This is a genomic window from Burkholderia sp. AW33-5 (genome assembly GCF_053427615.1).
On record NZ_JBSAXA010000030.1, the window covers coordinates 1 to 55,573 of the forward strand.

56 protein-coding genes and 1 riboswitch (1 of these 57 cut by a window edge) are annotated in these 55,573 nt (G+C 67.0%); of the genes, 52 read left to right on the plus strand and 4 right to left on the minus strand.

Going from position 1 to position 55,573, the window contains the following annotated elements; genetic code table 11:
- Positions 1 to 14 precede the first annotated feature (14 nt).
- Positions 15 to 2,402: a penicillin-binding protein 1A gene (locus ACV22V_RS29255; protein ID WP_448016259.1), complete on the minus strand. Its 2,388-nt coding sequence runs from the start codon at positions 2,400 to 2,402 to the stop codon at positions 15 to 17.
- A gap of 226 nt (positions 2,403 to 2,628) precedes the next feature.
- Here ACV22V_RS29255 and ACV22V_RS29260 point away from each other — a divergent pair, with 226 nt between their 5' ends.
- The 12 genes from ACV22V_RS29260 to ugpQ all read left to right on the plus strand — a co-directional run bounded on the left by ACV22V_RS29260 (position 2,629) and on the right by ugpQ (position 14,773).
- Positions 2,629 to 3,552, plus strand: coding sequence for a hypothetical protein (locus tag ACV22V_RS29260; protein WP_059535591.1), 924 nt, complete (start codon positions 2,629 to 2,631; stop codon positions 3,550 to 3,552).
- On the plus strand, positions 3,549 to 4,184 hold the full coding sequence (locus ACV22V_RS29265) for a fimbrial protein (RefSeq protein WP_223964403.1): 636 nt from the start codon (positions 3,549 to 3,551) through the stop codon (positions 4,182 to 4,184). The genes ACV22V_RS29260 and ACV22V_RS29265 overlap by 4 nt, the downstream gene beginning before the upstream one ends.
- On the plus strand, positions 4,181 to 5,050 hold the full coding sequence (locus ACV22V_RS29270; RefSeq protein WP_448016260.1) for a pilus assembly protein: 870 nt from the start codon (positions 4,181 to 4,183) through the stop codon (positions 5,048 to 5,050). Before ACV22V_RS29265 ends, ACV22V_RS29270 begins: the two co-directional genes overlap by 4 nt.
- Positions 5,047 to 6,690 (plus strand): type IV pilus secretin PilQ, encoded by a 1,644-nt coding sequence (locus ACV22V_RS29275; RefSeq protein WP_448016261.1) that lies wholly within the window; start codon positions 5,047 to 5,049, stop codon positions 6,688 to 6,690. The genes ACV22V_RS29270 and ACV22V_RS29275 overlap by 4 nt, the downstream gene beginning before the upstream one ends.
- A 40-nt stretch (positions 6,691 to 6,730) precedes the next feature.
- Entirely contained in the window at positions 6,731 to 7,285 is a 555-nt protein-coding gene (gene aroK, locus ACV22V_RS29280; protein WP_059535597.1) for a shikimate kinase AroK, read from the plus strand.
- Positions 7,282 to 8,361, plus strand: a complete 1,080-nt coding sequence (gene aroB, locus ACV22V_RS29285) for a 3-dehydroquinate synthase (protein ID WP_448016263.1) — start codon at positions 7,282 to 7,284, stop codon at positions 8,359 to 8,361. Before aroK ends, aroB begins: the two co-directional genes overlap by 4 nt.
- 41 nt (positions 8,362 to 8,402) lie before the next feature.
- Positions 8,403 to 9,611 (plus strand): deoxyguanosinetriphosphate triphosphohydrolase, encoded by a 1,209-nt coding sequence (locus tag ACV22V_RS29290; protein WP_448016264.1) that lies wholly within the window; start codon positions 8,403 to 8,405, stop codon positions 9,609 to 9,611.
- A gap of 90 nt (positions 9,612 to 9,701) precedes the next feature.
- Positions 9,702 to 11,036 carry a sn-glycerol-3-phosphate ABC transporter substrate-binding protein UgpB gene (ugpB, locus tag ACV22V_RS29295; protein WP_448016266.1) on the plus strand — a complete coding sequence of 445 codons (1,335 nt, stop codon included), beginning with the start codon at positions 9,702 to 9,704 and terminating at the stop codon, positions 11,034 to 11,036.
- Positions 11,037 to 11,135: 99 nt separating this feature from the next.
- Positions 11,136 to 12,020, plus strand: coding sequence for a sn-glycerol-3-phosphate ABC transporter permease UgpA (ugpA, locus tag ACV22V_RS29300; RefSeq protein WP_448016268.1), 885 nt, complete (start codon positions 11,136 to 11,138; stop codon positions 12,018 to 12,020).
- Positions 12,017 to 12,862: a sn-glycerol-3-phosphate ABC transporter permease UgpE gene (ugpE, locus tag ACV22V_RS29305; protein WP_059535604.1), complete on the plus strand. Its 846-nt coding sequence runs from the start codon at positions 12,017 to 12,019 to the stop codon at positions 12,860 to 12,862. Before ugpA ends, ugpE begins: the two co-directional genes overlap by 4 nt.
- Positions 12,863 to 12,894: 32 nt before the next feature.
- The gene (locus tag ACV22V_RS29310; RefSeq protein ID WP_059702559.1) at positions 12,895 to 13,980 is read left to right on the plus strand and encodes a sn-glycerol-3-phosphate import ATP-binding protein UgpC; all 1,086 of its coding nucleotides are present in this window, start codon (positions 12,895 to 12,897) and stop codon (positions 13,978 to 13,980) included.
- A gap of 28 nt (positions 13,981 to 14,008) precedes the next feature.
- Positions 14,009 to 14,773: a glycerophosphodiester phosphodiesterase gene (gene ugpQ / locus ACV22V_RS29315; RefSeq protein WP_448016270.1), complete on the plus strand. Its 765-nt coding sequence runs from the start codon at positions 14,009 to 14,011 to the stop codon at positions 14,771 to 14,773.
- Between the two features lie 164 nt (positions 14,774 to 14,937).
- On the opposite strand, the gene ACV22V_RS29320 is transcribed toward ugpQ, so the two are convergent.
- The gene (locus ACV22V_RS29320; RefSeq protein ID WP_059692376.1) at positions 14,938 to 15,669 is read right to left on the minus strand and encodes an OmpW/AlkL family protein; all 732 of its coding nucleotides are present in this window, start codon (positions 15,667 to 15,669) and stop codon (positions 14,938 to 14,940) included.
- Positions 15,670 to 15,862: 193 nt separating this feature from the next.
- Between ACV22V_RS29320 and ACV22V_RS29325 the strand changes: the two genes are divergently transcribed.
- The 5 genes from ACV22V_RS29325 (at position 15,863) to thpR (ending at position 25,463) form a co-directional block, all read left to right on the plus strand.
- The gene (locus tag ACV22V_RS29325; RefSeq protein WP_059467849.1) at positions 15,863 to 16,576 is read left to right on the plus strand and encodes a transposase; all 714 of its coding nucleotides are present in this window, start codon (positions 15,863 to 15,865) and stop codon (positions 16,574 to 16,576) included.
- A 288-nt stretch (positions 16,577 to 16,864) separates the two neighbouring features.
- Positions 16,865 to 21,568 carry a glutamate synthase-related protein gene (locus ACV22V_RS29330; protein WP_059820882.1) on the plus strand — a complete coding sequence of 1,568 codons (4,704 nt, stop codon included), beginning with the start codon at positions 16,865 to 16,867 and terminating at the stop codon, positions 21,566 to 21,568.
- An 85-nt stretch (positions 21,569 to 21,653) separates the two neighbouring features.
- The gene (locus ACV22V_RS29335; RefSeq protein WP_059535614.1) at positions 21,654 to 23,120 is read left to right on the plus strand and encodes a glutamate synthase subunit beta; all 1,467 of its coding nucleotides are present in this window, start codon (positions 21,654 to 21,656) and stop codon (positions 23,118 to 23,120) included.
- 307 nt (positions 23,121 to 23,427) lie between these two features.
- Positions 23,428 to 24,918 carry an alanine/glycine:cation symporter family protein gene (locus tag ACV22V_RS29340; RefSeq protein WP_059702564.1) on the plus strand — a complete coding sequence of 497 codons (1,491 nt, stop codon included), beginning with the start codon at positions 23,428 to 23,430 and terminating at the stop codon, positions 24,916 to 24,918.
- Positions 24,915 to 25,463, plus strand: coding sequence for an RNA 2',3'-cyclic phosphodiesterase (gene thpR / locus ACV22V_RS29345; protein ID WP_448016271.1), 549 nt, complete (start codon positions 24,915 to 24,917; stop codon positions 25,461 to 25,463). Before ACV22V_RS29340 ends, thpR begins: the two co-directional genes overlap by 4 nt.
- A gap of 67 nt (positions 25,464 to 25,530) precedes the next feature.
- On the opposite strand, the gene ACV22V_RS29350 is transcribed toward thpR, so the two are convergent.
- Complete coding sequence (locus ACV22V_RS29350; RefSeq protein WP_059535620.1) at positions 25,531 to 27,300, minus strand: ABC transporter ATP-binding protein/permease; 1,770 nt, start codon at positions 27,298 to 27,300, stop codon at positions 25,531 to 25,533.
- Positions 27,301 to 27,569: 269 nt separating this feature from the next.
- Positions 27,570 to 27,693: riboswitch (TPP riboswitch) on the plus strand.
- 234 nt (positions 27,694 to 27,927) lie between these two features.
- Between ACV22V_RS29350 and ACV22V_RS29355 the strand changes: the two genes are divergently transcribed.
- From ACV22V_RS29355 to tatC, 29 genes are all read left to right on the plus strand, one after another.
- Positions 27,928 to 29,064: an FAD-dependent oxidoreductase gene (locus ACV22V_RS29355; RefSeq protein WP_448016272.1), complete on the plus strand. Its 1,137-nt coding sequence runs from the start codon at positions 27,928 to 27,930 to the stop codon at positions 29,062 to 29,064.
- Positions 29,065 to 29,096: 32 nt separating this feature from the next.
- Positions 29,097 to 29,294, plus strand: coding sequence for a sulfur carrier protein ThiS (gene thiS / locus ACV22V_RS29360; RefSeq protein WP_014898319.1), 198 nt, complete (start codon positions 29,097 to 29,099; stop codon positions 29,292 to 29,294).
- 39 nt (positions 29,295 to 29,333) lie between these two features.
- Entirely contained in the window at positions 29,334 to 30,149 is an 816-nt protein-coding gene (locus ACV22V_RS29365) for a thiazole synthase (RefSeq protein WP_039322226.1), read from the plus strand.
- Positions 30,146 to 31,270, plus strand: coding sequence for a thiamine phosphate synthase (thiE, locus tag ACV22V_RS29370; RefSeq protein WP_448016273.1), 1,125 nt, complete (start codon positions 30,146 to 30,148; stop codon positions 31,268 to 31,270). Before ACV22V_RS29365 ends, thiE begins: the two co-directional genes overlap by 4 nt.
- A gap of 84 nt (positions 31,271 to 31,354) precedes the next feature.
- Positions 31,355 to 32,176, plus strand: coding sequence for an ABC transporter ATP-binding protein (locus ACV22V_RS29375; protein ID WP_059535623.1), 822 nt, complete (start codon positions 31,355 to 31,357; stop codon positions 32,174 to 32,176).
- Positions 32,173 to 32,940 carry a lipid asymmetry maintenance ABC transporter permease subunit MlaE gene (gene mlaE / locus ACV22V_RS29380; RefSeq protein WP_059535625.1) on the plus strand — a complete coding sequence of 256 codons (768 nt, stop codon included), beginning with the start codon at positions 32,173 to 32,175 and terminating at the stop codon, positions 32,938 to 32,940. Before ACV22V_RS29375 ends, mlaE begins: the two co-directional genes overlap by 4 nt.
- Before the next feature lie 24 nt (positions 32,941 to 32,964).
- On the plus strand, positions 32,965 to 33,525 hold the full coding sequence (mlaD, locus tag ACV22V_RS29385; protein WP_059692370.1) for an outer membrane lipid asymmetry maintenance protein MlaD: 561 nt from the start codon (positions 32,965 to 32,967) through the stop codon (positions 33,523 to 33,525).
- 32 nt (positions 33,526 to 33,557) lie between these two features.
- Complete coding sequence (locus tag ACV22V_RS29390; RefSeq protein WP_059692369.1) at positions 33,558 to 34,523, plus strand: MlaA family lipoprotein; 966 nt, start codon at positions 33,558 to 33,560, stop codon at positions 34,521 to 34,523.
- Positions 34,524 to 34,633: 110 nt separating this feature from the next.
- Complete coding sequence (locus ACV22V_RS29395) at positions 34,634 to 35,263, plus strand: MlaC/ttg2D family ABC transporter substrate-binding protein (protein WP_059535680.1); 630 nt, start codon at positions 34,634 to 34,636, stop codon at positions 35,261 to 35,263.
- Positions 35,260 to 35,535, plus strand: a complete 276-nt coding sequence (locus ACV22V_RS29400) for an STAS domain-containing protein (RefSeq protein ID WP_059535629.1) — start codon at positions 35,260 to 35,262, stop codon at positions 35,533 to 35,535. Before ACV22V_RS29395 ends, ACV22V_RS29400 begins: the two co-directional genes overlap by 4 nt.
- Positions 35,536 to 35,727: 192 nt before the next feature.
- Positions 35,728 to 36,654: an ABC transporter ATP-binding protein gene (locus ACV22V_RS29405; RefSeq protein ID WP_059535631.1), complete on the plus strand. Its 927-nt coding sequence runs from the start codon at positions 35,728 to 35,730 to the stop codon at positions 36,652 to 36,654.
- Positions 36,651 to 37,406 carry an ABC transporter permease gene (locus ACV22V_RS29410; RefSeq protein WP_059535633.1) on the plus strand — a complete coding sequence of 252 codons (756 nt, stop codon included), beginning with the start codon at positions 36,651 to 36,653 and terminating at the stop codon, positions 37,404 to 37,406. The genes ACV22V_RS29405 and ACV22V_RS29410 overlap by 4 nt, the downstream gene beginning before the upstream one ends.
- Before the next feature lie 50 nt (positions 37,407 to 37,456).
- Entirely contained in the window at positions 37,457 to 37,696 is a 240-nt protein-coding gene (locus ACV22V_RS29415) for a BolA family protein (RefSeq protein WP_006477131.1), read from the plus strand.
- A gap of 13 nt (positions 37,697 to 37,709) precedes the next feature.
- On the plus strand, positions 37,710 to 39,059 hold the full coding sequence (gene murA / locus ACV22V_RS29420) for a UDP-N-acetylglucosamine 1-carboxyvinyltransferase (protein ID WP_059535635.1): 1,350 nt from the start codon (positions 37,710 to 37,712) through the stop codon (positions 39,057 to 39,059).
- On the plus strand, positions 39,056 to 39,709 hold the full coding sequence (hisG, locus tag ACV22V_RS29425; RefSeq protein ID WP_006751807.1) for an ATP phosphoribosyltransferase: 654 nt from the start codon (positions 39,056 to 39,058) through the stop codon (positions 39,707 to 39,709). Before murA ends, hisG begins: the two co-directional genes overlap by 4 nt.
- Before the next feature lie 24 nt (positions 39,710 to 39,733).
- The gene (hisD, locus tag ACV22V_RS29430) at positions 39,734 to 41,050 is read left to right on the plus strand and encodes a histidinol dehydrogenase (RefSeq protein ID WP_059535636.1); all 1,317 of its coding nucleotides are present in this window, start codon (positions 39,734 to 39,736) and stop codon (positions 41,048 to 41,050) included.
- Between the two features lie 119 nt (positions 41,051 to 41,169).
- On the plus strand, positions 41,170 to 42,243 hold the full coding sequence (gene hisC, locus ACV22V_RS29435; RefSeq protein ID WP_059535638.1) for a histidinol-phosphate transaminase: 1,074 nt from the start codon (positions 41,170 to 41,172) through the stop codon (positions 42,241 to 42,243).
- Positions 42,244 to 42,308: 65 nt separating this feature from the next.
- Positions 42,309 to 42,896 carry an imidazoleglycerol-phosphate dehydratase HisB gene (gene hisB, locus ACV22V_RS29440; RefSeq protein ID WP_006751804.1) on the plus strand — a complete coding sequence of 196 codons (588 nt, stop codon included), beginning with the start codon at positions 42,309 to 42,311 and terminating at the stop codon, positions 42,894 to 42,896.
- Positions 42,897 to 42,957: 61 nt separating this feature from the next.
- Positions 42,958 to 43,578, plus strand: a complete 621-nt coding sequence (locus tag ACV22V_RS29445) for a MarC family protein (protein WP_448016275.1) — start codon at positions 42,958 to 42,960, stop codon at positions 43,576 to 43,578.
- Positions 43,575 to 44,216 (plus strand): imidazole glycerol phosphate synthase subunit HisH, encoded by a 642-nt coding sequence (gene hisH / locus ACV22V_RS29450; protein WP_059535642.1) that lies wholly within the window; start codon positions 43,575 to 43,577, stop codon positions 44,214 to 44,216. Before ACV22V_RS29445 ends, hisH begins: the two co-directional genes overlap by 4 nt.
- A 175-nt stretch (positions 44,217 to 44,391) precedes the next feature.
- Positions 44,392 to 45,147: a 1-(5-phosphoribosyl)-5-[(5-phosphoribosylamino)methylideneamino]imidazole-4-carboxamide isomerase gene (gene hisA, locus ACV22V_RS29455; RefSeq protein WP_059535644.1), complete on the plus strand. Its 756-nt coding sequence runs from the start codon at positions 44,392 to 44,394 to the stop codon at positions 45,145 to 45,147.
- 106 nt (positions 45,148 to 45,253) lie between these two features.
- A complete protein-coding gene (gene hisF / locus ACV22V_RS29460) occupies positions 45,254 to 46,027 on the plus strand; it encodes an imidazole glycerol phosphate synthase subunit HisF (RefSeq protein WP_059535646.1) in 774 nt (257 codons plus the stop codon).
- Positions 46,027 to 46,443, plus strand: a complete 417-nt coding sequence (gene hisI / locus ACV22V_RS29465; RefSeq protein ID WP_059535647.1) for a phosphoribosyl-AMP cyclohydrolase — start codon at positions 46,027 to 46,029, stop codon at positions 46,441 to 46,443. Before hisF ends, hisI begins: the two co-directional genes overlap by 1 nt.
- Positions 46,440 to 46,805: a phosphoribosyl-ATP diphosphatase gene (locus ACV22V_RS29470; RefSeq protein WP_044845953.1), complete on the plus strand. Its 366-nt coding sequence runs from the start codon at positions 46,440 to 46,442 to the stop codon at positions 46,803 to 46,805. Before hisI ends, ACV22V_RS29470 begins: the two co-directional genes overlap by 4 nt.
- Positions 46,806 to 46,876: 71 nt before the next feature.
- Entirely contained in the window at positions 46,877 to 47,269 is a 393-nt protein-coding gene (locus ACV22V_RS29475) for a DUF4870 family protein (RefSeq protein ID WP_059449807.1), read from the plus strand.
- A 29-nt stretch (positions 47,270 to 47,298) separates the two neighbouring features.
- The gene (locus ACV22V_RS29480) at positions 47,299 to 47,664 is read left to right on the plus strand and encodes a histidine triad nucleotide-binding protein (RefSeq protein ID WP_044845951.1); all 366 of its coding nucleotides are present in this window, start codon (positions 47,299 to 47,301) and stop codon (positions 47,662 to 47,664) included.
- Positions 47,665 to 47,757: 93 nt separating this feature from the next.
- Positions 47,758 to 47,988, plus strand: coding sequence for a Sec-independent protein translocase subunit TatA (gene tatA, locus ACV22V_RS29485; RefSeq protein WP_034183658.1), 231 nt, complete (start codon positions 47,758 to 47,760; stop codon positions 47,986 to 47,988).
- A gap of 26 nt (positions 47,989 to 48,014) precedes the next feature.
- Positions 48,015 to 48,545, plus strand: a complete 531-nt coding sequence (tatB, locus tag ACV22V_RS29490) for a Sec-independent protein translocase protein TatB (protein ID WP_059535650.1) — start codon at positions 48,015 to 48,017, stop codon at positions 48,543 to 48,545.
- 41 nt (positions 48,546 to 48,586) lie between these two features.
- Positions 48,587 to 49,369: a twin-arginine translocase subunit TatC gene (gene tatC, locus ACV22V_RS29495; RefSeq protein ID WP_044845948.1), complete on the plus strand. Its 783-nt coding sequence runs from the start codon at positions 48,587 to 48,589 to the stop codon at positions 49,367 to 49,369.
- 226 nt (positions 49,370 to 49,595) lie between these two features.
- Here tatC and ACV22V_RS29500 read toward each other — a convergent pair whose 3' ends face one another.
- Positions 49,596 to 50,801, minus strand: a complete 1,206-nt coding sequence (locus ACV22V_RS29500; protein ID WP_059535654.1) for a Do family serine endopeptidase — start codon at positions 50,799 to 50,801, stop codon at positions 49,596 to 49,598.
- A 21-nt stretch (positions 50,802 to 50,822) separates the two neighbouring features.
- On the opposite strand from ACV22V_RS29500, the gene ACV22V_RS29505 reads away from it, so the two are divergent.
- From ACV22V_RS29505 to ACV22V_RS29530, 6 genes are all read left to right on the plus strand, one after another.
- A complete protein-coding gene (locus ACV22V_RS29505; protein ID WP_448016277.1) occupies positions 50,823 to 51,569 on the plus strand; it encodes a Nif3-like dinuclear metal center hexameric protein in 747 nt (248 codons plus the stop codon).
- A gap of 218 nt (positions 51,570 to 51,787) precedes the next feature.
- Positions 51,788 to 52,408 (plus strand): ubiquinol-cytochrome c reductase iron-sulfur subunit, encoded by a 621-nt coding sequence (petA, locus tag ACV22V_RS29510; RefSeq protein WP_059535658.1) that lies wholly within the window; start codon positions 51,788 to 51,790, stop codon positions 52,406 to 52,408.
- Positions 52,408 to 53,790: a cytochrome b gene (locus ACV22V_RS29515; RefSeq protein ID WP_059535660.1), complete on the plus strand. Its 1,383-nt coding sequence runs from the start codon at positions 52,408 to 52,410 to the stop codon at positions 53,788 to 53,790. Before petA ends, ACV22V_RS29515 begins: the two co-directional genes overlap by 1 nt.
- A 21-nt stretch (positions 53,791 to 53,811) precedes the next feature.
- Positions 53,812 to 54,570, plus strand: coding sequence for a cytochrome c1 (locus tag ACV22V_RS29520; RefSeq protein WP_059535662.1), 759 nt, complete (start codon positions 53,812 to 53,814; stop codon positions 54,568 to 54,570).
- Positions 54,571 to 54,664: 94 nt separating this feature from the next.
- Complete coding sequence (locus ACV22V_RS29525; RefSeq protein WP_006400565.1) at positions 54,665 to 55,276, plus strand: glutathione S-transferase N-terminal domain-containing protein; 612 nt, start codon at positions 54,665 to 54,667, stop codon at positions 55,274 to 55,276.
- A gap of 70 nt (positions 55,277 to 55,346) precedes the next feature.
- Positions 55,347 to 55,573 carry the 5' portion of a ClpXP protease specificity-enhancing factor gene (locus ACV22V_RS29530; RefSeq protein WP_059449799.1) on the plus strand. It continues 295 nt past the right edge of the window, so only the first 227 of its 522 coding nucleotides appear in the window; its start codon is at positions 55,347 to 55,349; its stop codon lies beyond the right edge, outside the window.

Below are 55,573 nucleotides of genomic sequence, written 5' to 3' on the forward strand. Positions count from 1 at the left end.
TCGGGCCGTTCGTGTCAATGGCCGCGGAACAGGTTCATGATGTCCTGCTTCTCCTGCTCGTCGACGTGCGGCACGGGTTCGTCGGTGTTCTGCACCGCCGGCGCCTGCGGCACGCCGACCGTCGACACGAAGCCGTGCCCCGGCGTGAACTCGGTGAAGTAAAGCTCGCTGCCGAGCGCCTGGACGTCGTCCGGCATCGTCGGCTTGAACTCCGGCGTGCCCTTCAGCGCCGCGCCCATGTAGTCGATCCAGACCGGCAGCGACAGGCCGCCGCCGGTTTCGCGATCGCCGAGGCTGCGCGGATTGTCGTAGCCGATCCACGCGATCGCCGCGAGCGTGTGCTGGTAGCCGGCGAACCATGCGTCGTGCGAATCGTTCGTCGTACCGGTCTTGCCGGCGAGGTCGGTGCGCTTCAGCACGTTCGTGCGCGCGCCCGTGCCGCGCTGCGCGACGCTCTGCAGCAGGCTGTTCATCACGTACGCGTTGCGCGCGTCGATTGCGCGCGGCGCGTTCTGCTCGGCGATGAGCGGCTGCGCGCGGGCGACGATCGCGCCATTCGGATCGGTCACTTCGGCGATCAGGTACGGATTCACGCGGAAGCCGCCGTTCGCGAACACCGAGTACGCGCCGGCCATCTGCAACGGCGTGACCTGGCCCGCGCCGAGCGCCATCGGCAGATAGGCCGGATGGCGCTCGGCGTCGAAGCCGAAGCGCGTGATGTACTGCTGCGCGTACTTCGTGCCGATGTGGTTCAGGATCCGGATCGACACGAGGTTGCGCGAGCGCTGCAGCGCGGTGCGCATCGACATCGGGCCTTCGAAGCCGCCGCCGTAGTTCTTCGGCTCCCACGGCTGGCCGCCGGTTTCCGCGGCGCTGAAATACAGCGGGCCGTCGTTGATCACCGTGGCCGGCCCGAGGCCCTTGTCGAGCGACGCCGAGTAGATGAACGGCTTGAACGACGAACCCGGTTGCCGCCACGCCTGCGTGACGTGGTTGAACTTGTTCTTGTTGTAGTCGAAGCCGCCGACGAGCGAGCGGATCGCGCCGTCCTGCGGGACGATCGAGATGAACGCGCCTTCGACCTGCGGCAACTGCGTGATCGCCCACTTGCCTGCGTCGTTCTTCACGACCCGGACGATCGCGCCCGGCCGGATGCGGCGGTTTGGTTGCGCGCTGGCCGACAGCGCGCCCGACGCGAAGCGCAGGTTGTCGCCTTCGATCGTCGCGCTGCTGCCGTCGATGAAGGCGACGGTGATCTGGCGCGAGGTTGCGGCGGTGACGACCGCCGCGACCAGTTCGCCGTTGTCGGGGTGCTCGAGCAGCGCGTCGTCGATCGCCTGTTCGCGGTCGTCGGCGCCGGCCGGCAGCTCGATGAAGCCTTCCGGCCCGCGATAGCCGTGGCGGCGCTCGTAATCCATGATGCCCTTGCGCAGCGCGGTGTACGCGACCTGCTGGTCGGCGGAGTCGATCGTCGTGACGACGTTGAAGCCGCGCGTGTAGGTTTCCTCGCGGTACTGCGCGTACATCATCTGGCGGACCATTTCCGCGACGTACTCGGCGTGCACGCTGAATTCGCGGCCGGCGCCCTTGACGACGAGCGGCTGCGCGACGGCTTCGTCGTACTGCTCGCGCGTGATGAAGTTCAACTCGAGCATCCGTTGCAGGATGTATTCCTGGCGCACCTTCGCGCGCTTCGGATTGACGACCGGGTTATACGCGGACGGCGCCTTCGGCAGCCCCGCGAGCATTGCCGCTTCCGCGAGCGTGATGTCCTTCAGGTCCTTGCCGAAGTAGACCCGCGCGGCGCTCGCGAAGCCATACGCACGCTGGCCGAGATAGATCTGATTCATGTAGACCTCGAGAATCTGATCCTTCGTCAGCGCGCGCTCGATCCGGTACGCGAGCAGCATCTCGTAGATCTTGCGCGTGTAGGTCTTTTCGCTCGACAGGAAGAAGTTGCGCGCGACCTGCATCGTGATCGTGCTCGCGCCCTGCGACGCATGGCCGTTCGTCAGCGCGACGAAGCCGGCGCGGGCGATGCCGGTGAGGTCGACGCCGCCGTGATCGTAGAAGCGCGCATCCTCGATCGCGAGGATCGCCTTCTTGAGCGAGTCGGGCACGTCCTTGAAATGGACGATGTCGCGGCGCTCCTCGCCGAATTCGCCGATCAGCACGTGATCCGACGTGTAGATCCGCAGCGGTACCTTCGGACGATAGTCGGTCAGCGCGTCGAGCGACGGCATGTTCGGCCACGCGACGACGAGCGCGTAGCCGAGCACGAGGCCGCCGGCCACGACGAGGGCCACGCACATCGCGGCGAGGCCGATCAGGACTTTCAGCCACCAGGACCGCTTCTTCGGCTCGGGCGCGGGAGGCGGGGACGTAGGAGACGTGGATTGCATAGGCATACCGGAAAACAGTCCCGCGATTATAGCTGCCCGGTAAGACGGTCCCTGACGCGGGGGACGTCCGCCGGCACGCGGCTGATCGCGGTGCCGTCAGTATGGGGTCCGCGCGGCCGCTCCGTGCCACGACTGGCCGTTCGGCCGACTGTCTGGCGCGCGCGCCGCTTTGCAGAATCAGGCCTCGGAAACGCGGCGTGGGCCGCGACGATCGCGGGAGGCTGGGATGGCAGGACGATGGGCGGCGCGGTTCGCGCCGGGCAGGCACCGCTCGACGGGCATCGACGTCGGGGCGGAAGAGGTGAGGGTGGCCGTGCTGAGCCGGCGCGGCCGGGCTGCGGACGTGCGGGTCGAAGGACTCGAGCGGGAGCCGGTCGGACTGGCGGGCGGGCCGGAGGACGCGCGCTGGGCTGCGGTCGCACGTGCGTTGGCGGCGGCGGTGTCGCGGCTGTCGGCGGCGGGCGTGCGCTGCGACGCGCGCGGCGTGATGGCGCTGCGCGATGACGAGATGCAGACCGCGACGCTCGATCTGGCCGGGCGCGACGACATCGCGGACGCCGCCCGGCAGGCGGCCGAACGCATCTCGGGGCTGGCACCTGACGACCTCGCGTTCGACTGGCGGCAGGACGACGACGCGTGCCGGGGCGAGATTGCGGTCGCCGTGGCGCCGCAGGCATTGCTCGAGCGGCGGATCGACGTGGCCGCGCAGGCCGGCATCGATCTGACGGCCGTCGACGGCGAGTCGGCTGCCGCGCTGCGCGCGTTGCGCTATGCCGCGCAGTTCGAGCCCGACGCGCACGGCCCGTATGCCGCATTCTGGTTCAACGACACGGGCGTGCGCGGCTGGCGAATTGACGGCGCGATCGCCGCACCGGTGCTCGCGCTGTCCGGCGACGTGCGTGCGGCGTTGCCGGACGCATTGCGCCAGTGCGAGTTCGAGCCGGTGCGCTGCGTGCTCGTGGCCGGCGACGAGCGCTGCATCGCCCGCTGCGGCACGTCGGCCGCCGATATCGGCGATGCGCTCGGGGCGGCCGTGGTGCCGTTCGACTGCACCGGATGGGACGGTCTGCCGGGCGTACCCGCCGGCGCGCCGGGCGGTCCGGCGTTTGCCCTCGCGGTCGGGCTGGCGCTGCGCGGGGTGTGGGAATGATCGTCGATATGGGGTTCGGGCGGGCTGCCGCCGGCCATGCCGCGCTCGGGGGCTTCAATTTGCTGCCATACCGTGAGCGGCTGGCGCAGGCGCTGCGGCGCCGCCGTGCCGCGCAATGCGGGGCGGCGATCGTGCTCGGCGCACTCGGGGCCGGTCTCTGGGCAGGGGTGGCGACAGCGTGGCGATGGCGCGTGGATGCCGAGCGCACGCGAGTGGAGGCGCGGCTGCGGCAATTGCAGCCGCAGGTCGATGCCGCACGGCGCACCGCCGGCGCGGCAGCCGATCTCGCGCAACGCGATGCGCGAGCGGCCGTGCTTGCCGCGCCGTATCGGCGCGTTGCCGGACTGCTGGCGACGCTGGCGCAGGTGCGCGACGACACGGTTCAGCTCGACGCATTGCGTACGACATCGTCCGGTGCCGAGCTCGACGCGCGTGCGACGAGTTACCGGACGGCCGCGCGATGGCTCGCACGCATCGCGGCCGAGCAGCGCGACTGGCGCTTCGACATCGGTGCGCTGACACCGGCTTCGGCCACGCCGGTCGCGGGTTCGGCCGTGCCGTTCCGTTTCTCCGTGCAGGTGCGCTGGCACGACGCGCCGCCGCGACAGACGGCGACGGGAGGCGGCGCATGACGGCGATCATGCATCAGTCCATGCCTGACGGCGCCGAGTGGCTCGGCCGCGTGACGCGGATGTCGCCGGCCGCCGTGCACGCCGTTGGTTGCGCGCTCGCATTCGCGTTCGTGATGGGGGTGGGCGTTTATCTGATGAATGCCGTCGATGGAAGCGGACTCGCACGCAGTCATGCATTGCTGGCAACGGCGCAGATACGGGCCGCCGACGCACAACGGCTGCTCGCGGCCGCCGCGCCGCGGCGCGATATGGGCCCGGCTGCCGCGCGCGACGCCAGCTCGCCGCCTGCGCCGGGGTGGCCTGCGCTGATGCTGGAGCTGGCCGACGTGGTCCGAGAAAGCGGACTGAGGGTTGTGTCGATCGAACCGCGGCGTACTGACGATGCGGCGCCGGATGGCCGGCGCACGGCGCGGATCGTCGCGGAAGGCGGTTTTCCGGCGCTGCTGCGCCTGATGGGCGGGCTGGCGAGTTTCCCGGCGCTGGTGGTGCCGTCCGGGCTGCATATCGAGAGCAAACCGCCCGCGTCGCGGGTGGACATGACGATCGACGTGTTTCCGGCGCTGTCGGGGGCCCGGGTTCCGGATGGCGCGAAGGCGGTGCTTGCCGGCGCGCGGAGCGACGATCCATTCGGCGGAGACGGTTCGCCGACGGTGGCTGACGATATGACGCCGCGCCTGGCCGGCACCATTCGCGACGGACGCACCGGGCTTGCGCTGTTCGACGCCGGCGATGGCGCATTCGCGACCGTTGCGCCGGGCGAGGCGTTCGGGGTATCGCGTGTGGTGAGCGTCGATACCGGTGCCGTGACGGTCGCGACGGCCGATGGCGCACGCCGGCTCGTCGTGGACGACGGAGGTCATTCATGACGAAGTACGGATGGTGGGTGATCGCATTCTGGGCTGGATCGAGCGTGGCCGCCGTGGACGCGGCGCGATCGCCTTTGCCGCCGGCCGGCTGGCCGATCGGGTCGATACGGGCGTATGCCGAGGACACGCCGCTGCCGCAGGGCGTGCCCGACGGTCTGGACGGCCTGAGCGGGAACGCGCCCGCGCACGATGGTCCACTGCCGTTCGACCGGGCGGCGCGCGCAGCGCTTCAGGCGAACACTCCGGCACCCGCGCCCCAGCTGGAAGGGCCGCCGATTCCATTGCCTCCGCCGACGCGCATGAGCGACGCCGCGGCGCGGCACCCCGGCGATGCGGACGACGCGCGGCGAATCTCGCTGAATCTGCAGGGCGCCGGCCTCGCGGCCGCATTCGACGCGCTCGCGCGATTCACCGGGCTGAACATCGTCGTCGGCGAGCAGGTGCGCGGCACCGTGACATTACGTCTGAACAATGTCCGCTGGCGCGATGCGTTCGATACGTTGCTCGACACGCACGGGCTGGCGATGTCCCGGCGCGGCAACGTGATCTGGGTCACGCCGGCGGCCGAAGTCGCCGCGCGGGAGCGCGAGCGCTTCGAAACGCACGCACGCGCGGCCGAGCTGGAGCCGCTCGCGAGCCGAACCTTCGTGCTGCATTACCCGCGTGCGCAGGACGTGCAGCGGCTACTGGCCGGGGCGACCGGCCAGCGCCTGCTGTCGAAGCGCGGCGCCGCGGCGGCCGATCCGCGCATGAACTTGTTGTTCGTCACCGATCTGGCACCGCGCATCGAGCAGATCGCGGGCCTGATCGACGCGATCGACCGGCCGTCCCGGCAGGTCCGGATCGAGGCGCGCATCGTCGAGGGCGAGCAGGGGTTCTCGCGCAACCTCGGCGCACGCGTCGCGTTGCGCGCCCAGGGGCGGGCTCCCGCTGCAGACGGGGCGGCGACCGTGACGGACACACGCAACGCGCTCGACCTCGCCGCACGACCGCTCGGCGGCTTCGAGGCGGCGACGGCCGGCTTCACGTTGTTCGCCGCGCCGCTCAGCCGCGTGCTCGACGTCGAATTGAGCGCGCTCGAGGCGCAGGGCCGGGGCCAGATCGTTTCGAGCCCGCGCGTGGTGACGGCCGACCGCGTGAAGGCGATCGTCGAACAGGGCTCGGAGCTGCCGTACCAGGCGAAAGTCGGCAACGGCGTGAGCGGCGTGCAGTTCCGCCGCGCGACGCTGAAGCTCGAGGTCGAGCCGCAGATCACGCCCGACGGGCGCGTCGTGCTCGACCTGGACGTGACGAAGGACAGCATCGGCGAGCCGACGGCGGCCGGCCCGGCGATTCATACGAAGCACGTGCAGACGCGCGTCGAGGTCGAGGACGGCGGAACGGTCGCCATCGGCGGGATTTACGAGCAGTTGAACCGGGACGATGTGACGCGGGTGCCGCTCTTGGGCAAAATACCGGTTCTGGGCGCGCTTTTCCGGCACCGCGCGCGGCGCGACCAGCGCAACGAACTGGTCGTCTTCATCACGCCGACGGTCGTCGGCGCGCGTTGCGAAACGGTCGGCGCGGGCGACGCGGATGCGGGAAAAACGGGGCCGGAAGCCGGTGGCGCAGGCTCGACAAGGCAGCCGCTTTGCCAGTAAGCTGCGCCACACACCAGCAAGATTCAAGCAGAGGAAGCCGTTGCAAGCGCGGGACCCACACGCAAACGTATTTTTCGTCGGCCTTATGGGAGCGGGTAAGACCACCGTGGGCCGTGCGGTCGCGCGCCGGCTCGACAGGACGTTCTTCGACTCCGACCACGAAATCGAGGCCCGCACGGGTGCGCGCATTCCGGTGATCTTCGAGATGGAGGGCGAGGCCGGGTTTCGCGATCGCGAATCGCAGGTGATCGCCGATCTCACGCAGCGCGAGAACATCGTGCTCGCGACGGGCGGCGGCGCGGTGCTGCGCCCCGAAAATCGCGATTGCCTGAAAGCCAACGGCATCGTCATCTATCTGCGCGCCAATCCGCACGATCTGTGGTTGCGCACGCGCAAGGACAAGAACCGCCCGCTGTTGCAGACCGACGATCCGAAGGCGCGTCTCGAAGCGCTCTACGAAGTCCGCGATCCGCTGTACCGCGAATGCGCGGACTTCATCATCGAGACCGGCCGTCCGTCGGTCAACGGCCTCGTCAACATGGTGCTGATGCAACTCGAACTGGCAGGCGTCGTCGCCAAGCCGCTACAAGCATGATTACCGTCAACGTCGATCTGGGCGACCGCGCCTACCCGATTCACATTGGTGCCGGCCTGATCGGCCGCACCGAGCTGTTCGCTCCTCACATCGCCGGTTCGTCGGTCACGATCGTCACGAACACGACGGTCGATCCGCTCTACGGCGACGCGCTGCGCGCGGCGCTCGCGCCGCTCGGCAAGCGCGTCTCGACGGTCGTGCTGCCGGACGGCGAGGCCTACAAGAACTGGGAAACGCTGAACCTGATCTTCGACGGCCTGCTGACCGAGCGCGCCGACCGCAAGACGACGCTCGTCGCACTCGGCGGCGGCGTGATCGGCGACATGACCGGCTTAGCCGCCGCGTGCTACATGCGCGGCGTGCCGTTCATCCAGGTGCCGACGACGCTGCTGTCGCAGGTCGATTCGTCGGTCGGCGGCAAGACGGGCATCAACCACCCGCTCGGCAAGAACATGATCGGCGCGTTCTACCAGCCGCAGGCCGTGATCGCCGATATCGGCGCGCTGGCCACGCTGCCCGATCGCGAGCTGGCGGCCGGCGTGGCCGAGGTCATCAAGACGGGCACGATCGCCGATGCGGCATTCTTCGACTGGATCGAGGCGAACGTCGATGCGCTGAACCGCCGCGAGCCCGCCGCGCTCGCGCATGCGGTGAAGCGCTCGTGCGAAATCAAGGCGAGCGTGGTCGCGGCCGACGAACGCGAAGGCGGGCTGCGCGCGATCCTGAATTTCGGCCATACGTTCGGCCATGCGATCGAGGCCGGGCTCGGCTACGGCGAGTGGCTGCACGGCGAAGCGGTCGGCTGCGGGATGGTGATGGCGGGCGACCTGTCGGTGCGGCTCGGCCTCCTCGACGAAGCGTCGCGGCAGCGGCTCGATGCGGTGATCGCTGCCGCGCACCTGCCGGTCCGCGGGCCGGCGCTCGGCGATGCGCGCTACATGGACCTGATGCGCGTCGACAAGAAGGCCGAAGCCGGTGCGATCAAGTTCATCCTGCTGAAGCGATTCGGCGATACGCTGATCACCCAGGCGCCCGACGAAGCCGTGTTCGCCACGCTGGCGCAGACGACCCGGTAACGGCGCCCCGGATGCCCCGGCGCCCCTGACATGGAGGAGACGTGAGCGAGACATCCAGCAGCAAACCGTCCAAAGCCGGCCGCGCATCCGTCGCGGCGCTGGCCGAGCCGCCGACGCTGGCGGCGCTGGAAGCCCATCTCGCTCCGTATGCCGCCCATGCGTCGCAGTCGCGCGGCCGCCGCCATCACGAAACCCCGCCGGCGGCGCGCACCGAATTCCAGCGCGACCGCGACCGCATCGTTCATTCCACCGCGTTCCGCCGGCTGGAATACAAGACGCAGGTCTTCGTCAATCACGAAGGCGACCTGTTCCGCACCCGCCTCACGCACAGCCTCGAAGTCGCGCAGATCGCGCGTTCGGTCGCGCGCAACCTGCGGCTCAACGAGGATCTCGTCGAAGCGATCTCGCTCGCGCACGATCTCGGTCATACGCCGTTCGGCCATGCCGGGCAGGATGCGCTGAACGCGTGCATGCGCGAGCACGGCGGCTTCGAGCACAACCTGCAGAGCCTGGCCGTGGTCGATGAACTCGAGGAGCATTACGGCGCGTTCAACGGCCTGAACCTGTGCTTCGAGACGCGCGAAGGCATCCTCAAGCACTGCTCGCGCGAGAACGCGCGCAAGCTCGGCGCGCTCGGCGAGCGCTTTCTGCAAGGCCGCCAGCCGTCGCTGGAAGCGCAGCTCGCGAACATCGCGGACGAAATCGCGTACAACAACCACGACGTCGACGACGGCCTGCGCTCCGGCCTGATCACGATCGAGCAGCTCGCCGAAATCGAGCTGTGGCAGCGCCACTACGACGCCGCGCTCACCGAATTCCCGCATCTGGAAGGCCGCCGCCTCGTCCACGAGACGGTGCGCCGCATCATCAACACGCTGATCGTCGACCTGATCGACGAGACCACGCGCAATCTCGCGCGCGTCGCGCCCGCGTCGCTCGACGACGTGCGCGCCGCGCCGCAGCTCGTCGCGCACAGCGAGGCGATCGCCGCGCAGGCGGCCGCCCTCAAGCGTTTCCTGTTCAAGAACCTGTATCGCCACTACAAGGTGATGCGCATGGCGAACAAGGCGCAGCGCGTCGTCACCGGGCTGTTCGACGCGTTCATCGACGATCCGCGCCTGCTGCCGCCGCCGTACCAGTCGGACGACGACGCGCACCAGCCGCGCCTCGTCGCGCACTACATCGCCGGCATGACCGACCGCTTCGCGCTGAAGGAATATCAGCGCCTGTTCGTCGTCAACGACAACTGACTGTCACAAACGATCACTAGACTTCGCCGGTTCAATGGCGACGGGAATGTTGCACACGCTGTTGGTAACGTTTTCATAGGAGAGAGGTCGATGAAGAAGAAGCCCGCGGGGACCATGATTCGCTCGATCGCGCTGGGCGGCGCGTTGATGTTCGGTGTGCAGCATGCGGCGTTCGCCGTGACGGAGATCCAGTTCTGGCATGCGATGGAGTCGGCGCTGGGCGAGCGCGTGAATGAACTCGCCACGCAGTTCAACGCATCGCAGAGCGACTACAAGATCGTGCCGGTCTTCAAGGGCACTTACGACCAGGCACTCGCGGCGGGCATCGCCGCCTATCGCAGCGGCAACGCGCCGGCGATCCTCCAGGTCTACGAAGTCGGCACCGCGACCATGATGCAGGCGAAGAAGGCCGTCGTGCCGGTGTACGACGTGTTCAAGCAGGCCGGCGTGCCGCTCGACGAAAAGGCGTTCGTGCCGACCATCGCGAGCTACTACAGCGATGCGAAGACGGGCCATCTCGTGTCGATGCCGTTCAACAGCTCGACGCCGGTGCTGTACTACAACAAGGATGCGTTCAAGAAGGCCGGGCTCGATCCGAACCAGCCGCCGAAGACGTGGGCCGACGTGCAGGCCGCCGCGGAGAAACTGCGCAAGTCGGGGATGACGTGCGGCTTCACGACCGGCTGGCAAGGCTGGATCCAGCTCGAGAACTACAGCGCGTGGCATGCGCTGCCGTTCGCGAGCCGCAACAACGGCTTCGACGGCACCGGTGCGGCGCTCGAATTCAACAAGCCGCAGCAGATCGCGCACATCGCGTTCCTGCAGCAGATGCAGAAGGACGGCACGTTCACGTATGCGGGCCGCAAGGACGAAGCGTCCGCGAAGTTCTACAGCGGCGACTGCGGGATCCTGACGACGTCGTCGGGCGCGCTCGCGAACGTGCAGAAGTTCGCGAAGTTCAGCTACGGCACCGGCATGATGCCGTACGACGCGAACGTGAAGGGCGCGCCGCAGAACGCGATCATCGGCGGCGCGAGCCTGTGGGTGCTGGGCGGCAAGGATCCGGCGACCTACAAGGGCGTCGCGAAATTCCTCGCGTTCCTGGCCTCGCCGCCGATCGCCGCGAAGTGGCACCAGGAAACGGGCTACCTGCCGGTCACGACGGCCGCGTACGACCTCACGCGCCAGCAGGGCTTCTATGCGAAGAACCCGAGCGCGGAAACCGCGATCAAGCAGATGATGAACAAGCCGCCGCTGCCTTACACGAAGGGGCTGCGTCTCGGCAACATGCCGCAGATCCGCACGGTCGTCGACGAGGAACTGGAGCAGGTCTGGGCGCAGAAGAAGTCGCCGAAGGACGCGCTCGATTCGGCGGCCTCGCGCGGCGACGAGCTGCTGCGCCGCTTCGAGAAGTCGGGCGGCTGATCCCGCATCGCGCTCGTGCCGCCGGCCGCCGCGTCGCATATGCGAGCGGGCGGCCGGCGGCGCGGTTCCTTTCCCGTTTCGTCTGACCGGATGCCCGCGATGCAATCCCGTTCCCGTTTCGGCGCGAGCCTGCTGCCGTACCTGCTCATCGCGCCGCAGCTCGCGATCACCGCCGTATTCTTCCTGTGGCCGGCCGGCGTCGCGCTGTGGCAGTCGACGCAGATGCAGGATGCATTCGGCACGTCGAGTGAATTCGTCGGCTTCGCGAACTTCACGCACCTGTTCGCCGATCCGCTGTACCTCGACTCGTTCCGCACGACGCTGATGTTCAGCTCGCTCGTCACGGTCAGCGGGCTCGTCGTGTCGCTGCTGCTCGCCGCGTGCGCCGACCGGGTGATCCGCGGCGCGCGCGTGTACCGCACGCTGCTGATCTGGCCGTACGCGGTCGCGCCGACGATCGCGGCCGTGCTGTGGGCGTTCCTGTTCAACCCGAGCATCGGGCTCGTCACCTATGCGCTCGCGAAGGGCGGCATCGTGTGGAATCACGCGCTGAACGGCAGCCAGGCGATGTTCCTCGTCGTGCTCGCGTCGGTGTGGAAGCAGGTGAGCTACAACTTCCTGTTCTTCTACGCGGGGCTGCAGGCGATCCCGCGCTCGCTGATCGAGGCGGCGGCGATCGACGGCGCCGGGCCGGTGCGGCGCTTCTTCAACATCGTGCTGCCGCTGCTGTCGCCGACGAGCTTCTTCCTGCTGGTCGTGAACCTCGTCTATGCGTTCTTCGACACGTTCCCGGTGATCGACGCGGCCACCGCCGGCGGCCCCGCCCAAAGCACGAAAACGCTGATCTACAAGATCTTCACGGAGGGCTTCCAGGGCCTCGACATCGGCAGTTCGGGCGCGCAGTCGGTCGTGCTGATGATCATCGTCGTCGGCCTGACGGTGATCCAGTTCCGCTTCGTCGAACGCAGGGTGCAATACGCATGATCGAAAATCGCAAGGGCTTCGACCTGTTCTGCCACGCGGTGTTGATCGCGGGCGTCGTGCTGATCGTGTTCCCGGTGTACGTCGCGTTCTGCGCGGCGACGATGAACGCGCAGGAAGTGTTCACGATCCCGCTGTCATTGGTGCCGAGCACGCACCTGCTGGAGAACATCGCTTACATCTGGGGGCACGGCAGCGGCGGCACGACGGCACCGTTCGGCCGGCTGCTCGTCAACAGTTTCGTGATGGCGCTCGGGATCGCGGTCGGCAAGATCGCGGTGTCGATCCTGTCCGCGTACGCGATCGTCTATTTCCGCTTTCCGTTTCGCAACACCGCGTTCTGGCTGATCTTCATCACGCTGATGCTGCCGGTCGAGGTGCGGATCTTCCCGACCGTGCAGGTCGTGTCGACGCTGCACCTGACGAACACGTACGCGGGGCTTTCGCTGCCGCTGATCGCGTCGGCGACCGCGACGTTCCTGTTCCGCCAGTTCTTCATGACGCTGCCCGACGAGCTGATGGACGCCGCGCGCATCGACGGCGCGGGGCCGCTGCGCTTTTTCTGGGACGTGGTGCTGCCGCTGTCGAAGACGAGCATCGCGTCGCTGTTCGTGATCACGTTCATCTACGGCTGGAACCAGTATCTGTGGCCGATCCTGATCACGACGGAGGCGTCGCTGTCGACGGCGGTGGTGGGCATCAAGACGATGATCGCGAGCGGCGACGCCGCGACCGAGTGGCAATACGTAATGGCGGCGACGCTGCTGGCGATGATTCCGCCGCTCGTCGTCGTGCTGGCGATGCAGCGCTGGTTCGTGCGCGGCCTCGTCGATTCCGAGAAATGAACCACGGACGGTAACCGGGAGAAGGACCAGGTATGGCTGCGCTGAGCTTGAAGGGCGTCAGGAAATCCTACGACGGCAAGCAGCATGTGCTGCACGGCATCGACGTGGAGATCGCCGACGGTGAATTCATCGTGCTGGTCGGCCCGTCGGGCTGCGGCAAGTCGACGCTGCTGCGGATGATCGCGGGGCTCGAGACGGTGACGGACGGCGAGATCGCGATCGGCGAGCGCGTGGTCAACGCGCTGGAGCCGAAGGATCGCGACATCGCGATGGTGTTCCAGAATTACGCGCTGTATCCGCACATGACGGTCGCGCAGAACATGGGCTACGGGCTGAAGATCCGCGGCATCGAGCGCGCGACGATCGACGCGCGGGTGGCCGCGGCCGCGAAGATCCTCGAGCTCGAGCCGTTGCTCGCGCGGCGGCCGCGCGAGCTGTCGGGTGGCCAGCGGCAGCGCGTCGCGATGGGGCGCGCGATCGTGCGCGAGCCGTCGGTGTTCCTGTTCGACGAGCCGCTGTCGAACCTCGATGCGAAGCTGCGCGTGCAGATGCGGCTGGAGATCCAGCGGCTGCATGCGCGGCTCGCGACGACGAGCGTGTACGTGACGCACGATCAGATCGAGGCGATGACGCTCGCGCAGCGCGTGATCGTGATGAACCGCGGTTATGCGGAGCAGATCGGCGCGCCGGTCGACGTGTACGAGAAGCCGGCGACGGTGTTCGTCGCGGGCTTCATCGGCTCGCCGGCGATGAACCTGATGCATGGCCGGCTGTCCGAGGATGGCGCGACGTTCACGGTCGCGGGCGGCGGCCCGGCGCTGCCGGTTGCCGGCGCGCCCGGCATCGGCACCGCGATCGCCCCGGGGCGCGACTGGGTGCTCGGTGTGCGGCCGGAGCACATGACGCCGCAGCCGGGTGTCGCGCAGGCGACGCTGCCGGTCGACTCGTGCGAGCTGCTCGGCGCGGACAACCTCGCGCACGGACGCTGGGGCAACCACGACGTCGCGGTGCGCCTGCCGCACGCGGATCGTCCCGCGCGCGGCACGGCGCTGGCCGCCGCGCTGCCCGCGCATCGGCTGCACTTCTTCGATCCCGAGACCGGCAAGCGTGCCGGCTGACCCTGACGCACCCGCAGAGAGGCGCACGATGACTTTCCGTTCCGACTGGCCTTATCCGCGCGTCGTCGCCCATCGCGGCGGCGGCACGCTCGCGCCGGAGAACACGCTCGCCGCGTTCGACGAAGGCGCGCGGCGCGGTCACCGGATGGTCGAGTTCGACGCGAAGCTGTCCGCCGACGACGTGAGCTTCCTGCTGCACGACGACACGGTCGACCGCACGTCGAACGGCAGCGGGCCGGCAGCGGGCATGCGCTACGCGGCGCTGGCCGCGCTCGACGCCGGCGCCTGGTTCGACGCGCGTTTCGCGGGCGAGCGGATGCCGACGCTCGAGGCGGCGGCGGCGCGCTGCATCGCGCACGGGCTGGCGGCGAACGTCGAGATCAAGCCGTGCCCGGGCCGCGAGCGCGACACGGGGCAGCGGGTGGCGGCCGATGCGGCCGCGTACTGGCACGGCGCCGCCGTGCCGCCGCTGCTGTCGTCGTTCTCGTTCGACGCGCTGCAACAGGCGCGCGCAAGCGCACCGGCGCTGCCGCGCGGGATGCTGTACGAGGCGGTGCCGGACGACTGGCACGCGCAGGTCGTCGGCGCGCTCGGCTGCGTATCGTTGCATGCGAACCACAAGACGCTCGACGAACCGCTCGTGCGCGCGATCAAGGCGGCCGGGCTGCGCATCCTGGTCTACACGGTCAACGACCTCGCCCGGGCGCGCGAACTCGTGCGCTGGGGCGTCGATGCGGTCTGCACGGACCGCATCGACCTGATCGGCCCCGATGCACTGGACGACATCACGTAGCGACCGGTCCCGCGCGATGGTGGATGCGGGAAAACCCTGAGACAAAAAAACGACGCCCCGGCGGGATTTCCGCCGGGGCGTTTTGCGTCGAGGAGACGTTACGTCACGAAAAATCCGCTACAAATTGCAGCAGGATTAACCATTCCCCAAATATTCGACTACGCTTAGAAGCGGTAGCCGACGTTCAGGTACGTGACGATCGGGTTGAGCGAGATCTTCGCTTTCGACGTTTCGGTCAGGGTGCCGACCGGCGTCCGGCGGGCGGTCGTGAAGGTCGCGGTCACGCTGACCGGGATGTACGAGATCGACAGGCCCCCGAACCAGTGCTTCGTGAAGTTGTACGTGAAGCCGGCGTTGAGCACGGGCGCCCACTGGTTGCTGGTCGTGGCGCTGGTCGGGCCGCCGAGCACGCCGTTCTCGAAGCTGCTGTTCGTGATCTTTGCGCCGGTGAACCAGACATACGTCGCGCCGACGCCGAGATACGGACGGAACTTCGCGTTGGCGTCGTTGAAGTGATAGCGAAGCAGGACGGCGGGGCTCCACTGGTACGCACGGCCGAGTACGCCGAACTTTTCGAACTGACCCTTGCCGGTAATGTCGAACTTCGGCGGTATCCCCATGACGAGCTCGGTGGAGATGTGGTCGGTGACGAAGTAGCCAGCGGCGAGCCCGAGCGTATCGGCGTCGTTGATGCCGGCGCCGGTGTTGGGAATCGATTGGTTGATGGGCGTGCCGCCGACGCGGTACAGGAACAGCGGATCGCTGCTGTCCTGCGGCGACAGGTGGAACCAGCCGGTGCTGACGTAGAAATCACCTGCGGATTGTGCTTGTGCCGCACCGCTCGCAAACGTGAATGCGAGCGCTGCAGCCCCCGTAATGGCCAGTTTTCGTTTCATTGTGTCTCCTCCGATCTAAGGCGTGCTCATTATGACGACTGCGTTTAAAACCAAACAAGCTCGTAAGTTAGAGTTTTCACCCTAGGATTAGTACGACCGTACGCTTCCGCGCCCCGCCGGGATTGGCATTCTACGCAGGTGCGCAATTTCGGACCTTCGGGTATTTCCTAACGCGTTCAAACGGACATTCAGCATGGCACGGTTAGCACGACTCTACGTTCCCGACCAGCCGCAGCACGTGATACTGCGCGGCCTGGATCAGCAACCCGCGTTCGTCGACGACCAGGACTACGAACTCTTCATCGATTGTCTGAAGGCCGCGGCACGCGATCATCACCTTTCGGTGCATGCCTACGTGCTGCTTCCGCGTCAGGTGCAGCTCCTCGTGACGCCGAGCGACGAGGCAAGCCTGCCGAAGGCGATGCAGGCGGTCGGTCGCCGCTACGTCGCGCATTTCAACCGACGTTATTCGCGTCGCGGCACCTTGTGGGAAGGCCGCTATCGCGCGACCGTGATCGAAGGCGAGCGCTATTTCCTGCTCGCGAGCCGCGTGGTCGAGATGAGCCCGGTGCGCTCGCAGCTGGTCGCGACGGCCGACGCCTATCGCTGGTCGAGCTATCGGCACCACGTCGGGCTCACCGTCGACAGCCTGATCACCGACCATCCGCTCTACTGGGCACTCGGCAACACGCCATTCGATCGTCAGCGTGCGTACAAGGAGCTCTGCGAGCAGCCGCTCGACGAGCGGCAGGCCGACCAGCTCCAGCAAGCGACGCTGAAGGGCTGGGTGCTCGGCGGCGAGAACTACCGCGAGTGGGCGGCGCGCACCGCGAACCGCCGCGTGTCGCCGCTGCCGCGCGGACGCCCCAGAAAGGTGCGTGAAAATACCCCGCCGATCCAGCAGTAACGCGGGAAAGGCGGATCACGAGGCGGCGCCGCGGGCGCCGCTTCTTTTTGCACCAAAACGATACGGCCCCAATAAAACGGCACCAGATCAGAGCATGCGTTTAATTGGGGTTCGATAAAGCGGTTTTTGTTGCTATTCCTTTGATTCGTCGCGTATATTCCGAATTCCGGTGGCCCGGGTGAAGCTCGCCCAACCACTGTCGGCCGTGCCGTCTCCCGTCGGGAGCGGGATCGACGGCAACAAAAAATGGTTCAACGGCCCTCGCGGCCCCTTTACGACGGTGTCCCCATGAACGACCACCAGCAGCCGCTCGCCGCGGTGCCCGCCGCACAAGGTCTGTACGACCCGCAAAACGAACACGACGCCTGCGGCGTCGGCTTCGTCGCTCACATCAAGGGCAAGAAGAGCCACGAGATCATTCAGCAGGGTCTGAAGATCCTGGAGAACCTCGATCACCGCGGCGCGGTCGGTGCCGATCCGCTGATGGGCGACGGCGCCGGCATCCTGATCCAGATTCCGGATGCGTTCTATCGCGAGGAAATGTCGAAGCAGGGCGTGACGCTGCCGCCGGCCGGCGAATACGGGGTCGGGATGATCTTCCTGCCGAAGGAAAACGCGTCGCGTCTCGCGTGCGAGCAGGAGCTCGAGCGGACGGTGCGGGCAGAAGGTCAGGTCGTGCTCGGCTGGCGCGACGTGCCGGTCGACCATGCGATGCCGATCTCGCCGACCGTGAAGGCGAGCGAGCCGCTGATCCGCCAGATCTTCATCGGGCGCGGCAAGGACATCATGGTGACGGACGCGCTCGAGCGGAAGCTGTACGTGATCCGCAAGACCGCGAGCCACCGCATCCAGGCGCTCAAGCTCAAGCACGGCAAGGAATACTTCGTGCCGTCGATGTCGGCGCGCACGATCGTCTACAAGGGGCTGCTGCTGGCGGGCCAGGTCGGCGTGTACTACCGCGACCTGCAGGACGAGCGCGTCGTGTCGGCGCTCGCGCTCGTGCACCAGCGCTTCTCGACCAACACGTTCCCGGCATGGGAGCTGGCTCACCCGTACCGGATGATCGCGCACAACGGCGAGATCAACACCGTGAAGGGCAACGTGAACTGGCTGAACGCGCGTACCGGCGCGATCGCGTCGCACGTGCTCGCCGACGACCTGCCGAAGCTGTGGCCGCTGATCTACCCGGGCCAGTCGGACACCGCGTCGTTCGACAACTGTCTCGAACTGCTGGTGATGGCCGGCTACCCGCTCGTGCACGCGGTGATGATGATGATCCCGGAAGCCTGGGAACAGCACACGCTGATGGATGAGAACCGCCGCGCGTTCTACGAATACCACGCCGCGATGATGGAGCCGTGGGACGGCCCCGCCGCGATCGCGTTCACGGACGGCCGCCAGATCGGCGCGACGCTCGACCGCAACGGCCTGCGCCCGGCGCGCTACATCGTGACCGACGACGACCTCGTGATCATGGCGTCGGAAGCCGGCACGCTGCCGATCCCCGAATCGAAGATCGTCAAGAAGTGGCGCCTGCAGCCGGGCAAGATGTTCCTGATCGACATGGAACACGGCCGCATCATCGACGACAAGGAACTCAAGGACAACCTCGCGAACGCGAAGCCGTACAAGAGCTGGATCGACGCCGTGCGCATCAAGCTCGACGAGATCGAGCCGAAGGCCGAGGACGTCGCGGCCGGCCGCACGCAGGGCGCGGCGCTGCTCGATCGCCAGCAGGCGTTCGGCTACACGCAGGAAGACCTGAAGTTCCTGATGGCGCCGATGGCGCAGCAGGGCGAGGAAGCCGTCGGCTCGATGGGCAACGACTCGCCGCTCGCGGTGATGTCGAACAAGAACAAGACGCTCTATCACTACTTCAAGCAGCTGTTCGCGCAGGTCACGAACCCGCCGATCGACCCGATCCGCGAGAACATGGTCATGTCGCTCGTGTCGTTCATCGGCCCGAAGCCGAACCTGCTCGACACGAACAACATCAACCCGCCGATGCGTCTCGAAGTGTCGCAGCCGGTGCTCGACTTCAAGGACATCGCGAAGATCCGCGCGATCGACCAGTACACGGGCGGCAAGTTCAGCGCATACGAACTGAACATCTGCTATCCGGTCGCATGGGGCAAGGAAGGCATCGAGGCACGCCTCGCGTCGCTGTGCGCGGAAGCCGTCGACGCGGTCAAGTCGGGCTACAACATGCTGATCGTGTCGGACCGCAAGACGGACGCCGAGCACGTCGCGATTCCGGCGCTGCTCGCCACGTCGGCGATCCACACGCACCTCGTCCAGCAAGGGCTGCGCACGAGCACGGGCCTCGTCGTCGAGACGGGCTCGGCGCGTGAGACGCACCACTTCGCGCTGCTCGCGGGCTATGGCGCGGAAGCCGTGCACCCGTACCTCGCGATGGAAACGCTCGCGAAGATGGCGGAAGGCCTGCCGGGCGACCTGTCGCCGGAGAAGGCGGTCTACAACTTCACGAAGGCGGTCGGCAAGGGCCTGCAGAAGGTGATGTCGAAGATGGGCATCTCGACGTACATGTCGTACACGGGCGCGCAGATCTTCGAAGCGCTCGGCCTGTCGAGCGACCTCGTCGAGAAGTACTTCAAGGGCACGGCCTCGAAGGTCGGCGGCATCGGCCTGTTCGAAGTCGCGGAAGAGGCGATCCGCCTGCACCGCGATGCGTTCGGCGACAACCCGGTCCTGCGCGACATGCTCGACGCGGGCGGCGAGTACGCGTACCGCGTGCGCGGCGAAGACCACATGTGGACGCCGGACTCGATCGCGAAGCTCCAGCACGCGACGCGCAGCAACTCGTACCAGACGTACAAGGAATACGCGCACCTGATCAACGACCAGACCAAGCGTCACATGACGTTCCGCGGCCTGTTCGAGTTCAAGGTCGAGCCGACCAAGGCGATCCCGATCGACGACGTCGAGCCGGCGAAGGACATCGTCAAGCGCTTTGCGACGGGCGCGATGTCGCTCGGTTCGATCAGCACCGAAGCGCACGCGACGCTCGCGATCGCGATGAACCGGATCGGCGGCAAGTCGAACACCGGCGAAGGCGGCGAGGACGAGAAGCGCTACCGCAACGAACTGCGCGGCATTCCGATCAAGTCGGGCGAGACGTTGAAGTCGGTGATCGGCGACGAGATCGTCAGCGACATTCCGCTGAAGGACGGCGATTCGCTGCGCTCGAAGATCAAGCAGGTCGCGTCGGGCCGCTTCGGCGTCACCGCCGAGTACCTTGCATCGGCCGACCAGATCCAGATCAAGATGGCGCAGGGCGCGAAGCCGGGCGAAGGCGGCCAACTGCCGGGCCACAAGGTGTCGGAATACATCGGCAAGCTGCGTTACTCGGTGCCGGGCGTCGGCCTGATCTCGCCGCCGCCGCACCACGACATCTACTCGATCGAGGATCTGGCGCAGCTGATCCACGACCTGAAGAACGTGAACCCGAGCTCGAGCATCTCGGTGAAGCTGGTGTCGGAAGTCGGCGTCGGCACGGTCGCGGCCGGTGTCGCGAAGGCGAAGGCCGATCACGTCGTGATCGCCGGCCATGACGGCGGCACGGGCGCATCGCCGCTGTCGTCGGTCAAGCATGCGGGCACGCCGTGGGAACTCGGCCTCGCCGAAACGCAGCAGACGCTGGTGCTGAACCGCCTGCGCGGCCGCATCCGCGTGCAGGCTGACGGCCAGATGAAGACGGGCCGCGACGTCGTGATCGGCGCGCTGCTCGGCGCGGACGAATTCGGCTTCGCGACGGCGCCGCTCGTCGTCGAGGGCTGCATCATGATGCGCAAGTGCCACCTGAACACGTGCCCGGTCGGCGTCGCGACGCAGGATCCGGTGCTGCGTGCGAAGTTCAAGGGCCAGCCCGAGCACGTCGTGAACTACTTCTTCTTCGTCGCCGAGGAAGTGCGCGAGATCATGGCGCAGCTCGGCATCGCGAAGTTCGACGACCTGATCGGCCGCGCCGACCTGCTCGACACCCGCAAGGGCATCGAGCACTGGAAGGCGAAGGGCCTCGACTTCTCGCGCGTGTTCTACCAGCCGGAAGAGTGCGAGGACGTCGCGCCGCGTCACGTCGACGTGCAGGATCACGGCCTCGAGCGCGCGCTCGACCACGTGCTGATCGAGAAGGCGAAGGCCGCGATCGAGAACGGCGAGCACGTGTCGTTCATCCAGCCGGTGCGCAACGTGAACCGCACGGTCGGCGCGATGCTGTCGGGCGTGATCGCGAAGAAGCACGGCCACGACGGCCTGGCCGACGACGCGGTGCACATCCAGCTGAAGGGCACGGCCGGCCAGAGTTTCGGCGCGTTCCTCGCGAAGGGCGTGACGCTCGACCTCGTCGGCGACGGCAACGACTACGTCGGCAAGGGCCTGTCGGGCGGCCGGATCATCATCCGTCCGACCAACGACTTCCGCGGCAAGTCCGAGGAAAACATCATCTGCGGCAACACGGTGATGTACGGCGCGATCGAAGGCGAATCGTTCTTCCGCGGCGTCGCGGGCGAGCGCTTCTGCGTGCGTAACTCGGGCGCGACGGCGGTCGTCGAAGGCACGGGCGACCACGGTTGCGAATACATGACGGGCGGCACGGTCGTCGTGCTCGGCGAAACCGGGCGCAACTTCGCGGCCGGCATGTCGGGCGGTCTCGCGTACATCTACGATCCGGAAGGCACGTTCGCGGCGAAGTGCAACAAGTCGATGGTCGCGCTCGAGCCGGTGCTGCAACAGGCCGAGCAGGAGCGCACGGTCGACCGCGCGCTCTGGCATGAGGGCACGACGGACGAAGCGTTGCTCAAGGGGCTCGTCGAGCGTCATTTCCAGTTCACGGGTTCGCCGCGCGCGAAGTCGCTGCTGGAAAACTGGGACGCGGCGCGCCGCCAGTTCGTGAAGGTGTTCCCGCACGAATACAAGCGCGCGCTGGGCGAGATCGGTGCGAAGAAGGCGGCGAAGGAAGTGCTGGCCGCCTGAGCGACGAACGACATAGCGAATGCCGCGCGCGCATGATTGCCGCGCGCGGCTCCCCCACCCGATACACCGAACAGAAGAGCACCTTATGGGCAAGGCAACCGGTTTTCTGGAGTTCGAACGCCGCCACGAGGCGTACGAAGCACCGCTCACGCGCGTGAAGCACTACAAGGAATTCGTCGCGGCACTGACCGACGCGGACGCGAAGGTCCAGGGCGCGCGCTGCATGGACTGCGGCATCCCGTTCTGCAACAACGGCTGCCCGGTCAACAACATCATCCCGGACTTCAACGATCTCGTTTACCGCCAGGACTGGCAGCAGGCGATCGAAGTCCTGCATTCGACCAACAACTTCCCCGAGTTCACGGGCCGCATCTGCCCGGCGCCGTGCGAGGCAGCCTGCACGCTCGGGATCAACGACGATCCGGTCGGCATCAAGTCGATCGAGCACGCGATCATCGACAAGGCCTGGGCGGAAGGCTGGGTGAAGCCGCTGCCGGCCGAGCACAAGACGGGCAAGAAGGTCGCGGTCGTCGGTTCCGGCCCCGCGGGTCTCGCGGCCGCGCAGCAGCTCGCGCGCGCCGGCCACGACGTGACGGTGTTCGAGAAGAACGACCGCATCGGCGGCCTGCTGCGTTACGGGATCCCCGACTTCAAGCTCGAGAAGTGGCTGATCGATCGCCGCATGCGCCAGATGGAAGCGGAAGGCGTGACGTTCCGCACCAGCGTGTTCATCGGCAAGGACGCGCTGCCGGACTCGATCGGCAACATGGCGAAGGAAACCATTTCGCCGGAGACGCTGAAGGAAGAATTCGACGCGGTCGTGATCGCGGGCGGCTCGGAAACGCCGCGCGATTTGCCGGTGCCGGGCCGCGAGCTGGCCGGCGTGCATTTCGCGATGGACTTCCTGCCGCAGCAGAACCGCGTGAATGCGGGCGACAAGCTCGTCGACCAGCTGCTCGCGAAGGGCAAGCACGTGATCGTGATCGGCGGCGGCGATACGGGTTCGGACTGCGTCGGCACGTCGAACCGTCACGGCGCGAAGCAGGTCACGCAGTTCGAACTGCTGCCGCAGCCGCCGGAAGAGGAAAACAAGCCGCTCGTGTGGCCGTACTGGCCGATCAAGCTGCGCACGTCGTCGTCGCACGAGGAAGGATGCGAGCGTGACTGGGCGGTCGCGACGAAGCGTCTCGAAGGCAAGAACGGCAAGGTCGAGAAGCTGATTGCGGTGCGCGTCGAGTGGAAGGACGGCAAGATGCAGGAAGTGCCGGGCTCCGAGTTCGAGATGAAGGCCGACCTGGTGCTGCTCGCGATGGGCTTCACGCAGCCGGCAGCCACCGTGCTCGAGGCGTTCGGCGTCGCGAAGGACGCACGCGGCAACGCGCGCGCGGCGACCGAAGGCGATCGCTCGTACTACACGTCGGTCGACAAGGTGTTCGCGGCAGGCGACATGCGCCGCGGTCAGTCGCTCGTCGTCTGGGCGATCCGCGAAGGCCGCCAGTGCGCGCGCTCGGTCGATGCGTACCTGATGGGGCATTCGGAACTGCCGCGCTGAGCTGAAGCGCGCGAGCGGGTTTCGAGGAAAACCGGGCGTCCGAATGGGCGCCCGGTTTTTTTATGGTGCGGCGTTCTGCCGATATTCAATCGTCCGCAGGCAGGCAGCCGTCGTCCGCTGTCGCCGCGCCACGCGCCCCGCATCTTTCCGAAGCGTCGCCTAACCTGATCACATCAGGCGTCGATGTTCCGCGATCCGGAAACCTTTCGTTTTGTAATAATCCTTGGAAATTGTCATATCATGTCGCCCGACCGGCCGCGTTCGCGCGGCCGCCGCATTTGACTGACCCCATTTACAAGGACTCTGAATGGAAGCATTCGTGCATGGGCTGATCGACGCCGTCAACGGCGTGCTGTGGAATTACGTGCTGATCGCGCTGCTGCTCGGCGCCGGCGCGTGGTTCACGTTGCGGTTCCGGATGATCCAGCTGAAGGCGCTGCTCCTCAGCATCAAGCTGGTCGGCAGCAAGGGCGAGCCGGGCAGCATCTCGTCGTTCCAGGCGTTCGCGACCGGGCTCGCGAGCCGCGTGGGCACCGGCAACATCGCCGGCGTCGCGGTCGCGCTGACGGTCGGCGGGCCGGGCGCGATCTTCTGGATGTGGATGACGGCGCTCGTCGGGATGTCGTCGGCGTTCGTCGAAGCGACGCTCGCGCAGATCTTCAAGGTGTCGCATCCGGACGGCAGCTATCGCGGCGGCCCCGCGTACTACATCCAGACGGGCCTGCGCTCGCGCGGCTTCGGCGTGCTGTTCTCGCTGTCGCTGATCCTCGCGTTCGGCTTCGTGTTCAACGCGGTGCAGGCCAACGCGATCGCCGATGCGTTCCATACGTCGTTCGGCTGGAGCCGCGAGACGGTCGGCCTCGGCCTCGTGCTGCTCACCGCGCCGCTCATCTTCGGCGGGATTCGCCGCATCGCGTCGGTCGCGCAGGTGATCGTGCCGGTGATGGCGATCGGCTACCTCGCGCTGGCCGTCTACGCGGTCGCGACGCACGTCGCGCTGGTGCCGGGCGTGATCGCGCTGATCGTGAAGAGCGCGTTCGGGCTCGAGCAGGCGGCGGGCGGCCTGACCGGCTATGCGGTCAGCCAGGCGGTCGCGATGGGCGTGAAGCGCGGATTGTTCTCGAACGAGGCCGGCATGGGCAGCGCGCCGAACGCGGCGGCGACCGCGAGCGTGCGGCATCCGGTCGTGCAGGGGCTGATCCAGATGCTCGGCGTGTTCGTCGACACGATCGTGATCTGCAGCGCGACCGCGTTCGTGATCCTGCTGTCGGGCCAGTACGAACTCGGCGCCGGCATGGAGGGCGCGGCGCTCACGCAGCGCGCGATCGCGAGCCACGTCGGCGACTGGGGCGGCATCTACATGGCCGTTGCGATCTTCTTCTTCGCGTACTCGTCGGTGATCGGCAATTACGCCTACGCGGAAGGCAACGTCGACTTCATCACGAAGCGGCGCGGCGTGCTGCCGCTGTTCCGCATCGCGGTGCTCGGCATGGTGATGTTCGGCAGCGTCGGGCAACTGCCGCTCGTATGGGCGATGGCCGATACGAGCATGGGGCTGATGGCGATCATCAACCTGGTCGCGATCCTCGCGCTCGGCAAGTATGCGCATGCCGCGTGGCGCGACTATCGCCGCCAGCGCGCGGAGGGTATTGCCGATCCGGTGTTCACGCGCAACACGATTCCCGAGCTCGCGCGCGTGCTGCCGGCCGACGTGTGGGGCGAGCACGGCCCGCTGCCGCAGCGTCCGGTGTCGGCCGATGCGGTGGCCGAGGCGCGCGTGGCGGTGCGCGAGTCATGAACGGCGACCGGCTCCGTGCGTTCGTCGCGCTGATGCCCGATGCGGCATCGCGCGACGCGCTGCACGCGCTGCCGGTCACCCGAGGCGCGCGGCGCACGCTGCCCGCGCAACTGCACGTGACGCTCGCGTTCATCGGCGCGATCGAACGCGCGCGTTGCGACGCGCTGGCCGCACGCCTGCCGGCGCTCGCGGCCGCGCATGCGCTGCCGATGCAGCCGGTCGAGCGGATTGCGTGGTGGCCGAGCCTGCCGCGCGCGAGACTGATCGTCGCGGAACTCGCGCCCGATCCCGCCTGTGCGGCGCTGAATGCCGACTTGTCCGCGCTGCTGCTCGAACTGGGCGTGCCGGCCGACCGCCGGCCGTTCAGGCCGCACGTCACGCTCGCGCGGCTGCCGCGCGACGCGGACGGGCAGCCCGCGCACGGCGGTGCGACCGGGCGGCCGGTCGCGCTGCGTTTCGTCGCGCTGACGTTGTTTGAAAGCCGGCTGTCGCACGACGGCGTGTCGCATGTGCCGATCGTGTCGGTGCCCGTCGGGCGGGTGTAGCGGGAAGGCGGGCGGGACGAGGAAGAGAACAAGGCCGGCGCGGTATGCGCCGGCCTTTTTGTTTCGGTTACGCGGCGACCTTGTCGCTGTCGTTCACACGTTCGACGTTGATCGTGCCGACGTGGAACGCGGCCAGCGATTCGCGATGCGCGATGCTGACAATCGCGGCTTTCGGCAGCCGTTCGGCGAGCAGGTGATAGAGCCGCGCTTCGTTGTCGGCGTCGAGCGCGCTCGTCGCTTCGTCGAGGAACAGGAAGTCGGGCTTGTGCAGCAGCACGCGCGCGCCGGCCAGACGCTGCTGTTCGCCCGGCGACAGCACGCGCGTCCAGTGGCCGGTTTCGTCGAGGCGGCCGACGTAGTCTTCCAGGCGGCACGCGCGCAGCGCGTCGCGGCACGCGTCGTCGGTGAACGCGTCGGGCGCGGCCGGATAGGTGAGCGCGGCCTTCAGCGTGCCGATCGGCAAGTAGCTGGTTTGCGGCACGAACATCATCCGCGCGCCGACCGGCGCGTCGATCGCCCCGTCGCCGAACGGCCACAGGCCCGCGAGCGCGCGCATGAACGTGCTCTTGCCGGAACCCGACTTGCCGACCACGAGCCAGCGCGAGCCGGGCTCGATCGTCACGTTGCCGATGTTCGCGAGCGCGTTGCCGTTCGGCAGCGCGAGCTTCAGCGACGACGTCGACAGCTTCGCGGCATCGACGTAGTGCAGGTTGATGCCGCCGTGCTCGGTCGCGGGCGACAGGCTTTCCTTCAGGTGCGACGTGCCCATCACGCGCTTGAATTCACGCAGACGGTTGACGGTCGCGCGCCATTCGACGAGGGTCGAGTAACTGTTGATGAACCACGAGAACGAATCGCTGACGGTGCCGAACGCGGACGCAATCTGCATCAGCACGCCGAACGAGAACGCGCCCGCGAAATAGCGCGGCGCCGCGACGACGAGCGGAAAGATGATCGCGATCTGACTGTAAAAGGCCGTGACGAACGTGAGGCGCTTCGTGTACTTCATCACGCGCCACCAGTTGTCGCGAATGCGCGTGAACAGCGTCTGCGCGGTGCCGATCTCGGTTTTCTCGCCGTCGTAGAACGCGATCTGCTCGGCGTTCTCGCGCACGCGGATCAAGCCGAAGCGGAAGTCCGCCTCGACGCGCTGTTGCTGGTAGTTGATCGACACGAGCGGGTGGCCGACCTTCTGGATGATCAGCGAGCCGACCACCGCATACAGCGCGGCCGCCCAAACCATGTACCCGGGAATGGCGACAGGCGTCGCGCCGAGCGTGATCGTCAGCGCGCCCGCGAGCGACCACAGGATCGTGATGAACGACACGAGCGTGACGACCGTCGACAGCAGGTCGAGCGACAACGTGAGCGTGGCCGTCGCGAACGACTGGAGGTCGTCGGTGATCCGCTGGTCGGGGTTGTCGGCGAGGCGGTCGCGCTCGATCCGATAGAACGCGCGATCGCCGAGCCATTGGCCGAGGAAGCGGTCGGTGAGCCACTGGCGCCAGCGGAACCCGAGCATCTGGCGCAGATAGCGGCCGTAGACGGCGAGGATGATGAATGCGAACGCGAATGCCGAGAACTGCATCAGCAGACCGGGGAAGTCTTGAACGTTCTTCGACTGCAGCGCGTTGTAGAACCCCACGTTCCACTTGTTCAGCTTGACGTTGATCCAGACCACGCAGAGATTGATCGCGATGATCGTGACCAGCAGCCCCCACGCGATTTTCCATTCGGACGACACCCAGTAGGGCTTGATGAGGCTCCACGCGGATACCGGGCGCTCGTCCTGCGGCGCGTCGGAGGCGGAGCGGACGGGATCGATCGATTGGGTCATGTGCTTCCTGATGAGTAGCCGGCGCGCGTGCCGGGCGGAGCCGGACGCGCGCCGCGATACGGTATGCCGGGACGGAGTGCCGACTGACGGCGGGCGTCCGGATGGTGACCCGCGCGTCTTAAACGGCACTTAAGGCCGGCGGTGACGCGGCAACCGGCCGCTCGCGCGGCCGGCCTGCGGGCATTGTGCCAGAGCGGCGCGACGCGACGGCGAATTTGCCGCAAGGGGGACAGTTTGCGGCGCTTTCCGCTTTTATGGTCTAATGGCCGACGACGAAACAGGGGTGCTTCGAGCGCGGCCGACGGACAGTTCCGGGCGACGCGGCGAGGCTGAGAAAGACCCTTCGCACCCGATCCGGGTAATACCGGCGAGGGAAGTTTCTGATCCCGCCGGGCCGCGCTGGCTGCCATCCCACATGGTCAGCGCCCGAGTCCCGCCCGGCCGGCCTTTGCTGCCGGTTTCGTCCTTTTGGGTACGCGCGTTGCGCGTTACGGAAGGAATGATGACCGCTCAATCTTCAGTCTTTTGCGCTGTTCCCGATCCGCTGTCGCGTGCGTCCGCACGGGACGGTGCGCGCGCGTCGACGTTCGTCGCACGCGCCCGCGCGGTTCGCGAGGAGGGCGCGCGATGAACCTCCACGCTTCCCGGCCCGATTTCGCGGTACTCGGCGGCGGCCTCGTCGGCCGTCTGATCGCGTGGCGGCTTGCGGGCGACGGGCATCGCGTCGCGCTGTACGAGCGCGGCGGCCCGGACGGCGAGCAGTCGGCCGCGTGGGTCGCGGCCGCGATGCTGGCGCCGCTCGCCGAGGCGGCGAGCGCCGAACTGCTGATCACCGAGCTCGGCGCGGCATCGCTCGCGCGCTGGCCGCAATGGCTCCCGGAACTGCCCGAACCTGTGTTCTTCCAGCAGCACGGCACGCTCGTCGTCTGGCATCAGGCGGATCGCGCCGAGGCGCCGCTGTTCGAGCGGCGCGTGCGCGCGAACGCGCCGGCCGAGCTGTTCGACGGTGGCTTCGTCGCGCTGGCCGGCGCGCAGGTCGACGCGGCCGAGCCCGCGCTCGCGGGGCGCTTCGCGCGCGGCCTGATGCTGCCGCGCGAGGGACAGCTCGACAACCGGCAGGCGCTGCGCGCACTCGCGGCGGGCCTCGCGCAACGCGGCGTCGAGCTGCACTGGCACGCGACGATCGACGACGCGAACCGGCCCGACGCGCATTTCACGATCGATTGCCGCGGGCTCGGCGCGAAATCCGCGCTGCCCGCGCTGCGCGGCATCCGCGGCGAAGTCGCGCGCGTGCACGCGCCGGGCATCGGGCTCACGCGGCCCGTGCGGCTGCTGCATCCGCGCTATCCGTTGTACATCGCGCCGAAACAGGACGACCTGTACGTGATCGGCGCGACCGAAGTGGAGGGCGAGGACATGTCGCCCGTCAGCGTGCGCTCGGCGCTCGAACTGCTGAGCGCGGCGTTTTCCGTGCACCCGGCGTTCGGCGAGGCGCGCATCCTCGAACTGAACGCGCAATGCCGCCCGACGTTGCCCGATCACCGCCCGGCGGTGATCTGGGACGGCGCGACGACGCTGGCCGTCAACGGCCTGTACCGGCACGGCTTCATGATCGCGCCGGAAGTCGCGCACGCGGCGGTCGCGTTCGCGCAAGCCGCGCTCGGCGGCGCATTCGCCGATGCCGACGCGTTCGCCGCATGGCGCGATGCCACGCGCTGGCCGACGCTCCTTCATCACCGCGACGACGCGCGCCAGCCGGCCTGACGCGCGCCGCCGACCGAATTCGATCAAGCCTCATGGATATCCAGATCAACCAACAGACGCTGACGCTGCCCGACGGCGCGACGGTGGCCGACGCGCTCGCCGCGTACGGCGCGCGTCCGCCGTACGCGGTCGCGCTGAACGGCAATTTCGTCGCGCGCACGCAGCATGCGGCGCGCGCGCTCGCGACGGGCGACAAGCTCGACGTCGTGCACCCCGTCGCGGGCGGCTGAGCGCCGCCGGTTCGCCCTCCGCTCTTCCAGGAAAACGACATGACGTCCCTCACTTCCGCCGACGCGCTGACGCTGTACGGCGAAACCTTCGCAAGCCGCGTGCTGCTCGGCACGTCGCGCTACCCGTCGCTGCAGTCGCTGTCCGATTCGATTGCCGCGTCGCGCCCCGGGATGGTGACGGTCGCGCTGCGCCGCCAGATGACCGGCGGCACCGCCGAGGCCGGCTTCTTCGATCTGCTCAAGCGTCACGCGGTGCCGCTGTTGCCGAACACGGCGGGCTGCCAGACCGTCGCCGAAGCGGTGACGACCGCGCACATGGCGCGCGAGGTCTTCGATACCGACTGGATCAAGCTCGAGCTGATCGGCGACGACTACACGCTGCAGCCCGACCCGGTCGGGCTGATCGAGGCGGCCGCGCAACTGGTCAAGGACGGCTTCAAGGTGCTGCCGTACTGCACCGAGGATCTCGTGATCGGCCGGCGTCTGCTCGACGTCGGTTGCGAGGCGCTGATGCCGTGGGGCGCGCCGATCGGCACCGGCAAGGGCGTCGTGAATCCGTACGGGCTGCGCGTGCTGCGCGAGCGGCTGCCGGACGTGCCGCTGATCGTCGACGCCGGGCTCGGCGTGCCGTCGCACGCATGCCAGGTGATGGAGTGGGGCTTCGACGGCGTGCTGCTGAACACGGCCGTGTCGCAGGCCACGCATCCGGAAATCATGGCGCGTGCGTTCGCGCAAGGCGTCGAGGCCGGCCGGGCGGCCTATCTCGCCGGGCCGATGGATGCGCGCGAGACTGCGCACGCGAGCACGCCGGTCGTCGGGATGCCGTTCTGGCACCAGGACGGGGGCGGCGCATGAGCGTGCGCTTCGCCGATGCATTCTGGCCGCCGGCCGACGAGCTGGCCGAAGCGGCCGAGCGGATTCGCGCCCGCCTGGGCGACTGGCCGACCGGCACGACGCCGTGGCGGCTGTGCGTCGCGGCGCCCGACGTGCCGGCCGACGGCGACGTGCTGATCGTGTCGGCCGGCGATCGTGCCGCGCAGGCGCGCGCGTCGGCTGCGTCGCGCCCCGCGTCGCCGGACGCGGTCGCGATCGAGTTCGACGAACACGGCGCGGTGCTGCATGCCGCGGGCGTGCGCCACGCGCTGGAAGCCGCGCATCCGCTCGCCGACGACTGGATCGCGGCGCTCGCGGCGTTCCTCGATTGCGGCTTCGCGCCGATCGACGCGCTGGTGCTCGCGCTCGCGTGGCGCGACGGCGACGAAGCGCGCGGGGCCGATGCGTGGCCGGTCGATGCCGCGCGGTTCCCGCGCGTCGCCGGCCTGGCCTCGGCACCCGAGCCCGCATTCCCGCCGTGCCCCGCGCAACTTGGCCTTTATCCGGTCGTCCCCGACGCCGAATGGGTCGAACGCGTGCTCGAGTGCGGCGTGCGAACCGTGCAACTGCGCGTGAAAGGCGCGGATCCGGACGCGTTGCGCCGGGAAGTCGCACGGGCGGTCGCGGCGGGGCGCCGTTATCCCGATGCGCGCGTGTTCATCAACGATCACTGGCAGATCACGATAGAAGAAGGCGCGTACGGCGTACATCTGGGTCAGGAGGACCTGGAAACGGCCGATCTGGCCGCGATCGCGCGTGCCGGCCTGCGGCTCGGGCTGTCGAGTCACGGTTATTACGAGATGTTGCGCGCGTTGCACGAGCGCCCGAGCTATCTGGCGCTCGGCCCCGTGTACGCGACCGCGACCAAGGCCGTCGCGGCGCCGCCGCAAGGCCTCGCGCGGATTGCCCGCTATGCGCGCTTCGCGGGCGCGCGGGCGCCGCTCGTCGCGATCGGCGGCGTGGGGCTCGACGCGTTGCCGGACGTGCTGGCGACGGGCGTCGGCAGCGTCGCGGTGGTCAGCGCGGTCACGGGCGCAGACGATTATCGGGCGGCGATTGTTGCGTTGCAGCAATGTTTTGCCCGACAATTTGACAATCATTGACCGCAGGGCTCGGAACGGCGTCACGACATCATTCCAATGCAGGCCCTATAATTCGGCGTTCTGCGTAAAAGGACTGTCAGCTCCGTGAGCCCCACTCCTACCGAGACACTGCTGGAACTTCGCGACGTCGACTTTGGCTACGGCGACCGCCTCGTCCTGTCGAACCTGAACATGCGCTTCGGGCGCGGCCAGGTCGTCGCCGTCATGGGCGGGTCGGGTTGCGGCAAGACGACCGTGCTGCGCCTGATCGGCGGCCTGGTGCGCGCACGCCGCGGCCAGGTGCTGTTCGACGGCGCCGACGTCGGCGCGCAGACGCGCGACGGCCTGTACGCGCTGCGCCGCAAGATGGGCATGCTGTTCCAGTTCGGCGCGCTGTTCACCGACATGTCGGTGTTCGAGAACGTCGCGTTCGCGCTGCGCGAACACACCGACCTGCCCGAAGACCTGATCCGCGACCTGGTGCTGATGAAGCTCAACGCGGTCGGCCTGCGCGGCGCGCGCGACCTGATGCCGTCCGAGGTGTCGGGCGGGATGGCGCGCCGCATCGCGCTCGCGCGCGCGATCGCGCTCGACCCGCAGCTCATCATGTACGACGAACCGTTCGCGGGCCTCGATCCGATCTCGCTCGGCATCACGGCGAACCTGATCCGCACGCTGAACGAGGCGCTCGGCGCAACGTCGATCCTCGTCACGCACGACGTGCCGGAATCGTTCGCGATCGCCGACTACGTGTATTTTCTGGCCAATGGCGGCGTGCTCGCGCAGGGCACGCCCGACGAGCTGCGCGCGTCGACCGACCCGAGCGTGCGCCAGTTCATCGACGGCGCGCCGGACGGCCCGTTCAAATTTCATTACACGAGCCCGCCGCTGGCTGCGGATTTCGGGCTCGGCGGAGGGCGCGCATGATCAGCGCGATCGGACGTTACGTCATCGGCGGCCTCGAGCGCGCGGGCTACGGCACGCGGCTGTTCGTGCGCCTCGTGCTGGAATTCTTCCCGCTGCTGCGCCGGCCGCGGCTGGTCACGAAGCAGATCCACTTCCTCGGCAACTATTCGTTCGTGATCATTGCCGTGTCGGGCCTGTTCGTCGGCTTCGTGCTCGGCCTGCAGGGCTATTACACGCTGAATCGCTACGGGTCCGAGCAGGCGCTCGGCCTGCTGGTCGCGCTGTCGCTGGTGCGCGAGCTCGGCCCGGTCGTGACCGCGCTGCTGTTCGCGGGCCGCGCGGGCACGTCGCTCACGGCCGAGATCGGCCTGATGAAGGCCGGCGAGCAGCTCACCGCGCTCGAGATGATGGCCGTCGATCCGCTCAAGACGGTGATCGCGCCGCGCCTGTGGGCCGGCATCATCGCGATGCCGCTGCTCACCGCGATCTTCAACGCGGTCGGCGTGCTCGGCGGTTATTTCGTCGGGGTCGTGCTGATCGGCGTCGATCCGGGCGCGTTCTGGTCACAGATGCAGGGCGGGGTCGAGGTGTGGGCCGACGTCGGCAACGGCGTGATCAAGAGCATCGTGTTCGGGTTCGCCGTGACCTTCATTGCACTGTTTCAGGGGTATGAAGCGAAGCCCACGCCCGAGGGCGTGTCGCGCGCGACGACCAAGACGGTCGTGTTCGCGTCGCTCGCCGTACTCGGCCTCGATTTCCTGCTGACCGCGCTGATGTTCAGCTAAGCCTCAGCCAAGCCAAATTTTGGGATGACGATGAAAAAGACTGCTCTCGACTTCTGGGTCGGCCTGTTCGTGGTGGTGGGGTTCCTTGCGGTGCTGTTCCTGGCGCTCAAGGTCGGCAACATGAGCTCGCTGTCGTTTCAGCCGACCTACTCGGTGCGGATGAAATTCGACAACATCGGCGGGCTGAAGCCGCGCGCCGCCGTGAAGAGCTCGGGCGTCGTGGTCGGCCGCGTGAAGTCGATCGCCTTCGACACCAACACCTACCAGGCGCTGGTGACGATCGATATCGACGGCCAGTATCCGTTCCCGAAGGATTCGTCGGCGAAGATCCTGACGTCGGGCCTGCTCGGCGAGCAGTACATCGGCCTCGATCCGGGCGGCGACACCGAAATGCTGAAGGCGGGCGATACGATCACGATGACGCAGTCGGCGATCGTGCTCGAGAACCTGATCGGCCAGTTCCTGTACAGCAAGGCAGCCGACGCGGGTGGCGCGAAGCCGGCATCGGGGGCCGCGGCCGCGCCGGCCGCACCCGCGCCGGTCGCGGTGCCGGCCTCCGCGGTGTCCGGTTCGACCGCCCAATAACCACACGAGAGAAAGACAAGAGGGTAATGACCATGCAGACGATCCGCATCAGGCACGCCGCGCTCGCGGTGGCGGCAGTCGCCGCGTTGAGCGGTTGCGCGACCGTGCAGACGCCGACCAAGGGCGATCCGCTCGAAGGCTTCAACCGGTCGATGTACAAGTTCAACGACACGGTCGACACGTACGCGCTGAAACCGGTCGCGAAGGGCTACCAGTACGTGGTGCCGCAGCCGGTGCGCGACAGCGTGACGAACTTCTTCTCGAACATCGGCGACGTCTACATCGCCGCGAACAACATCGTGCAGTTGCGAATCGCGGACGGCGTCGGCGACATCATGCGCGTCGTGATCAACACGGTGTTCGGCGTCGGCGGCCTGTTCGACGTCGCGACGATCGCGAAACTGCCGAAGCACACGGCCGACTTCGGGATCACGATGGGCCGCTACGGCATGCCGTCGGGCCCGTATCTCGTGCTGCCGCTGCTCGGCCCGAGCACGCTGCGCGACACGGCAGGCCTCGGCGTCGACTACGTGGGCAATCCGCTCACCTACGTGAAGCCGGACAGCCTGAGCTGGGGCTTGTTCGGCGTGAACCTCGTCAACACGCGTGCGAACCTGCTCGGCGCGGGCGACGTGCTGGATGCCGCGGCGCTCGACAAGTATTCGTTCGTGCGCAACGCGTACCTGCAGCGCCGCCAGATGCTGATCGACAACGCGCGCGGCGAGGCCTCGACGGCGTCGAGCAACGACGCGCTGCCGAAGTACGACCTGCCGGACGACGGCGCGGCACCGGCGGCAGCCGGCGCGGCGGGAACGGCGGGTGCGGCCGCGGTCGGCGGCGCGACGGCGCCGGCCGGCGCATCGGGCGCAGCCGTCGCCGCACCGGCGTCGGGCAGTGCCGAAGCACCGAACCCGGCCAGCGCGACGAACGTGCCGGCAATGCAGATGACGCCGCCCGCTCCGGGCGGGATTCGTTTCCCGAGCATCAAGCTGCACTGACCCATTTACATTCGTTACAGCCGGAAACGATTGAGTCGGCGGCGCACGCGAACTTGCGCGTAAGCTACCGGCTCCAACCTACGCATCGACTCTTCATGCAGGTCACTATGATGAAAAAACTGTTCCTGATCCCCGTTTTCGCGGCGCTGTTCTCGTTCGGCAGCGCAGCTCACGCGCAAGTCGACCAGTCGAACCCGCAGGCGCTGATCAAGACGGCGACGCAGCAGGTCCTCGACGAGGTCAAGCAGCAGACGATCAAGCAGGGCGACACCAACCGCATCATTACGATCGTCAACAAGGACATCCTGCCGTACACCGATTTCCGCCGCACCACGCAGCTCGCGATGGGGCGCAACTGGCGCACGGCATCGGCCGAGCAGCAGCAACAGGTTCAGGAGCAGTTCAAGCTGCTGCTGATCCGCACGTATTCGGGCGCGCTCGCGCAGCTGAAGCCGGACCAGCAGATCCAGTACCCGCCGTTCCGCGCCGATCCGGCCGACACCGACGTGGTCGTGAAGACGGTCGCGATGAACAACGGCCAGCCGGTGCAGATCGACTATCGCCTGTACAAGTCGGCGAATGGCTGGAAGGTGTATGACCTGAACGTGCTCGGCGCGTGGCTGATCCAGACGTACCAGCAGCAGTTCAACGAGAAGATCCAGCAAAGCGGCGTGGACGGCCTGATCCAGTTCCTGACGCAGCGCAACCAGCAACTTGCCGCCGGCAAGCAGGCGTCGTGAGCGCCTTCGAAGCAGGCTCTTCGCTGACCGTTGCGAGCGCGAAGTCCGCGCTCGCGGACGGTCTTGCGCGCATCGGCGCCGGCGCGACCGCCGTCGATTGCGCGGCGCTGACGCAGTTCGACTCGTCCGCGCTCGCCGTGCTGCTCGCATGGCAACGTGCCGCCAAAGCGCGCGGCGCGACCCTCGACCTCCTCAATCTCCCGCAGAAGCTCGCCAGCCTCGCGCGCGCCTACGGCGTCGACGCGCTCATCGACGGCACCGGGCGACATTGACCCTGTCCGACCTAAGCCTGCCGCGCCAGCCGGCGCGCGCACGCTTCAGGCCGCGCGCCGCCTGCGCCGGCCCCACCAGCCGGTTTGCCCTATAATCAAGCGTTTTGCGGGGCAGCCAATCGGCGTCCGGCCCCCATTTTCTTTCGCAGCAAGCACAGAATAGGCGTCGCGGCCCTTGCGCCGCGCACAGTCATGTCAGCCATAGAAATCCGTCACGTCAAGAAGCGCTACAAATCGCTTCAGGCGCTCAAGGGCGTCAGCCTGTCGGTCGAGGAAGGCGAGTTTTTCGGTCTGCTCGGCCCGAACGGCGCAGGCAAGACCACGCTCATCAGTATCCTCGCCGGGCTTGCCCGGGCCGATGAAGGCAGTATCTCGGTGCGCGGCCACGACGTCGTCAAGGACTTCCGCGATGCGCGCCGCGCGCTCGGCGTCGTGCCGCAGGAACTCGTGTTCGACCCGTTCTTCACCGTCCGCGAGACGCTGCGGATCCAGTCCGGCTATTTCGGGCTGCGCCACAACGACGACTGGATCGACGAAGTGATGGCCAATCTCGACCTCACCGAGAAGGCCGACGCGAACATGCGCGCGCTGTCGGGCGGGATGAAGCGCCGCGTGCTGGTCGCGCAGGCGCTTGTGCACCGGCCGCCCGTGATCGTGCTCGACGAGCCGACCGCCGGCGTCGACGTCGAACTGCGCCAGACGCTGTGGCAGTTCATCTCGCGGCTGAACCGCGAGGGCCACACGATCGTCCTGACCACCCATTACCTGGAAGAAGCCGAGTCGCTGTGCGACCGCATCGCGATGCTGCGTCGCGGTGAAGTCGTCGCGCTCGATCGCACCGACGCGCTGCTGCGCCGCTTCGCGGGCCTGCAGCTGTACCTGCGGTTCTCGACCGGCGCGCTGCCCGCCGAGCTGCGCGGGCTGGAGACCGATCCGGCCGCGCGCGCGCCGGGCGAGCATCTGCTGCGCCTCACGAGCTACGACGATGTCGAGCGCATCCTCGCGCAGTGTCGCGCGGCGGGTTGCACGTTCGACGAGATCGAGGTCCGCAAGGCCGACCTCGAGGATGTGTTCGTCCAGGTGATGAACGGGGCCGAGGTCATCGAGGGTCTGGCATGAGCGGTTTTCAAACGCTGTTCTACAAGGAACTCCTGCGCTTCTGGAAAGTGTCGTTCCAGACGGTGTGCGCGCCGATCGTGACGGCGCTGCTGTACCTGACGATCTTCGGCCATGCGCTGTCGGGCCGCGTCGAGGTGTATCCGGGCGTCGAGTACGTGAGTTTTCTCGTGCCGGGCCTCGTGATGATGAGCGTGCTGCAGAACGCGTTCGCGAACAGCTCGTCGTCGCTGATCCAGTCGAAGATCACCGGCAACCTCGTGTTCGTGCTGCTGCCGCCGTTGTCCTACAGGGACATCTTCGGCGCGTACGTCCTTGCGTCCGTCGTGCGCGGGCTCGCGGTCGGCACGGGCGTGTTCGTCGTGACGATCTGGTTTATCCCGATGCATTTCGCGGCGCCGTTGTTCATCATCGCGTTCGCGCTGCTCGGCTCGGCGATCCTCGGCACGCTCGGGCTGATCGCCGGCATCTGGGCCGAGAAGTTCGACCAGCTCGCCGCGTTCCAGAACTTCCTGATCATGCCGCTGACGTTCCTGTCCGGCGTGTTCTATTCGACGCACTCGCTGCCGCCCGTGTGGCGCGAGATCTCGCGTCTTAACCCGTTTTTCTACATGATCGACGGCTTCCGTTACGGGTTCTTCGGCGCGTCCGACATCAACCCGCTCACGAGCCTCGCGATCGTCACCGGTTTCTTCGTGCTGCTCGCGATGTTCGCGATGCGGCTGCTCGCGACCGGCTACAAACTGCGTCATTGATATCGACGGCGGCGGCCGCCACGGGCGGCGCGCGCCGACAGGAGCCCCTCATGTTGCCGACTCCCGAACAGGTCAAGCAATACATCGCCGGCGGTCTCGCCTGCACTCATCTGGAAGTCGAAGGCGACGGCCAGCATTTCTTCGCGACGATCGTGTCGGCGGCCTTCGAAGGCAAGCGGCCGATCCAGCGGCACCAGCTCGTTTATGCGGCGCTCGGCGATCGCATGAAGCAGGAAATTCACGCGCTCAGCATGAAGACGCTGACGCCCGCCGAATGGCAGAACGCATAACCGGAACCACTGAGTGCAAGTCACCGTCAACGAGCGCGACGCCGTCCAGAGCGTCGCCACGGCACACCCGGCCGCCAACGGGGAATCGCAGGGACATGGGATGGACAAGCTGGTGATCGAAGGCGGTCGCCGGTTGTCGGGCGAGATCGTCGTGTCGGGCGCGAAGAACGCCGCGCTGCCGATCCTGTGCGCGGGGCTGCTCAGCGCCGAGCCGGTCGAACTCGACAACGTGCCGAACCTGAAGGACGTGCGCACCACGCTGAAGGTGCTGAACCAGATGGGCGTGAAGAGCGAAACGGACGGCTGCCGCGTGCAGCTCGACGCGTCGCGCGTCGACAACCTCGTCGCGCCGTACGAGCTCGTCAAGACGATGCGCGCGTCGATCCTTGTGCTCGGGCCGCTGCTCGCGCGCTTCGGCGAGGCGAAGGTGTCGCTGCCGGGCGGCTGCGCGATCGGCGCGCGGCCGGTCGACCAGCACATCAAGGGCCTGCAGGCGATGGGCGCCGAGATCAGCATCGAGCACGGCTTCATCGAGGCGCGCGCGAAGCGTCTGAAGGGCGCGCGCATCGTGACCGACATGATCACGGTGACGGGCACGGAAAACCTGCTGATGGCCGCGACGCTGGCCGATGGCGAGACGGTGATCGAGAACGCGGCGCGCGAGCCGGAAGTGAGCGATCTCGCGCACCTGCTGGTCGCGATGGGCGCGAAAATCGACGGCATCGGCACCGACCGCCTCGTGATCCAGGGTGTCGAGCGGCTGCATGGCGCACGCCATTCGGTGATTCCCGACCGCATCGAGGCCGGCACGTTCCTGTGCGCGGTCGCGGCGGCGGGCGGCGACGTGATGCTGACGGGCGTGCGCCCGCACATCCTCGACGCGGTGATCGACAAGCTGCGCGAGGCCGGCGTGTCGATCGAGGAAGGCGACAGCTGGCTGCGCGTGAAGATGGACCGCCGCCCGTCGGCGGTGACGATCCGCACGTCGGAATACCCGGCGTTTCCGACCGACATGCAGGCGCAGTTCATGGCCCTCAATTCGGTCGCGACGGGCACCGCGCAGGTCGTCGAGACCATTTTCGAGAACCGCTTCATGCACGTGCAGGAGCTGAACCGGCTCGGTGCGAACATCACGATCGACGGCAACACGGCGCTCGTGACCGGCGTCGACAAGCTGTCCGGCGCGAACGTGATGGCGACCGACCTGCGCGCGTCGGCGAGCCTCGTGATCGCCGGGCTGCGCGCCGAAGGCGAAACGCTCGTCGACCGCATCTATCACCTGGACCGCGGCTACGACCGCATGGAAACCAAACTGACCGCCGTCGGCGCGAACGTGCGCCGCCTCTCCGGGAGCCAAGCATGACCGCGCCGCTGACCCTCGCCCTGTCGAAGGGCCGGATTTTCGAGGAAACCCTGCCGCTGCTGGCGGCCGCCGGCGTGCAGGTGGCCGAGGATCCGGAAACGTCGCGCAAGCTGATCCTGCCGACGACCGATCCGAACCTGCGCGTGATCATCGTGCGCGCGAGCGACGTGCCGACCTACGTCGAATACGGCGCGGCCGATTTCGGCGTGGCCGGCAAGGACGTGCTGGTCGAGCACGGCGGCTCGGGCCTGTACCAGCCGATCGATCTGAACATTGCGCGCTGCCGGATGTCGGTGGCGGTGCCGGCCGGTTTCGACTATGCGAACGCGGTGCGCCAGGGCGCGCGCCTGCGGGTCGCGACCAAATACGTCGAAACGGCACGCGAGCACTTCGCCGCGAAAGGCGTGCACGTCGACCTGATCAAGCTGTACGGCTCGATGGAACTGGCGCCGCTGGTCGGGCTGGCCGACGCGATCGTCGACCTCGTCAGCTCGGGCGGCACGCTGAAGGCGAACAATCTGGTCGAGGTCGAGGAGATCATGGCGATCTCGTCGCGCCTCGTCGTGAACCAGGCTGCGCTGAAGTTGAAGCGCGCGGCGCTCAAGCCGATTCTCGACGCGTTCGAACGCGCGTCGCAGAATGGCAATTGAGCGCATCACCGTAACGGAATTCCCATGGCCATCACCATCCGCAAACTCGATTCGACGAGCGACGGCTTCGACGCCGCGCTGCGTGCGGTGCTCGCGTTCGAGGCGAGCGAGGACGAAGCGATCGAGCAGTCGGTCGCGAAAATTCTCGCCGACGTGAAGTCGCGCGGCGACGCCGCGGTGCTCGAGTACACGAACCGCTTCGACCGGCTGGACGCGAGCAGCGTCGCCGCGCTCGAACTGCCGCAGGACGCGCTGCAGACGGCGCTCGACGGCCTCGCGCCGAAGGCGCGTGCGGCGCTGGAAGCCGCTGCCGCGCGCGTGCGTGCGTACCACGAGAAACAGAAGATCGAGTGCGGCACCCATAGCTGGCAGTACACGGAAAGCGACGGCACGGTGCTCGGCCAGAAGATCACGCCGCTCGACCGCGTCGGCCTGTACGTGCCGGGCGGCAAGGCCGCGTATCCGTCGTCGGTGCTGATGAACGCGATTCCCGCGCGCGTCGCGGGCGTCGGCGAGATCGTGATGGTCGTGCCGACCCCGGACGGCGTGAAGAACGACCTCGTGCTCGCCGCGGCGCTGCTCGGCGGCGTCGATCGCGTGTTCACGATCGGCGGCGCGCAGGCGGTCGGCGCGCTCGCGTACGGCACGGCCACGGTGCCGCCGGTCGACAAGATCTGCGGGCCGGGCAATGCATACGTCGCGTCGGCGAAACGCCGTGTGTTCGGCACGGTCGGCATCGACATGATCGCCGGCCCGTCGGAAATCCTCGTGCTGTGCGACGGTACGACCGATCCGAGCTGGGTCGCGATGGACCTGTTCTCGCAGGCCGAACACGACGAGCTTGCGCAGTCGATCCTGCTGTGCCCGGACGCCGCGTTCCTCGAGCGCGTCGAGAAGGCGATCGAGGAGCTGCTGCCGACGATGCCGCGCCAGGACGTGATCCGCGCGTCGCTGGAAGGCCGCGGCGCGCTGATCAAGGTGCGCGACATGGCCGAAGCGTGCCGGATCGCGAATGACATCGCGCCGGAGCACCTCGAGATTTCCGCGCTGGAGCCGCAGCAATGGGGCCAGCAAATCCGCCACGCCGGCGCGATCTTCCTCGGCCGCTACACGAGCGAAAGCCTCGGCGACTACTGCGCGGGCCCGAATCACGTGCTGCCGACGTCGCGCACCGCGCGCTTCTCGTCGCCGCTCGGCGTGTACGACTTCATCAAGCGTTCGAGCTTGATCGAAGTCAGCGCCGAAGGTGCGCAGACGCTGGGCGAGATCGCCTCGGAGCTTGCATACGGCGAAGGGCTGCAGGCGCACGCGCGCAGCGCCGAGCTCCGGATGAAGGGGTGACGCGCGCCGGAGCCGCTGCCGACGCAGCGGTTCCGGTCGACGAGGAGGCCCGGCGCAGGGCGGCAGCCGCCGCCTTGCCGACCATTTGACGCCGGCGCGACGCACGCCGGCTTGAGACCATGACGACGCCACAAGACATCATCCGCCGCGACGTGCTCGCGATGACGAGCTACCCGGTGCCCGACGCGAGCGGCTTCGTGAAGCTCGACGCGATGGAGAACCCGTATTCGCTGCCGGCACCGCTCGCGGCGGCGCTCGGCGAACGCCTCGCGCAGGTCGCGCTGAACCGCTACCCGGCGCCGCGCCCGGGCGCGCTGCTCGACAAGTTGCGCCGCGCGATGGGCGTGCCGGCCGCATGCGACGTGCTGCTCGGCAACGGCTCGGACGAAATCATCAGCATGATGTCGGTGGCGTGTGCGAAACCGGGCGCGAAGGTGCTCGCACCGGTGCCGGGTTTCGTGATGTACGAGTTGTCGGCGAAGTTCGCGCAGCTCGAATTCGTCGGCGTGCCGCTCAAGGCCGACCTGACGCTCGACGCCGACGCGATGATCGCGGCGATCGCCGAGCACCGGCCCGCGCTCGTCTACCTCGCTTACCCGAACAACCCGACCGGCACGCTGTACGACGAGGCCGACGTCGAGCGGATCATCGCGGCCGCGCCGCACAGCCTGATCGTGATCGACGAGGCGTACCAGCCGTTCGCGGAGCGCTCGTGGCTGCCGCGCGCCGCCGAGTTCGACAACGTCGTCGTGATGCGCACGGTGTCGAAGCTCGGCCTCGCGGGGATCCGCCTCGGCTATCTCGCCGGGCTTCCGGCGTGGCTGACCGAGTTCGACAAGGTGCGCCCGCCGTACAACATCAACGTGCTGACCCAGGCAACCGCCGATTTCCTGCTCGACCACCTCGACGTGCTCGACGCGCAGGCGGCCGAACTGCGTGCGGAACGCACGCGCCTCGCGCAGGCCGTGGCCGCGCTGCCGGGCACGACGGTGTTCCCGAGCGCCGGCAATTTCCTGCTGGTGCGCGTGCCGGACGCAGCCGCCGTGTTCGATGCGCTGCTCACGGAGCGGGTGCTGGTCAAAAACGTGAGTAAAATGCATCCGTTGCTGTCCGAATGCGTGCGGCTGACCGTCGGTTCTCCCGACGAAAACGCGCGCCTGCTGGCTGCTTTGAAACTCGCACTGCCCGGTTGAGCCCACGGCGCGGCGGCGCGTGACGATCAATCCCCATTTACATCAGACTCAATCAAGGAATTGCCATGCGTGTGGCGGAAGTCGTTCGCAATACCAGCGAAACGCAGATCCGTGTGAAGCTCGATCTCGACGGGACGGGCCGGCAGAAGCTGGCCACCGGCGTGCCGTTTCTCGACCATATGCTCGACCAGATCGCGCGACATGGTCTGATCGATCTCGAGGTCGAAGCGCATGGCGATACCCATATCGACGACCACCACACGGTCGAGGATGTCGGCATCACGCTCGGTCAGGCCGTCGCGAAGGCGATCGGCGACAAGAAGGGCATCCGCCGCTACGGCCATTCGTACGTGCCGCTCGACGAGGCGCTGTCGCGCGTCGTGATCGACTTCTCGGGCCGGCCCGGTCTTGAATTCCACGTGCCGTTCACGCGCGCGCGGATCGGCACGTTCGACGTCGATCTCTCCATCGAATTCTTCCGCGGGTTCGTGAACCACGCGGGCGTCACGCTGCACATCGACAACCTGCGCGGCATCAACGCGCATCACCAGCTCGAAACGGTGTTCAAGGCCTTCGGCCGGGCGCTGCGTGCGGCGGTGGAACTCGACGAGCGCGCGGCGGGACAGATTCCGTCGACGAAGGGCAGCCTCTAACTTCCGAACGACAGGACGCCAACGACAACCTCACGGCTTCGGCGCGGCGCGCCGGCTTGCGATGGATCTGCTCAAATCGTTCATTTCGCTGCTGGCGCTGATCAACCCGATCGGCGCGGTGCCGTTCTTCCTGAGCCTGACGGCGCAGCAGTCGGACGTCGAGCGGCGCCGCACGATCCGGATCGCGTCGGTGTCGGTGTTCTGCGTGATGACGGTGACGACGCTGCTCGGGCAGCAGATCATCGATTTCTTCGGCATTTCGGTCGGCTCCCTTGAAGTGGGCGGCGGCATCATCATGTTGCTGATGGCGATCAACATGCTGAACGCGCAGATCGGCAACACGCGATCGACGCCGGAGGAGCGCCACGAGGCCGAGCTGAAGGACAACATCGCGGTCGTGCCGCTGGCGATTCCGCTGCTCACGGGCCCCGGCTCGATCAGCACGGTGATCATCTATGCGGCGAACTCGCATCACTGGTATGAGCGAGCCGGGCTCGTCGCGATCGGCGCGGTCCTGGCTCTGCTGTGTTTCTTCGCGATGCGGCTTGCCGAGCCGATCGCGAACTGGATCGGCCGCACCGGCATCAACATCGCCACGCGGCTGATGGGTTTGATGCTGTCGGCGCTGGCGGTGGAATTCATCGTCAATGGACTGAGGGCGCTACTGCCTGCACTGAGATGAAAACTTCGATTGCGATTGTGGATTATGGGATGGGCAACCTGCGCTCGGTCGCGCAGGCGCTCAAGAAGGCCGAACCGGCCGCCGACGTGGCGATCGTCGATACGCCGGCCGCGATTCGCGCGGCCGACCGCGTCGTGCTGCCCGGCCAGGGTGCGATGCCCGACTGCATGCGCTGCCTCGGCGAATCGGGGCTGCAGGAAGCGGTGATCGAGGCGTCGCGCACGAAGCCGCTGCTGGGCGTGTGCGTCGGCGAGCAGATGCTGTTCGACTGGAGCGCGGAAGGCGACACGAAGGGTCTGGGCCTGTTGCCCGGCAAGGTCGTGCGCTTCGAGCTCGACGGCCGGCTGCAGGACGACGGCTCGCGCTTCAAGGTGCCGCAGATGGGCTGGAACCGCGTGCACCAGTCGCAGCCGCACCCGCTGTGGGACGGCGTGCCCGACGACGCGTATTTCTACTTCGTGCACAGCTATTACGTGCGCCCGGACAACCCGGCGCACACGGTCGGCGAAACGGCATACGGCGCGCCGTTTACGTCCGCGGTCGCGCGGGACAACCTCTTCGCGACCCAATTCCACCCCGAGAAAAGCGCGGAGGTCGGGTTGCGTCTGTATCGCAACTTCGTACACTGGAAACCGTGAACGTCGTGTGCGTGCCACAGTCGGCGGGCCGGAAAGGCCCGTTCGCAAGCCCGCTATTGGCGGGAACAGGCCCTATGCGCCGAAAGAGTTGTACTAAACTAGCGAGACGGCGCGGCACCGGTTTGGCCGGTACGCGCCGGATTCTTTTCATTTTCCACGACGACACCCGATTGCTATGTTGCTGATTCCGGCCATCGATCTCAAAGACGGTCAGTGTGTGCGCCTCAAACAGGGCGATATGGACCAGGCCACGATTTTCTCCGAGGACCCGGCGGCGATGGCCCGCAAGTGGGTCGATCTCGGCGCCCGGCGGCTGCATCTGGTCGACCTGAACGGCGCGTTCGCCGGCAAGCCGAAGAATCTCGAAGCGATCGAAGCGATCCTCGACGAAGTCGGCGACGAAATCCCCGTGCAGCTCGGCGGCGGCATCCGCAGCCTCGAGACGATCGAGAAGTATCTCGACGCCGGCCTCTCCTACGTGATCATCGGCACCGCGGCCGTGAAGGACCCGGGCTTCCTGCAGGACGCGTGCACCGCGTTCGCGGGCAACATCATCGTCGGGCTGGACGCGAAGGACGGCAAGGTCGCGACCGACGGCTGGAGCAAGCTGACGGGCCACGAGGTGATCGATCTCGCGCGCAAGTTCGAGGACTACGGCGTCGAATCGATCGTCTATACGGACATCGGCCGCGACGGGATGCTGCAGGGCATCAACATCGAAGCAACCGTGAAGCTCGCCCAGGCGGTCGGCATTCCGGTGATCGCAAGCGGCGGCCTGTCGAACCTCACCGACATCGAGAACCTCTGCGAAGTGGAGGAACACGGCGTCGAAGGCGTGATCTGCGGACGTGCGATCTACTCCGGCGATCTCGATTTCGCGGCCGCGCAAAAACGCGCGGACGAACTGAACGGCGAACTCGACGACGCCTGAGCGCGGTCGTTCCGTTCGCCGGGGTCGCCAGCAGGCGGCCCCGACCGGACGCCTCGCGCGAGGCGTCCGTAACCGGCCGTCCCATCGCGGCATTTGGCGCAACATCATGGCTCTAGCTAAACGCATCATCCCCTGCCTGGACGTGACCGCCGGGCGTGTCGTCAAGGGCGTCAACTTCGTCGAACTGCGCGATGCCGGCGATCCCGTCGAAATCGCCCGCCGCTACGACGACCAGGGCGCCGACGAACTGACGTTCCTCGACATCACCGCGACCTCCGACCAGCGCGACCTCATCCTGCCGATCATCGAGGCCGTCGCGTCGCAGGTCTTCATTCCGCTGACCGTCGGCGGCGGTGTGCGCGCCGTCGAGGACGTTCGGCGCCTGTTGAACGCCGGCGCGGACAAGGTCAGCATGAATTCGTCGGCGGTCGCGAACCCGCAGCTCGTGCGCGACGCGGCCGACAAGTACGGCTCGCAGTGCATCGTCGTCGCGATCGACGCGAAGCGCGTGTCGGCCGACGGCGAGGCGCCGCGCTGGGAAGTCTTCACGCACGGCGGCCGCAAGGGCACGGGCATCGACGCGATCGAATGGGCGCGCAAGATGGCCGAGCTCGGCGCGGGCGAAATCCTGCTCACGAGCATGGACCGCGACGGCACGAAGTCCGGCTTCGACCTCGCGCTCACGCGCGGCGTGTCGGACGCGGTGCCGGTGCCGGTGATCGCGTCGGGCGGCGTGGGCTCGCTGCAGGACCTCGCGGACGGCATCAAGGACGGCCGCGCCGACGCGGTGCTGGCCGCGAGCATCTTCCACTACGGCGAGCACACGGTCGGCGAGGCGAAGCGCTTCATGGCCGACCAGGGCATTCCGGTGAGGCTGTGATGACGACGGAAACGAAATCCCTGCCCGCGTGGCTCGACAAGGTCCGCTGGGACGACAACGGCCTCGTGCCGGTGATCGCGCAGGAAGCGTCGACGAACGACGTGCTGATGTTCGCGTGGATGAACCGCGAGGCGCTGGCGAAGACGATCGAGACGCAGCGCGCGGTCTATTATTCGCGTTCGCGCAAGCGCCTGTGGTTCAAGGGCGAGGAGTCGGGCCACGTGCAGCACGTGCACGAGGTGCGGCTCGACTGCGACGAGGACGTCGTGCTGCTGAAGGTCGAGCAGGTGTCGGGCATCGCATGCCACACCGGCCGGCATTCGTGCTTCTTCCAGAAATTCGAAGGCACTGTGGACAGCGGCGACTGGGTCGCGGTCGATCCGGTGCTGAAAGACCCCGAACACATCTACAAATGACGCAATCGACCGAAGACACGCTGCTGCGCCTCGCGGCCGTGATCGATAGCCGCAAGGGCGGCGACCCCGAACAATCGTACGTATCGCGCCTGTTCCACAAGGGCGACGACGCGGTGCTGAAGAAGATCGGCGAAGAGGCGACCGAAGTCGTGCTGGCCGCGAAGGACGTGCGCCAGGGCGGCGCGCCGACGGCGCTGGTCGGCGAGGTGGCCGACCTGTGGTTCCACTGCCTCGTGATGCTGTCGCATTTCGACCTGAGCCCGGCCGACGTGATCGCCGAACTCGAGCGCCGCGAAGGGCTGTCGGGCATCGAGGAAAAGGCGCTGCGCAAGCGTCGCGAGCGCGAGGAAAACGGCGGGTGACGACGCGCGGCCTGCCGCGCCGACGCCAGTGCGGTAAGCTGTAAGAATTGTCATCTAACGGGGGTAGCATCATGACCGATACGCCGAGCCAGTTTCCGACACCGTCGGTGCCGGGCGCCGCGGACGCCGAGCGACTGAAAGGTCTGCGCACGCTGACGCACGTGCTGTACGGCCTCTACGCGATTCATTGGCTGACGGGCGGCGTCACCGGGATCATCGCGATCATCATCAACTACGTGAAGCGCGACGACGTGGCCGGCACGCCGTACGCCGACCATTTCGAGTGGCAGATCCGCACGTTCTGGCGCGCGCTGATCGCCTACGTGATCGGCTTCGCGCTGATGTTCGTGGTGGTGGGATTCGTCGTCATGTTTGTCACATGGATTTGGACGCTGTACCGTATCATCAAAGGTTGGCTGTACCTGAACGACAACAAGACGCTCGATCCGCAGGCCTGGTTCTGACCGGCGCGCGGGCGTTTCGCAGGAGCAACATGAGTCACGATCCGAATTGCCTGTTCTGCAAGATCGCGGCGGGCGAGATCCCGAGCACGAAGGTGCACGAGGACGACGAATTCGTCGCGTTCCGCGACATCCGCCCGGCGGCCGAGACGCACGTGCTCGTGATTCCGCGCCGGCACGTGCCGACGCTGTCGGCGGCGAGCGAGGCCGATGCGCCGATGCTCGGCCGGCTGATGCTGCTGGTCGCCCGTCTGGCCGACCAGCTCGGCGTTGCGTACACGGGGGGCGAGACCGGGTTTCGCACGGTGATCAACACGGGCCCCGGCGGCGGGCAGGAGGTCTACCACCTGCACGCGCATATCCTGGCCGGCCCGCGCCCGTGGTTGCGGATGGGTTGACGTGGCGGGGCGTTTCCCCGCATCGATAGTCGAAGCCGGCGTGGCGCCGGCGATTTGCGCCGCGACGCGGCGTGGTTGAGGAGAGGTTTCATCATGGGTGGATTGAGCATTTGGCACTGGCTGATCGTGCTGCTGATCGTCGCGCTGGTTTTCGGTACGAAGAAGCTGCGCAACATCGGCAACGACCTCGGTAGCGCCGTGAAGGGTTTCAAGGACGGCATGAAGGAAGGCGAGACACCGGCGGACGCGCAGCAACTGCCGCGCTCGGGTTCGGTCGACGTCAACGCGAAGGAAACGACGCGTTCCGACTCGAACAAGGCGTAACGCCGGCACGCTGACAGGCATTCGCGATGCTGGATCTCGGTCTTTCGAAGATGGCGCTGATCGGCGTCGTCGCGCTCGTGGTGCTCGGCCCCGAGCGCCTGCCGCGCGTCGCGCGTACGGCCGGCGCATTGTTCGGCCGCGCGCAGCGGTACATCAACGACGTGAAGGCCGAGGTCTCGCGCGAAATCGAACTCGACGCGTTGCGGACGATGAAGACCGATTTCGAGTCGGCCGCGCGCAATGTCGAGACGACGATTCACGACAACCTGCGCGAGCACGAGAAGGAACTGAACGACACGTGGAATTCCGCGGTCGGCGGCCTTAACGAAGGCTCGGTCGATGCCGGCACGTACGGCTCCGACACGCCCGCGGCGCCGTCGTGGCGCGGCAGCACGGCCGCGCTCGCGCCGAAGCGTCGCAACTGGCGTGTGAAACAGGCGGCGACGCCTGTCTGGTACAAGCGCGCGACGACCCGCCGCACGCACGTGCAGTCGGGCGCCGCGCGTGTCGCGCGCCATCAGCCGGCCAGCCTGCGCCGGCCGACGCGCTTCTTCTGAGTCGAGCGCATGCTCGCTCGTCAATCCTACCGAGGGCCGGTGTGAGCGACCCGCAGCAGAATCCGGGCGACGCCCCGGAAGAAACCTTCATTTCCCATCTCGTCGAGCTTCGCGATCGCATCATTCGCGCGGGGCTGGCCGTGATCGTCGTGTTCCTCGGGCTCGTGTACTGGGCGCCCGACATCTTCCGGCTGCTCGCGCGGCCGCTGATGGAAAACCTGCCGAAGGGCGGCAGGATGATCGTGACCGACGTCACCGGCTCGTTCTTCGTGCCGATGAAGGTCACGATGCTCGTCGCGCTCGTGATCGCGCTGCCGATCGTGCTGTACCAGATCTGGGCGTTCGTCGCGCCGGGCTTGTATCAGCACGAGAAGAAGCTCGTCGCGCCGCTCGTCGGCAGCAGCTACGTCCTGTTCCTGTGCGGGATGGCGTTCGCATACTTCCTCGTGTTCCCGACGATCTTCCGCGTGATGGCGCACTACAACGCGCCGCTCGGCGCGGAGATGTCGACCGACATCGACAACTACCTGAGCTTCGTGCTCGGGATGTTCATCGCGTTCGGGGTCACGTTCGAGGTGCCGATCGTCGTCGTGCTGCTCGTCCGAATGGGCGTGCTGACGCTGAAGAAGCTGAAGGAGATGCGGCCGTACGTGATCGTCGGCGCGTTCGTCGTCGCGGCGGTCGTCACGCCGCCGGACGTGTTCTCGCAACTGATGCTCGCGCTGCCGCTCGTCGTGCTGTTCGAGATCGGGCTGCTGGCCGCGCGCTTCTTCGTGCCGAAGCCGACGGAAGAACCCGAGGCGGAGAACGGCGCCGCAAGTTGATGAGACGCGGCACGCGGCGGCCGGCATGAGGGGCGCCGTCGATGCGGCCCCTCGACGACGTTGAAGCCGGACGGGCGATCGGGCGGTGCAGGTGGCGGGGGCGAACGCAGCTTCGTCACCGCGACGAAGGATCGTCGAAGCAAAGCAAAAGGGCAGCCGATCAGGCTGCCCTTTTGCATTTCCATCGTTGACCGGCAAGCGGCGTCGATACGCCGCCCGCCGGACGTCACTCGCTGTCGCTGTCCTGTTCGTCGAGCGTCTGTTTCGGCGGCGGCGGGCGCTTGCCGATCACCACGCTCACGTCGAACTCCTTGCCCTTGCGCACGACGTGGACCTTGGTCGGCGTGCCCGGCTTGATCTGCGCGACGGTGTTCAGCAGCTTCGTCGTGTCGGTGATGTCGTCGCCGTTCACGCTCACGAGGATGTCGCCCGGCTTGATGCCGGCCTTGTCGGCCGGGCCGCCCTGCAGCACGCCCGCGACGATCGCGCCCGACTTCTGCTGTAGCCCGAACGATTCGGCGATTTCCGGCGTGACGTCCTGCGGCTCGACGCCGATCCAGCCGCGCGTGACCGAGCCCGTCGTGATGATGCTTTCGAGCACGGTGCGCGCGGTCGACACGGGGATCGCGAAGCCGATGCCGAGCGAGCCCCCCGAGCGCGAGTAGATCGCCGTGTTGATGCCGAGCAGGTTGCCGTTCACGTCGACGAGTGCGCCGCCCGAGTTGCCGGGGTTGATCGGCGCGTCGGTCTGGATGAAGTTCTCGAACGTGTTGATGCCGAGGTGATTGCGGCCGAGTGCGCTGATGATCCCCATCGTGACCGTCTGGCCGACGCCGAACGGGTTGCCGATCGCGAGCACGACGTCGCCGACCCGCGACTGGTCGGAACGGCCGAGCGTGATCGTCGGCAGGTTCGTCATGTTGATCTTCAGCACGGCGAGATCGGTTTCCGGGTCGCTGCCGATCACCTTCGCGGTGCCGGTGCGGCCGTCGGCGAGCGCGACTTCGATCTGGTCGGCGCCGTCCACGACGTGCTGGTTCGTTAGAATGTAACCTTCAGGGCTCACGATAACGCCGGAGCCGAGGTTGGCGGCAGGTTCGTCCTGCTGCTTGCGGGCGTTGCGGTCGCCGAAGAAGTAGCGGAACAGCGGATCCTTCGCGCGCGGATCGGGCGGCAGCGAGCCATCCTTGCTGGAGAAGACGTTGACGACGGCGGGCATCGCCTTTTGCGCGGCCTCCGCGTACGACGTGGTCGCCGGTGCACCGCCGATGCCCGGCGCGACTTCCCGCAGCGCGACGATCGGCGTGGCGAGCTGCTTGCCGAGCTGTCCTTGCCGTTGCAGCCATTGCGGCTTGAGCGTCACGACGATGAACATCAGCGCGAGCAGTACGGTCACCGCCTGCGCGAAGAACAGCCAGAAGCGTCTAAGCATCTGAATGGATTAGAGGTTTATATGGATCGGATCGAACTCGAATTGTACTTGAACAATACCCTTGAAACCGCGCGCTTCAAGGACTATTGCCCGAATGGCCTTCAGGTCGAGGGGCGTCGCAAGATCGAGAAGATCGCCACCGGCGTGACGGCGTCGGTCGCGTTCCTCGAGGCCGCGCTCGAATGGGGGGCGGATGCGGTGCTCGTCCATCACGGCTATTTCTGGCGCAACGAGGCGCCGCAGATCACGGGCCGCAAGTACCGGCGCCTGAAGCTGCTGCTCGCGAACGACCTGAACCTGTTTGCGTTCCACCTGCCGCTCGACGCGCATCCCGAGTTCGGCAACAACGCGCAGCTCGGCGAGAAGCTCGGGTTGATCGGCGAGCAGCGTTTCGGCGACGGCGATCTTGGCTGGATGGCCACGCTGCCGATGCCCGTCACGCTCGAGCACTTCGTCGCGAAGGTCGAGCGCACGCTCGGCCGCACGCCGCTCGTGCTCGGCGATCCGGAGACGCAGCTGCGCCGCATCGCGTGGTGCACGGGCGCCGCGCAGAGCTATTTCGATGCCGCGATCGACGCCGGCGCCGACGTGTTCCTGACCGGCGAAGTGTCGGAATCCGTCACGCACGCGTCGGCCGAGAGCGGCGTCGCGTTCGTTGCGGCGGGGCACCATGCGACCGAACGCTACGGAATCCAGGCGCTTGGCGCCCACTTGTCCGAAGAATTCGATATCGAACACCTTTTTATCGATATTCATAATCCGGTCTGAACGACGGATTTGCGGCAGCGCATCGAAATTCCGCAATGTAGCGGACGCTTAAAAGCGAAATGATTTAATCGCTCCGATAGTGGGGGAAAACCCTTAACTATCAACCACTTCGAAGGGATTTTCATCTCCGGGCCTTGTAAATGGCGACTCCATTCGCGCAAACTAGCGGCGGAATGAAAAGTCGTGACGGAAAATCCAACTCGGAAGTGGGGCGTGTGATGCGAGACAAGGAAGAAAAACGCGTCGACAGCGGCCGCCGTACCTGGCTGATTGCGACATCCGTAGCAGGTGGCGTGGGAGGCGTAGCCACCGTCATACCTTTCGCGGCGTCGCTTGCGCCGTCCGCGAAAGCGAAAGCGGCCGGCGCTCCGGTCGAGGTCGACATCAGCGGCCTGAAGCCCGGCGAGATGGTCACCGTGCCGTGGCGCGGCAAGCCGGTCTGGATCCTGAACCGTACCGACGCCATGCTGGCCGACGTCGTCAAGGCCGACAAGGAAGTGGCCGATCCGACCTCCGACAAACCCTATACGATGCCGCTGCCCGCGTATTGCGCGAACGAATATCGCTCGCGGGCCGATCGCAAGAACATTCTCGTCGTGATGGCCGTGTGTACGCACCTCGGCTGCACGCCTAGCCAACGCTTCACGCCGGGTCCGCAGCCGAACCTGCCGGACGACTGGCCGGGCGGCTTCCTGTGCCCGTGCCACGGTTCGACCTACGACCTCGCCGGCCGCGTGTTCAAGAACAAGCCGGCGCCTCAGAATCTCGACATCCCGCCCTACATGTTCACGTCGGCGACGACCCTCGTGATCGGCAAGGACGAGAAAGGAGAAGCGTGATGGCTGCCGACAACAAAGAAGTCTCCACGACAGGTGTCACCGGCTGGATCGACCAGCGCTTCCCGCTCACGTCCACCTGGAAGAAGCACGTTTCCGAGTACTACGCGCCGAAGAACTTCAACTTCTGGTACTTCTTCGGCTCCCTCGCGCTGCTCGTGCTCGTCAACCAGATCGTCACGGGCATCTTCCTGACGATGAACTACAAGCCCGACTCGATGCTCGCGTTCGCGTCGGTCGAGTACATCATGCGCGAGGTGCCGTGGGGCTGGCTGATCCGCTACATGCACTCGACCGGTGCATCGATGTTCTTCGTCGTCGTATATCTCCACATGTTCCGCGGGCTGATGTACGGGTCGTACCGCAAGCCGCGCGAGCTGGTGTGGATCTTCGGTTGTGCGATCTTCCTGTGCCTGATGGCCGAGGCGTTCTTCGGCTACCTGCTGCCGTGGGGCCAGATGTCGTTCTGGGGCGCGCAGGTGATCGTGAACCTGTTCTCGGCGATCCCGTTCGTCGGCCCGGACCTGTCGTTGTGGATCCGCGGCGACTACGTCGTGTCCGACGTCACGCTGAACCGCTTCTTCGCGTTCCACGTGATCGCGATTCCGCTCGTGCTGGTCGGCCTCGTGATCGCGCACCTCGTCGCGCTGCACGAAGTCGGGTCGAACAACCCGGACGGCATCGAGATCAAGGCGAAGAAGGACGCGAACGGCATTCCGCTCGACGGCATCCCGTTCCATCCGTACTACTCGGTGCACGATTTCTTCGGTGTCTGCGTGTTCCTGATGGTGTTCGCGCTGATCGTGTTCTTTTCGCCGGAGATGGGCGGGTACTTCCTCGAGTCGAACAACTTCGTCCCGGCGAACCCGCTGCAGACGCCGCCGGAGATCGCGCCGGTCTGGTACTTCACCGCGTTCTACGCGATGCTGCGCGCGACCACCGACCCGTTCAAGATCGTGCTGATGGTCGTGATCGCGCTGCTCGGCGTGCTCGCGCTGATCCGCGCGCGCGGCAAGTGGAAGGTCGGCCTGCCGGTGCTGGCCGCCGCGATCGTCGTGTTCATGTTCCTGACGGAATCGAAGTTCTGGGGCGTCGTCGTGATGGGTTCCGCGGTGATCACGCTGTTCTTCCTGCCGTGGCTCGACCGCAGCCCGGTGAAGTCGATCCGCTACCGGCCGCTGTTCCACAAGGTGTTCCTCGGGATCTTCGTCGCGGCGTTCCTGATCCTCGCGTTCCTCGGCACACGGCCGCCATCGCCGGTCGCGACGCTGATTGCGCAGGGTTGCGCGCTGATCTACTTCGCGTTCTTCCTCGGCATGCCCGTCTGGACGCCGCTTGGCACGTTCAAGCAGCCGCCGGAACGGGTGCGCTTCAAGCCCCATTAACGTGAGCGAGGAGAGAACGACATGAAGAAACTGCTTTCGACGCTCGCGCTGATCGGGGCGACGGCCGTGGCGCTGCTGGCGGCGCCGGCCGTGCGCGCGGAAGGTAATTTTCCGCTCGACCGGGCGCCCGATAACACGGAAAATCTTGTTTCGCTTCAGCACGGCGCGCAATTGTTTGTAAACTATTGCCTGAACTGCCACAGCGCGAACCTGATGCGCTACAACCGTCTGACGGATCTGGGCATATCCCAGAAGGAGATCGAAACGAATCTCCTGTTCACGACCGACAAGGTCGGGAACACGATGTCCGTCGCGATGCGGCCCGAAGACGCGAAGAACTGGCTCGGCACCTCGCCGCCCGACCTGTCGGTCGAGGAGCGGGCGCGCGGCCGCGACTGGCTCTACACGTACCTGCGGAGTTTCTACCGCGACGATACGCGGCCGAGCGGCTGGAACAACGCGGTGTTCGAGAACGTCGGCATGCCCCATGTATTGTGGCAACTGCAGGGGCAGCGCACTGCCAAATTCGAAGACAAGACGGACGAGGAGACGGGCGAGAAGGTCCACACGCTCGTCGGCTTCCAGCAGGTCACGCCGGGGACGTTGTCGTCGCCGGACTATGATGCTGCGGTGGCCGATCTGGTGGCCTATATGACATGGATGTCCGAGCCGGCCCAGCAGACCCGCAAGCGCCTCGGCGTGTGGGTGCTGGTCTTTCTCGGTGTCCTGACTTTCCTGGCCTGGCGGCTCAATGCCGCGTACTGGAAAGATATCAAGTAAACACGCCTGACCGGCGTGGGGCCGGCGCAAGGCGGAACCCGTGAAAGGGGTTGCGCCGCGTGCCGGCCCTCGGCTTTTTTGAGGAAACGCAAATATGATGGTTCTGTATTCCGGCACAACTTGCCCGTTCTCCCAGCGTTGCCGGCTGGTGCTGTTCGAGAAGGGCATGGATTTCGAGATCCGTGACGTCGACCTGTTCAACAAGCCGGAAGACATCTCGGTGATGAACCCGTACGGTCAGGTGCCGATTCTGGTCGAGCGCGACCTGATTCTGTACGAATCGAACATCATCAACGAATACATCGACGAGCGCTTCCCGCACCCGCAACTGATGCCGGCCGACCCGGTGCAGCGCGCACGTGCACGCCTGTTCCTGCTCAACTTCGAGAAGGAGCTGTTCGTTCACGTCAGCACGCTCGAGAACGAAAAGGGCAAGGCAGCGGAGAAGAACCACGAGAAGGCACGCCTCGCGATCCGCGATCGCCTGACGCAGCTCGCGCCGATCTTCGTGAAGAACAAGTACATGCTCGGCGAGGAGTTCTCGATGCTCGACGTCGCGATCGCGCCGCTCCTGTGGCGTCTGGATCACTACGGCATCGAGCTGTCGAAGAATGCCGCGCCGCTGATGAAGTACGCCGAGCGGATCTTCAGCCGTCCGGCCTATATCGAAGCACTGACGCCGTCCGAAAAGGTCATGCGTCGTTGATGGTGCAATGAGTGCATGACGGAGCGGGCGCGCGGCGTGCCGCGTGCCTGCTCCGGGTTCGAGGATTGTGATGCAAGAGATTTCAACGAAACCTTATCTGCTGCGCGCGCTGTACGAGTGGTGCACCGATAACGGTTACACGCCGCATATCGCGGTGAGGGTCGACAACTCGACGCGTGTGCCGCGTCAGTTCGTGCGTGACGGCGAGATCGTGCTCAACATCAGCTTCGAGGCGACGAGCCAGCTGCAGATGGGTAACGAGTGGATCGAGTTCACCGCCCGGTTCTCCGGGAAGGC

Excerpts from the sequence above, each read along its gene's own strand:
- ACV22V_RS29390 (WP_059692369.1), top strand. The coding sequence starts at position 33,558 with ATGCAGACGATCCGCATCAGGCACGCCGCGCTCGCGGTGGCGGCAGTC.
- ACV22V_RS29255 (WP_448016259.1), bottom strand. The coding sequence starts at position 2,402 with ATGCAATCCACGTCTCCTACGTCCCCGCCTCCCGCGCCCGAGCCGAAG.
- hisH (WP_059535642.1), top strand. The coding sequence starts at position 43,575 with ATGAAAACTTCGATTGCGATTGTGGATTATGGGATGGGCAACCTGCGC.
- hisF (WP_059535646.1), top strand. The coding sequence starts at position 45,254 with ATGGCTCTAGCTAAACGCATCATCCCCTGCCTGGACGTGACCGCCGGG.
- hisA (WP_059535644.1), top strand. The coding sequence starts at position 44,392 with ATGTTGCTGATTCCGGCCATCGATCTCAAAGACGGTCAGTGTGTGCGC.
- ugpA (WP_448016268.1), top strand. The coding sequence starts at position 11,136 with ATGCAATCCCGTTCCCGTTTCGGCGCGAGCCTGCTGCCGTACCTGCTC.
- ACV22V_RS29415 (WP_006477131.1), top strand. The coding sequence starts at position 37,457 with ATGTTGCCGACTCCCGAACAGGTCAAGCAATACATCGCCGGCGGTCTC.
- ACV22V_RS29505 (WP_448016277.1), top strand. The coding sequence starts at position 50,823 with ATGGATCGGATCGAACTCGAATTGTACTTGAACAATACCCTTGAAACC.
- hisD (WP_059535636.1), top strand. The coding sequence starts at position 39,734 with ATGGCCATCACCATCCGCAAACTCGATTCGACGAGCGACGGCTTCGAC.
- ugpB (WP_448016266.1), top strand. The coding sequence starts at position 9,702 with ATGAAGAAGAAGCCCGCGGGGACCATGATTCGCTCGATCGCGCTGGGC.
- tatB (WP_059535650.1), top strand. The coding sequence starts at position 48,015 with ATGCTGGATCTCGGTCTTTCGAAGATGGCGCTGATCGGCGTCGTCGCG.
- thiS (WP_014898319.1), top strand. The coding sequence starts at position 29,097 with ATGGATATCCAGATCAACCAACAGACGCTGACGCTGCCCGACGGCGCG.
- ACV22V_RS29410 (WP_059535633.1), top strand. The coding sequence starts at position 36,651 with ATGAGCGGTTTTCAAACGCTGTTCTACAAGGAACTCCTGCGCTTCTGG.
- hisI (WP_059535647.1), top strand. The coding sequence starts at position 46,027 with ATGACGACGGAAACGAAATCCCTGCCCGCGTGGCTCGACAAGGTCCGC.
- mlaE (WP_059535625.1), top strand. The coding sequence starts at position 32,173 with ATGATCAGCGCGATCGGACGTTACGTCATCGGCGGCCTCGAGCGCGCG.
- ACV22V_RS29395 (WP_059535680.1), top strand. The coding sequence starts at position 34,634 with ATGAAAAAACTGTTCCTGATCCCCGTTTTCGCGGCGCTGTTCTCGTTC.
- ACV22V_RS29520 (WP_059535662.1), top strand. The coding sequence starts at position 53,812 with ATGAAGAAACTGCTTTCGACGCTCGCGCTGATCGGGGCGACGGCCGTG.
- ACV22V_RS29500 (WP_059535654.1), bottom strand. The coding sequence starts at position 50,801 with ATGCTTAGACGCTTCTGGCTGTTCTTCGCGCAGGCGGTGACCGTACTG.
- ugpE (WP_059535604.1), top strand. The coding sequence starts at position 12,017 with ATGATCGAAAATCGCAAGGGCTTCGACCTGTTCTGCCACGCGGTGTTG.
- ACV22V_RS29355 (WP_448016272.1), top strand. The coding sequence starts at position 27,928 with ATGAACCTCCACGCTTCCCGGCCCGATTTCGCGGTACTCGGCGGCGGC.
- ACV22V_RS29325 (WP_059467849.1), top strand. The coding sequence starts at position 15,863 with ATGGCACGGTTAGCACGACTCTACGTTCCCGACCAGCCGCAGCACGTG.
- ACV22V_RS29330 (WP_059820882.1), top strand. The coding sequence starts at position 16,865 with ATGAACGACCACCAGCAGCCGCTCGCCGCGGTGCCCGCCGCACAAGGT.
- petA (WP_059535658.1), top strand. The coding sequence starts at position 51,788 with ATGCGAGACAAGGAAGAAAAACGCGTCGACAGCGGCCGCCGTACCTGG.
- ACV22V_RS29320 (WP_059692376.1), bottom strand. The coding sequence starts at position 15,669 with ATGAAACGAAAACTGGCCATTACGGGGGCTGCAGCGCTCGCATTCACG.
- ACV22V_RS29515 (WP_059535660.1), top strand. The coding sequence starts at position 52,408 with ATGGCTGCCGACAACAAAGAAGTCTCCACGACAGGTGTCACCGGCTGG.
- ACV22V_RS29445 (WP_448016275.1), top strand. The coding sequence starts at position 42,958 with ATGGATCTGCTCAAATCGTTCATTTCGCTGCTGGCGCTGATCAACCCG.
- mlaD (WP_059692370.1), top strand. The coding sequence starts at position 32,965 with ATGACGATGAAAAAGACTGCTCTCGACTTCTGGGTCGGCCTGTTCGTG.
- ACV22V_RS29365 (WP_039322226.1), top strand. The coding sequence starts at position 29,334 with ATGACGTCCCTCACTTCCGCCGACGCGCTGACGCTGTACGGCGAAACC.
- ACV22V_RS29335 (WP_059535614.1), top strand. The coding sequence starts at position 21,654 with ATGGGCAAGGCAACCGGTTTTCTGGAGTTCGAACGCCGCCACGAGGCG.
- tatA (WP_034183658.1), top strand. The coding sequence starts at position 47,758 with ATGGGTGGATTGAGCATTTGGCACTGGCTGATCGTGCTGCTGATCGTC.
- ACV22V_RS29475 (WP_059449807.1), top strand. The coding sequence starts at position 46,877 with ATGACCGATACGCCGAGCCAGTTTCCGACACCGTCGGTGCCGGGCGCC.
- ACV22V_RS29270 (WP_448016260.1), top strand. The coding sequence starts at position 4,181 with ATGACGGCGATCATGCATCAGTCCATGCCTGACGGCGCCGAGTGGCTC.
- hisB (WP_006751804.1), top strand. The coding sequence starts at position 42,309 with ATGCGTGTGGCGGAAGTCGTTCGCAATACCAGCGAAACGCAGATCCGT.
- aroB (WP_448016263.1), top strand. The coding sequence starts at position 7,282 with ATGATTACCGTCAACGTCGATCTGGGCGACCGCGCCTACCCGATTCAC.
- ACV22V_RS29310 (WP_059702559.1), top strand. The coding sequence starts at position 12,895 with ATGGCTGCGCTGAGCTTGAAGGGCGTCAGGAAATCCTACGACGGCAAG.
- ACV22V_RS29525 (WP_006400565.1), top strand. The coding sequence starts at position 54,665 with ATGATGGTTCTGTATTCCGGCACAACTTGCCCGTTCTCCCAGCGTTGC.
- thpR (WP_448016271.1), top strand. The coding sequence starts at position 24,915 with ATGAACGGCGACCGGCTCCGTGCGTTCGTCGCGCTGATGCCCGATGCG.
- ACV22V_RS29275 (WP_448016261.1), top strand. The coding sequence starts at position 5,047 with ATGACGAAGTACGGATGGTGGGTGATCGCATTCTGGGCTGGATCGAGC.
- ACV22V_RS29260 (WP_059535591.1), top strand. The coding sequence starts at position 2,629 with ATGGCAGGACGATGGGCGGCGCGGTTCGCGCCGGGCAGGCACCGCTCG.
- ACV22V_RS29340 (WP_059702564.1), top strand. The coding sequence starts at position 23,428 with ATGGAAGCATTCGTGCATGGGCTGATCGACGCCGTCAACGGCGTGCTG.
- hisC (WP_059535638.1), top strand. The coding sequence starts at position 41,170 with ATGACGACGCCACAAGACATCATCCGCCGCGACGTGCTCGCGATGACG.
- ACV22V_RS29350 (WP_059535620.1), bottom strand. The coding sequence starts at position 27,300 with ATGACCCAATCGATCGATCCCGTCCGCTCCGCCTCCGACGCGCCGCAG.
- ugpQ (WP_448016270.1), top strand. The coding sequence starts at position 14,009 with ATGACTTTCCGTTCCGACTGGCCTTATCCGCGCGTCGTCGCCCATCGC.
- thiE (WP_448016273.1), top strand. The coding sequence starts at position 30,146 with ATGAGCGTGCGCTTCGCCGATGCATTCTGGCCGCCGGCCGACGAGCTG.
- hisG (WP_006751807.1), top strand. The coding sequence starts at position 39,056 with ATGACCGCGCCGCTGACCCTCGCCCTGTCGAAGGGCCGGATTTTCGAG.
- ACV22V_RS29470 (WP_044845953.1), top strand. The coding sequence starts at position 46,440 with ATGACGCAATCGACCGAAGACACGCTGCTGCGCCTCGCGGCCGTGATC.
- ACV22V_RS29265 (WP_223964403.1), top strand. The coding sequence starts at position 3,549 with ATGATCGTCGATATGGGGTTCGGGCGGGCTGCCGCCGGCCATGCCGCG.
- ACV22V_RS29480 (WP_044845951.1), top strand. The coding sequence starts at position 47,299 with ATGAGTCACGATCCGAATTGCCTGTTCTGCAAGATCGCGGCGGGCGAG.
- ACV22V_RS29405 (WP_059535631.1), top strand. The coding sequence starts at position 35,728 with ATGTCAGCCATAGAAATCCGTCACGTCAAGAAGCGCTACAAATCGCTT.